This window comes from Collimonas sp. OK307, assembly GCF_900113705.1.
Taxonomy (GTDB): domain Bacteria; phylum Pseudomonadota; class Gammaproteobacteria; order Burkholderiales; family Burkholderiaceae_D; genus Collimonas.
This window is the reverse complement of sequence record NZ_FOQI01000010.1, coordinates 1-57,671: the sequence shown is the minus strand read 5'-3', so window position 1 is coordinate 57,671 and position 57,671 is coordinate 1. Positions and strand designations below refer to the sequence as shown.

Here is a 57,671-nt window from a genome sequence, read left to right as displayed (position 1 = left end):
CCAGCCGGAGTAACCGCCGTAGACGCCTTGCCGGCCGTCAGGGCGAAACTCGGCATCCTTGACGTGGAAAGCCTTGATGCGCTGGTGGTAGATGTCGATGAACGCCAGGTAATCCAGTTGCTGTAACAGGAAATGACTCGGGTCGTACAAGATATTGGCGCGCGGATGGTGATCGACCGCTTCCAGGAATCGTTCGAACGTCACGCCGTCATGCAGATCCTCGCCGGGGTGCAGTTCATAGCAAAGATCGACGCCGGCGTCGTCAAAAGCATCAAGCACAGGGCGCCAGCGGCGCGCCAGTTCGGCAAACGCAGCTTCGACCAATCCCGGCGGGCGCTGTGGCCACGGATACAGATAAGGCCAGGCCAGCGCGCCGGAAAAACTCACGTGTGCGCGCAAGCCCAACCGGCGTGAGGCGATTGCCGCGCAATGGAGTTGCTCTTCGGCCCACGCAGTACGCGCCGCCGAATTGCCGCGCAGTTCAGGCGGCGCGAAGCCGTCGAATAAAATATCGTAGGCCGGATGTACTGCCAGCAGCTGTCCTTGCAGATGGGTCGACAGTTCGCTGATTTGCAAGCCATGCTGCGCCAGCATGCCGGCGATATCGTCGCAGTAAGTCTGGCTTCGGGCGGCTGTCATCAAATCAAACAGACGCACATCGGTCGGCAGCTGCAAAGCTTTGTAACCCAGGGCTGAAGCCCATCTGGCCAGGTTTTCCAAGGTGTCGAACGGCGCTTTATCGCCCATGAACTGGGCCAGGAACAGGGCTGGACCTTGTATCGTTTTCATGGCGCTAATCCTTTCGTTGCAAGGTCGTTGTGTCACGCGTAGTGCTGCAGGCGGCAGCACTACGGCCGCGAACCAGAACGGTGAATAAAAACGGCGAATTAAAACGGTGAATCAGGGAAGTAAAACTGCTTGGCGTTTTGATTGGTAATCAAGACCGACGGAATGATGGTGGTAGGCGGCAGTTTTTCACCTTTCAGGCGGGCTTCCGCAGTCATCTTGATGGCGTCGTAAATGAATTTCGGCGAATAGGAAACGTCCGCCTTGATCATCTTGTCGCCATCGATGATTTTCTTGACCGCACCCTTGGCGCCGGCGCCGCCGAAAATTTCCTTGATGTCGCTACGCTTGGCCTGGTCGATGGCTTTTTGCACGCCGACTGCCATGTCGTCATCCGCCGCCCAGACGGCGTCGATCTGGCGGAAGCGCGTCAGGTAGTCTTGCATCACCTTGAAGGCATCGTCGCGGTTCCAGTTGCCGAATTTTGCATCGAGGATCTTGATGTCAGGATGTCCTTTCATTACAGCACTGAAAGCGTCGAAGCGCTCGTTATCCAAAGTGGTCGGGATACCGCGCAGAACTACGATATTGCCCTTGCCATTGAGTTGTTTCGCCAGATATTCGGCCGGCAGTTTGCCGAACGCCGTATTGTCGCCGGCGACATAGGCGTCCTGGGCGGAGGTGTTGGTCAGGCCGCGGTCAACTACGGTGACATAGACGCCCTTGTTCTTGACTTGCGCCACAGGCTGGGTGAGCGCAGCCGATTCCAGCGGGAATATCACCAGGGAATTGATTTTGTTTACGGTCAACATGTCTTGCAGCTGGTTAGCTTGTTCCGACGCTGTAGCTGAGGTCTTGACGATGATCTTCAGGTCCGGATGCGCTTTTTCCAGCTCTTTCTTGGCTTCATTCGCCCACCACACGATGCCAGCGGTGAAACTATGGGTGGCGGTCGGGATGGCTACGCCTAGCGTGACTTTTTCGGCCGCGTGGGTGGGCAGGGCAGAAAGGGTCACTACGGTCACTGCGGCTGCCGATAACAAGCCACGGCTAAAAATACGGTTGATCGAATACATGGTATCTCCTCCAGGTAATGGTGCCGGTAGCGGCATCCGGTTTGAAATGATGAAATCCACAAACGACTTTGACATTGCGTGGCCGACAGGTTTTTAGAACACAATTAATGTCGGCCGCGCTGGAAATACGCGACAGCGATGATGACGACGCCTTGTACTGCTGCATTCAGGTACACGCTGATGATGCTGGTCAGGTTAAGAATATTGCTGATCACGGATAACAAGATGGCGCCCACCACGGTGCCGACGATGCGCCCGGAACCACCCTTGAGCGCAGTGCCGCCTACCACCACGGCTGCAATCGCTTCCAGCTCCCACAGCAAACCGGTGGTAGGCGAAGCGGAGCCCAGGCGGGGTACATACAACACGGTTGCGATGCCGACGCATACGCCCAGCAGCATGTAAGTGCAGGTCTTGACGAAATCGACCCGGATGGCGGCGTAACGGGCCACTTGTTCGTTAGAACCGATAGCTTGCACGTGGCGCCCGAATGCCGTGCGGTTCAAGATCAACGCGCCACCCAGCGCCACCGCCAGGAACACCCAGATCGGGATCGGAATGCCCAGCAGGTTGGTGTAGTAGACCGGGCTGTACAAATCGGACAGCTGGTTGTCCAGCGTCAGCGCGCCGCCATCGGCCAGATAAGTCAGCACCGAGCGAAAGATGCCCAAGGTGCCCAGCGTGACGATAAAGGCTTCGATCTTGCCCTTGGTAATCAGCAAGCCGTGCAGGTAACCAAATGCCAGGCCGAGCAGCAGCGCCATCGCGATGCCGATCACGACGATGGTTAACGGTCCCGGCGCAACCCCGCCGATGCCACCCATCAGCATATTCATCAGATAAATCATGCTGCCGGCGATCAACGCAGCCATGGAGCCGACAGACAGGTCGATTCCGCCTGAAATGATGACAAAAGTCATACCGACCGCAATGATGCCGATGAACGCGGTGCGGGTCAGTACGTTCATCAGGTTGTCGATGGTGGCGAAATCGCGATTGAGCAGGGTGCCTGCGACACACAAGCCGATCAGCCCGATCACCGGGCCCAGGCCCTTGAGGTGATTGAGGTATTGCGTTAGGTTTTGCATGAACCGGGCGGATGCGCCGGAATCAACGGGTGCCGGTAGCATGGGAAATCAACTCCTCTTCGGTCAGCTGGTCGCTGGCTAGCGTGGTTTGCAAAACGCCCGCGCGCATGACCGCGACGCGATGGCAGAGACCGATCAGTTCGATCAGTTCGGATGAAATGACGATCACGGCGCGGCCTTCGGCAGCCAGGCGCTGGGTCAGGAAATAAATATCGCGCTTGGCGCCGACATCGACGCCGCGGGTCGGCTCATCCAGAATCACCACGCGCGGATCGGCATGCAGGTATTTGGCCAGCGCCAGCTTTTGCTGGTTGCCGCCGGAGAGCATGCGCGCCTTTACTTCTGGATTACCGGTGCGGATGTTGAAGTCCTGGATTGCACGGGTGAGCGCCTTCTTTTCAGATGTCAGATCCAGCCACGGATGGCAGTAGCGCTCCAGCGTCATGATGGTAAGGTTTTCGCGCAAACCTAGATCGACGTGCAGGCCCTTGCCCTTGCGGTCTTCACTCAGGTAGGTCAAGCCGTGCTGCATGGCTTGCCGTGGCGTGCGCAGGTCGACTTCCTTGCCATCAATGGCAATACGGCCGCCGCTGCGAGGGCGCAAGCCGATCAATGCTTCCATGGCTTCGGTACGTCCGGCCCCGACCAGTCCGGCAAAGCCGAGGATTTCGCCGGCGCGCACCTCAAAACCGAGGTCGGGAATCCAGCCCGGCACCGCCAGATGCTCCACCTTCAGCAGTACCGGAGCATCTGCCGGTGGTAGCGCCTTGGCCGGGAACATGTCCGATACATCGCGTCCCACCATCAGGTTCGCCATCTGGTGGCGATCCAGGCTGGCGGTTGGCTCGCGGGTGATGAAACGGCCATCGCGCATGATGATGACTTCATCCGTATGGCTTTCGATTTCATCCAGCTTGTGCGAGATATATATGATGGTGACACCTTGCTCCTTGAGCTGCGCCATCAATGCAAACAGTCTTTGCGTTTCGGTCGATGTCAGGGTCGCGCTGGGCTCGTCCATGATCAGCAAACGTGCCTTGCGCGACAAGGCTTTGGCAATTTCAACCAGCTGTTTTTCCGCAACAATCAGGTTGCTGACCTTGGTGTCCGGACTGATGTCCAGCCCCACCTGGGCCAGGCAGGTCGCCGCTTCGTCGCGCATGGCGGCATCGTCCAGCAGCCAGCCTTTACGCTTTTCGTGGCCCAGGAAAATGTTTTGCGCTATCGTCAGATGTTCGGCCAGATTGAATTCCTGGTGGATCAGGACAATCCCGCAAGCCTCTGCCTGGCGCGAACCGGTGAAATGACGGCTCTGGCCATCAATGATCAATTCGCCTTCGGTAATGTTTTCGTAGCCTGCCAAAATCTTCATCAAGGTAGATTTGCCGGCGCCGTTTTCGCCCAGCAAACCGTACACCCGGCCCAGCTCCAGATCGAAGCTGACGCCATGCAGCACACGTACCGCGCCAAAATCCTTGCGAATATTCACGAAGCATACTGCGGCGGTCATGGTTAGCTACTCTCCCTCTGGACCAGATGATGATCTAGCAGTACGCCTTGCACCGTGGCCTCGGGATCTGCAAGGCGTTGCAGCAACAGTTGCGCTGCGGTTTCCCCCAGCAGCCGCATGGGCTGGGCGATGGTGCTTAGCGGCGGCCAGGTTTGCGCTGCAATCGCGATATCGTCGAAACCGACGACGGCAACCTCTTCGGGCACGCGCTTGTTCAGTTGTCGCATCGCGCTCAGTGCACCGATGGCAAGTGTGTCCGAGACCGCGAATATGGCGCTAGGTGCTTCCGGCTGCGCCATCATTTGCAACGCTGCGCGTTTGCCGGCATCGTAGTCCAGGCTTTCGACCAGTTGCCGCCACTCAGGGTGAATCGGCAATCCTGCTGCTCGCATGGCGTCAAGGTAGCCGCGCTGGCGCTCACGCGCATAGCGGTAGCGTTGATCCGAATTGATCAATCCGATACGAGTGTGGCCACGTTCAATTAAATGGCGCACGGCGTCGCCGGCGGCGCGATAGTTGTCCACACCTACATACGGCACGGCGATGGCGGGATCGAATTCGCAACAGGCGACCCACGGCAAAACGTTGGACTCATGGGCCAAATCATTGGCTAGTGCGTGTTGCACCGTATCCGGATCGAGACAGATCGCGCCGTCGGCCCGGTGCGTGCGCAATAGATCGAAATACGCGCTTTCGCGGCCTTCGTCGGCGCCGGTATCGCACAGCATGACGAAATAACCGTGCTCGCGTGCGACGCTATCGATGCCACGGACGATTTCGGAATAAAACGGATTGCCCACATCCGGCACCATGGTCAGCAACAGCCGGCTGGCGGCGGTGCGCAGATTGCGCGCCAGGTGATTCATGCGATAGCCCAAGGCCGTCACGGAGGCCAATACCTTATCGCGCGTCACCGGCCGCACGCCGTCCAGGTCATTCATCACGCGCGATACGGTCGCTACCGATACACCTGCGTGCATGGCTACAGCGGCAATCGAGACGGGCGTGTTTTTTGATGGCATGTGTTGGAAAACGTTGGCCTGGCAAATTTAAATGTAATCGATTACATTCAATTTATACGTGCTCGCCAAACTCTTTGCAAGATGAATTCATGTTGTGATGCAACATCGCAATCAGGTGCGAAAGAAGGGGGAGGAGAGGTATAACGTAGGGGAAGCAAAGAGGAATCGTTGCAAAAAAAAAACCGTCCGGCTATCGCAATAGCCAGACCAAAATAAAGGGATTTAACTATGAGCAGCACAGCAATCGGCAGCAAAGCAGCCAGCACCGCAGCACCATTTGACCAGCACCCGCAAACCTGGCGCGCTGTCATTTCATCGTCGATCGGCAATGCGTTGGAGTGGTTCGATGTTTTGCTTTACAGCGCCATGGCAGTCACCATCGCCAAGCTGTTTTTCCCGACCGAGAACCAGACCGTTTCACTGCTAATTACCTTCGCTACCTTTGGCGTCTCGTTTTTCATGCGGCCGCTGGGTGCGATTGTTATCGGCGCCTATTCCGACCGCGTTGGCCGCAAGGCCGCACTGACACTATCGATCCTGTTGATGATGATCGGCACATTGCTGATCGCAATCATGCCGACCTACGCCCAAATCGGCCTGTGGGCGCCGGCCGGCATCGTTGCGGCACGCTTGCTGCAGGGCTTTTCCGCTGGCGGCGAATTCGGCAGTTCGACCGCATTCCTGGTGGAACATGCGCCGCATCGACGAGGATTCTTTTCCAGCTGGCAGGTTGCTAGCCAGGGCCTGAGTATCGTGCTGGCTGCGGTGGCCGGTGCGCTCCTGTCGTCGCAACTGTCTACCGATCAGCTGGAATCCTGGGGCTGGCGTTTGCCGTTTTTCTTTGGTTTGCTGATCGGGCCGGCCGGCTACTACATCCGCAGGAATCTGGAGGAGTCACCTGAGTTTGCCCAAGCCAGCGCCACCAGCACGCCATTGCGCGACATCATGACCAGTCAGAAAATGCGTTTGCTGATCGGTTCCGGCAGCGTCATCATGGCCACCGTATCGGTCTATCTGGTGGTCTATATGCCGACCTATGCGGTCAAGCAACTGGGCATGACCTCGACGGCGTCGTTCAGCGCCACCATCCTGGCCGGCGTGATCATGCTGCTGTTCTCGCCATTGGTTGGCCATCTGTCCGACAAATACGGCCGCACGCCGTTCATGTTGTGCAGCAGCGTTTTGTTCGTACTGCTGACTTACCCGTTGTTCTCATGGCTGTCGCTCAATCCGAGCTTTATCAACCTGTTGCTGGTGCAGGGCGTGATCGGACTGCTGATGACCATGTATTTCGCGTCGATGCCGGCACTGCTGTCCGATATCTTTCCGGTTCAGACACGCGGCACCGGCATGTCCTTGAGCTACAACATCGCGGTGATGATTTTCGGCGGTTTCGCCGGCATGACGATCACCTGGCTGATCGCCGTTACCGATAACAAGCTGGCAGTGACTTTCTATGTCATCGGCGGGGCGTTGCTGAGCGTGATCGCTACGCTTGCGGCGCGTTATAAGTTACGCCTGCGCTAAAAGTTGTTTAAGAGTTGTTTATAAGTGCATGGCGGGCGAGCAAGCAAGCTTGCCTGTCATGCAAAAAATATTCGATTGTAAAAATAAACGAAAAATTGTTTCTATTTTTAGGATTCGTGCCTACAATGGCAGAAAGCGAAAGCAAAACCAGTCCATAAACGGAGACCAGACATGATTGACGTGGCAATATTCGGCGCCGGCCGTATCGGTAAGATCCATGCAGGCAATCTGGTGCTGCAACCAGGCGCCAATCTGAAATACGTCAGCGATATCAATGCCCAGGCCGCGCAAGAGCTGGCGACCCAGCATGGCGCGCAGGTGGCGGAGATCGATCGCATTCTGGCCGATCCGAGCGTAGGCGCAGTACTGATTGCCTCCAGCACAGATACCCACGCCGACCTGATCATGCGGGCAGCGGCAGCAGGCAAGGCGATCTTTTGCGAGAAGCCGGTCGACCTTACGCTGGAACGCGCCAAGGCATGCGCCAGCGCCGTCGCGAAAGCTGGAGTGACTTGCATGATCGGCTTCCAGCGCCGTTTCGACCCGACCTTCTATGCCCTCAAGACGCGCCTGGCCGCAGGGGAAATCGGCGATCCCGAAATGCTCATCGTCACCAGCCGCGATCCCGGTGCGCCGCCGGTTTCCTATATCAAAAGCTCGGGCGGTATTTTCAAGGACATGCTGATCCATGACTTCGATATCTTCCGCTGGATACTGGAAGACGAAGCCGTCAGCATCTCCGCCACCGGTAGCTGCCTGAGCGATCCGGCGATTGCCGAGGCCGGCGATATCGATTGCGCGGCGGTCACTATCCGCACCCGCCGCGGCCGCCTGTGCCAGATCAATACCAGCCGCCGCGCAGCTTATGGCTACGATCAGCGCTTTGAAGTATTGGGTAGCAAAGGCATGCTGCAGGCAGGAAACCACAAGCCGACCGAAGTGACCGTCGCGACTGGACAGAGCGTCAGTGCCGACAAGCCGGAACATTTCTTCCTGGAGCGCTATCGGGCAGCCTATGCTCGCGAGATCGCCCATTTTTTTGACGCAGTAGTCAACCAGGTCGCGGTGCGCACCACGATAGAAGACGGTGTCAAAGCATTGGAACTGGCCGAGGCGGCGACGCTATCGTGGCGTGAAAATCGCACCATCGAGTTGGCAAAATGAGCCACGCTCCAACTTTGAAAGTCGGCATCGTCGGCCTGGGCAGGCTAGGGCGGCATCATGCCGAAAACCTGGCATCGCGCGTTGCCGGCGCAGAACTGGTCGCTGCATGCAGCCCCTTGCCTGCAGAGCTCGAATGGGCCCGCGACACGCTTCAGGTACCGCATCTGTATGCCGATTACGCAGCCATGCTGGCGCATGACGGGCTGGACGCGGTGTTCCTGGTGACGCCGACATCATTGCATCCACAGCAAATCATCCAGGCTTTGCAAGCCGGCAAACATGTGTTTTGCGAAAAGCCCTTATCGCTGGATCTGGAGGATTGTCGCCGTGTCAGTGCCGAGGCGGCACGGCATCCGCAATTGAAAGTAATGATTGGTTTCGTGCGTCGCTTCGACGCCAGCTACCAGGATGCCTGGACGAGGATCCGGCAAGGCGCGATCGGCACGCCGTTCATGGTGTATTCGCAGACTTGCGACCAGTATGATCCGGACGGTTTTTTCGTTAAATTCGCTGCCACCAGCGGCGGCATATTCCTTGATTGCAGCGTGCATGACATCGATCTGGCGCGCTGGCTGCTCGGCAATCCGCAGCCGGTCCGGGTCTACGCCAGCGGCACCCGGGCCATCCATCAGGATTTAGAAGAGTTCCAGGACGTCGATAATGGCGTCGCCATCTGTGAATTCGACAACGGCCGGATAGCCACCTTTTACGCCTCGCGCACCATGCCGCACGGACATGACACCATGACTGAAATAACCGGTACGGCAGGGCGTTTGACTGTGGGGAGCAATCCGCGCAAGAATCGCCTGGAAATTGCCGACGCTCATGGTTTTCGCAACGAATGCCTGCCGAGTTTCTTCGAGCGTTTCGAGGATGCCTTCCTGACGGAAGTCCGTACTTTCGTGGATGCGATACGCCAGCAGCGCAAACTGGAGTTGACTCTCGATGATGCTACCGAGGCGACGCGCATCGGCATCGCCATGCGCGAATCGCTGCTTTCAAAACAGCCGGTGATGTTATGAAACCCGTTATGAACCCCGGAGACCACCTGCGAGTTATGCTGCTAAAAGCAGATTGGACTTACGCTTTTACTTGAGTTGCTACGAAATAGACCATGGAAACCAGCACCACCGCAATACCGATGAATTTCCAGGTCAAACTATGTAATTCCTTGTGCATGGTGGTTTCAAGGTCTTTGACATCGGATTTTGTAGCGCACGCATCCAGCCTTTCCTCTATGCGGGAAAGGCGGTCACGGGTATCCAGCGCAAATCCTTCAAGCTCGGCGATTCTTGTATTCATGTCAACATGATAGCTGTCGCTGCCGTCCGAGGCAAGCCTGGATTTTTCGTTGCGCAGTTGAGCGCGCTTGCCAATCATTTGTTTAAGTTCCGCCATATTCCACCCCAAGTGCATGAAAGCATTTGATGGGGGGAATTCTATTGCAGTTTCCTGGCTATTTACTCGTCATAACCCTCAATTGCGCCACTTTCCTCCACATTAAGCTCTAACCTATAAGCCAAGGCGATAAACAGTGCCTGACACAGGCACATCGCATTGGTAAGCGAACGGAAGGCGAAGGCGCTACCTTCTTTCACCGTAAGCAATACCGATGCATGCCGGGCCAGCGGGCTCAACTGGCTATCGGTGATGACCAGCGACCTGGCCTGGTGGTGATGCGCCAGCCGGACGCAAGCCTGGGTTTCCTTGCCGTAGGGCGTAAAGCTGATGGCGATCACCACGTCGTTCTTGCCTATGCTGCGGATCTGCTCGCGGATCATGCCACCCAGGCCGGACAGCAGGTGTACCCGCTTATTCGTGTGTTGCAAGGCATACACGATATAGGTGGCGATCGGGAAAGAGCGGCGCACGCCGATGACATAGATATTCTCAGCCTTCTGCAGCAGTTTTACCGCTGCGTCAAACTGTACGTCATCCATGCCGTTCAATAATTCATCGAGGCCGCTGCGGCTGGCGGCGATGAATTCGCGTGCCATCGAGCCGCCGGTGAGCGGCGTCGGCTTGGCGTCGATCAGCTTGCGGATGCGTTGCTGATAGTTCTGCGACGGAATCGCCTGCGCCGTATAGGCATCGCGGAAAACCGCCTGCATCTCGCTGAAGCCGCTGAAGCCGAATTGCTTGGCAAAGCGCACGATTGCGGACGGCTGCACCTGGCAGTGCTCGGCGATATCGCTGATTCTTTCCAGCATCAGGCTGCTGCGATGCTGTTCTACGTAGGTGGCAATGATCTTCAACTGCCGCGAAAGCGTCGCGTATTGTTCCGCGATTTGCAGCATCAACTGATCGACAGTCGGTGTATCTGCCATGACGTTCTTTCTAATTTATATTGTGAAGCAATTATAAAGACATTTTATGGATTCAATCCAAAACATGAAAATAAAATTCTAAATTAAATTTAATTGAAAAAAACGTTGCATATCGAATGCGCTTGTTCTATTGTTTAGTACCGATGACGCTATCGGATCGGGGCGATCAGCCTGCAAGTAATGAATAAAACAACAACGGAGATAACTATGCAACGACTCAGATGCAAGGGCCTGGCCAAGGTCCTGATGGTGACGGCGCTGGCGATGGGCTTTGGCGCCATGAACAGTAGTTATGCAGCAAATGAGAAATTCGTTCTGATCAGCCATGCACCGGATTCGGACTCCTGGTGGAATACCATCAAGAATGCCATCAAACAGGCCGGTGAAGATTTCAATGTCACCGTCGATTACCGTAATCCGCCGAATGGCGACCTGGCCGACATGTCGCGCCTGATCGAGCAGGCGGCCGCCCGTCACTACGACGGCGTGATTGCCAGCATTGCCGATTACAGCGTGCTGAAAAAAGCCATGGAGAACGTCACCGCCAAGAAAATTCCACTGGTGACCATCAATTCCGGCACCCAGAAGCAAAGTGAAGAGCTCGGCGCCATCATGCACGTCGGCCAGCCGGAATATGACGCAGGCCATGGCGCCGGCGAAAAAGCCAAGGCGGCAGGCATCAAATCCTTCTTGTGCGTCAACCACTATGCAACAAACCCGTCTTCTTTCGAGCGTTGCCGCGGTTTTGCCGATGCCATCGGCGTCGATTACAAAAAATCAACGCTGGATGCCGGCCAGGATCCTACCGGCATCGAGAGCAAGGTAAGCGCTTATCTGCGGAACAACCCGGGTACGCAAGCGGTACTGGCGCTCGGTCCGGATTCGGCCTCGCCCAGTCTGCGCGCACTGCAAAAAATGGGTCTGAAGGGCAAGATGTGGTTCGCTACTTTCGATCTGTCTGAAGAAGTCGCCAAGGGTATCAAGGATGGTTCGGTACAGTTTGCTATCGACCAGCAACCCTACCTGCAGGGCTACATCCCGGTTGCCGTCCTGGCCATCATGACGCAAGACAAGATCACCGATGTAGCTGCCATCCAGGCCAAGCTGAAAGCCAATCCGAAGTTCCAGGCACGACTGGCAGAGTATGGCCTGGCGCCGATCTATGGCCCGCGCCACATCAGCTCCGGTCCTGGCTACATTACCAAAGACAATCTAGACAAAGTGGTGAAATACGCAGGCCAATATCGCTGATCTGGCGCCTCGCCTTGCTTTGCACGGCTGTCCGTAGCAACGACGCTGCGGACAGCCGCCAAATTGAAATCCAGAGGGAACGAATCACCCGGGCTGAGTTACGTCCGAACGATCTCGCCACGCCCCGTCAAGCCGCCAGCCTGAAGCCGGGTCTGAAGCCCGGTTACTGGTCAACACAGCAGGAGATACAGTCATGAATTCAAGCAGTGCGCACGCTGACAAGCTAGGTGCCGACGGCAATAGCCCAGCGCAGCAGAACGTCGCTCCGAAAGACGAGCGGGTTCGCAAGGAAGGCTCGCTCAAGCGTTTCCTGGGACGTCCGGAGTTTGCCTCGCTGGCCGGCGCCATCCTGGTGTTTATTATCTTCGGTTTTGCCGCCGGCGATTCCGGCATGTTCAACCTGGACGGCGTAATCAACTGGATGCAGGTGGCGGCCTACCTGGGCCTGATCTCGATCGGTGCGTGTGTGCTGATGATTGCGGGCGAGTTCGATTTGTCGATGGGTTCGATGATCGGCTTTGCCGGCATGATGGTGGCGATCCCTACCGTCTATTTTCACTGGCCGTTCTGGCTGGCGGTACTGTTTGCGTTTGGCGGTTCCATGGCTTTGGGCTGGCTCAACGGTTACCTGGTGGTCAAGACCCGGCTGCCTTCGTTCATCGTCACACTGGCGTTCATGTTCATCTTGCGTGGTTTGACGCTGGCACTCTCGATCATGTTCGCCAACCGTACCATTGTCAGCGGCGTCGGCGACCTGGCCGCGCATGACTGGCTTGGCAACTGGCTGTTCACCGGCAATCTCGGCAGCGGCCTGTTCCACTGGATGGCCAGCCACGGCTGGATCGCCACCATGGCTAACGGCCAGCCGCTGATTGCCGGAATTCCGAAGGTCATTATCTGGTGGCTGGTGTTGGCGCTGGGTGCAAGTTTCGTCCTGGCACGGACCCGTTTCGGTAACTGGATTTTCGCCGTCGGCGGCGACGCCAATGCCGCCAAGAACGTCGGCGTGCCGGTGAAACGGGTCAAGATTACGCTATTTGTGTTTACTGCTTTCTGTGCTTGCCTGTTCGCGGTATTGCAGGTGGCCGATGTCGGTTCGGCTGCGGCCGATCGTGGCTTGCAAAAGGAATTTGAAGCGATCATCGCTGCGGTGATCGGTGGCGCCTTGCTGACTGGCGGTTATGGTTCAGTGATTGGCGCTTGCTTCGGCGCCTTGATCTTTGGCGTGGTGCAGATCGGCATCACTTATACCAATCTCAATTCAGACTGGTTCCGGGTGTTCCTCGGCGTGATGCTGCTGGTGGCTGTGCTGTTCAACAATTATGTCCGTCGCCGCGTGACGGAGGCGAGGTAATCATGAGTGACACTATTCTGGCTTTGGAAAACGTCAGCAAGTATTTCGGTTCGGTGATTGCTTTGCAAAATGTCACCTTACGCTTGAAAAAAGGCGAGGTGCATTGCCTGCTGGGCGATAACGGCGCCGGCAAATCGACTTTGATCAAGACGCTGGCCGGCGTGCACAAGCCATCCGAAGGGCAATACCTGGTCGATGGCAAGCCGGTCTCTTTCAATTCTCCGAAAGAGGCCCTGGACGTAGGTGTGGCTACCGTCTACCAGGATTTGGCGCTGGTGCCGTTGCTGTCGGTGGCGCGCAATTTCTTCATGGGTCGCGAGCCGACCAAGAAAGTGTTCGGCATCACTGTCATGGATATCAACTATGCCGCCGAGACAGCGCGCGAAAAACTGGCGGAAATGGGCATCATGGTGCGCGATCCGCATCATGCGATCGGCACCATGTCCGGCGGTGAAAAACAATGCCTGGCGATTGCCCGTGCGATTCACTTCGGCGCCCGGGTGCTGATTCTCGATGAGCCGACTGCGGCACTAGGCGTCAAGCAATCGTTCAATGTGCTGAAACTGATCCACAAAGCGCGCGAGCGTGGCATTTCGGTAATTTTCATCACCCACAATGTGCATCACGCCTATCCGATCGGCGATTCCTTCACCTTGCTCAATCGCGGCAAATCGATGGGCACTTTCACCAAGGACAATGTCAGCAAGGAAGAAGTGCTGGACATGATGGCGGGCGGCGCAGAAATGCAGACGCTGATGAATCAGCTGGAAGGCATACAGGTCTAGGCCTGAGTCTACATCTATGGATCTCAGTTTAAGCATCTAAGATTAAGCATCTAAGATTAAGTTAGGGACGCACTCATGCAACGCACCAACAACACCTTCGCACCTGGTCGCAAGCTCGACGTGGTTTGTATCGGTCGCCTGGCGGTGGATCTGTACGCGCAGCAAATCGGCGCGCCGCTGTCCGATGTCAGCAGTTTTGCTAAATACCTGGGCGGGTCTTCCGCCAATATCGCTTTCGGTTGCGCCAGGCTAGGCTTGAAATCGGCGATGCTGGCACGGGTTGGCAACGAACATAATGGCCAGTTTTTGACGACTGCCCTGGCAGCGGAAGGTTGCGATGTCAGCCATATCAAGGTCGATCCGGAACGACTGACTGCGCTGGTGATGCTGGGCTTGAAGGATAAAGATACCTTCCCGTTGATCTTCTATCGCGATAACTGCGCCGACATGGCGCTGGCGGAGGAAGATATCGATGAAACCTTCATCGCTTCCAGCAAGGCGCTGCTGATTACCGGCACCCATTTCTCTACGCAACAGGTACATCGCAGCAGCAGTCTGGCGTTGGAGTATGCGCGCCGCAATAACGTCCGCACGGTGCTGGATATCGACTACCGGCCGGTGCTGTGGGGGCTGACCCAAAAAGGTGATGGCGAGACGCGTTTTATCGCCAACGATGGCGTAACCGCGCATCTGCAAGGGATCTTGCCGAAATTCGACCTGGTGGTAGGCACCGAAGAAGAATTCATGATTGCCGGCGGCGGCCGGGACATCATCGCTTCCCTGAGGGCGGTGCGTGCGGTCAGCCAGGCTTCGCTGGTAGTCAAGCGTGGCCCGCTGGGCTGTACTGTGATCCACGGCGCGATTCCGGAATCGCTGGATGACGGATTCAACTATAAGGGGGTGCAAGTCGAGGTGCTCAACGTGCTGGGCGCGGGCGATGCCTTCCTGTCGGGATTCCTGAAAGGCTGGCTGAATGGCGAGAGTGATGAAAATTGCTGTCGCTACGCCAACGCGTGCGGCGCTTTGGTAGTGTCGCGCCACGCATGTGCGCCGGCGATGCCGACGCCGGTCGAACTGGCATATTTTCTAAAGCATGCCGAGCGCATGCAGCGGCCAGACCAGGATGCACATTTGCAACGCTTGCATAGGGTCACCGTCCCGCGTAAAAACTGGGATGAAGTCAACGTATTTGCCTTTGATCATCGCAACCAGTTCTTTGAGCTGGCACGTGAATCTGGCGTCGGCGAAGCGCGCTTGCCGGAGCTCAAGCAGTTGCTGGTGCAAGCCGTTGCGGCGACCGAACAGGCGCTGGGCTTGCAAGGCAAGATCGGCATCCTGTCTGACGACCGGTATGGGCAGGACGCTCTGAACGCCGCTACCGGGCGTGGCTGGTGGGTCGGTCATGCGGTCGAACTCCCGCTTTCGAATCCGCTGGAATTCGACTACGGCCGCTCAATAGGTTCTCATCTGCTGAGCTGGCCCAAGGAACACGTAGTCAAGTGCCTGGTGCAGTTTCATCCGGATGATGCGGTAGAAAAACGGCTGGAGCAGGAAGCGCAGATTCGCGGCTTGTATGACGCGGTCCAGGTCAGCGGCCACGAATTGCTGCTGGAGATCATCCCGCCCAAGGATTTACCGAAGGCGGACGATACCGTGCTGCGTGGTATCAAGCGCTTGTACAACCTGGGCATTTATCCAGAGTGGTGGAAGTTGGAGTCCATGTCGGCGCCGCAGTGGAATGCCATCGATCGCCTGATTGCCGAGCGCGATCCTTATTGTCGCGGCGTCGTGTTGCTGGGCCTGGCGGCGCCGGTGGAAGAACTTGCGGCCGGTTTCCGCGCCTCGCGCCACAGCAAGACCTGTCGCGGTTTCATGGTTGGACGGACGATTTTCCATGAGCCATCCAGGCGTTGGCTGCAGGGGCAGATAGATGATGCTACGCTGATCCGGCAGGTGCGGACGACTTTCGAGCAGCTTATCGGGGTCTGGCAAGCCAGCCGTAGTGAAGATCAACCCAACACAGCGGAGCGCGCAGCATGAGTGCAGCCAAAACCATACGCCTGACCATGGCGCAAGCGCTGGTGCGCTATCTGGCGGCCTTGCGTGTCGATACCGCGGAGACAGGTAACGAGGTACCTTTGTTTGGCGGCGTGTTCTCGATTTTCGGTCACGGCAATGTGGCCGGCTTGGGCGAAGCTTTGTATCAATACCGGGAACAATTGCCGACTTATCGCGCGCACAACGAACAAGCCATGGCGCACGCAGCAATCGCCTATGCCAAAACCCATATGCGTCGACGCATGATGGCGGTTACCAGTTCGATCGGGCCAGGCGCTACCAATTTATTGACTGCTGCAGCGCTGGCCCACGTGAACCGCTTGCCGGTATTGCTGTTGCCGGGTGATATCTTTGTCTCGCGGCGTCCTGATCCGGTATTGCAGCAGCTGGAAAATTTCCAGGATGGCGGCGTTTCCGCCAACGATGCGTTCAAGCCTTTGTCCCGCTATTTCGACCGCATCTACTATCCGGAGCAATTGCTGACAGCGCTACCGCGGGCGATCCAGGTGTTAACCGATGCCGCCCAATGCGGACCGGTGACGCTGGCCTTGCCGCAAGACGTGCAAACCATGGCTTACGACTATCCGGTTGATTTTTTTGCGCCGAAAACGGTGAAATTCCGCGCGCAGGGCCCGGCCGCAGACGAGTTGCAGGCGGCGCTCGAATTATTGAAAACTGCGAAACAGCCTTTAATCATTGCCGGCGGCGGCGTACTGTACGGCGAGGCGACCGAAGCGTTGCGTTGTTTTGCCGAAAAACATGCGGTGCCGGTGGCGGAAACGCAGGCTGGGAAGAGCGCGTTGGCGTGGCGTCATCCCTTGCAGTTGGGCGCACTTGGCGTGACCGGTTCGCCGGCAGCGAATGCTTTGGCGCAAAAAGCGGATGTGGTGATTGCGGTTGGCACGCGGCTGCAAGATTTTACGACTGGCTCACACTCCCTGTTCGGCCAGGCGAAACTGCTCAGCATCAATGTCAACGCAGTGGATGCCCTCAAATGGCAGGCGACGCCGATGCTGTCCGATGCGCGGTTAGGCCTGGCAGCTTTGTCGCAAGGTTTGAAAGATTGGCGCGCCAGCACGGGCTGGCATGCGCTGGCGCTGGAACAGGCCAACTCCTGGCGCGCTACCGTCGACAGCATTACCGGCAGGCGTGAAATTGAAGCCCCGGCGCTGCCGTATGACGGTGAAGTGATTGGCGCGGTACAGCGCTCCAGCATCGATTCGACCGTGCACGACATCGTGGTCTGCGCCGCCGGCACTTTGCCGGCCGAGCTGCACAAATTATGGCGTACATCCACCCCCGGCGGTTATCACGTCGAATATGGCTACTCCTGCATGGGCTACGAAATTGCCGGCGGCCTCGGTGTCAAGTTGGCGCAACCGGACCGCGACGTGATCGTGATGGTGGGCGACGGTAGCTACCTGATGATGAATTCGGAAATCGCCACCTCGGTCATGCTGGATAAAAAATTGATCATCGTGGTGCTGGATAACCGCGGCTACGGTTGCATCAACCGCCTGCAGCAGGCATGCGGCGGCGCGCCGTTCAACAACATGCTGGAAGATTGCCTGCAAGGCCAGCATGGCGCGCCAGCCATCGATTTTGCCGCGCATGCAAAATCACTTGGCGCGCTGGCGGAAAACGTCAAGACCATCGCTCAGCTGGAAGCGGCGCTGCAACGGGCGCGTGCTGCCGACCGCACCTATCTGGTATGTATCGATACCGATCCGACGCGTACCACGGAAGAGGGTGGTTGCTGGTGGGAAGTGGCGGTGCCGGAAGTGTCGCAGCGGCAGCAGGTCCAGACCGCAAGAGCCGAATACGAACAAGCCCGTCACAGCCAAAAAGTGTGAGTGAAGAGTGTGAATGTTAAATAAGTGTGAATGTTAATAGAGAGATACGGTGAGAGAGACCATGACATTTAACGTAAAGATCGGCATCAATCCGATTTCCTGGATGAACGACGACTTGCCATCGCTGGGCGGCGAGACGCCGCTGGAAGTGGCGTTGAGCGAGGGCGCGCAAATCGGTTATCGCGGCTTCGAGCTGGGCAATAAATTTCCAAAGGAGCCTGCGGCGCTGGCGGCGCTGCTCGGAAAATATCAGCTCGAATGCATCTCGGGCTGGTATTCCGGTCGCCTGGCGACTGGTTCCGTGGAGGATGAAATTGCTGCCGTCGGTCCGCATCTGCGGCTATTGGCGGAAAACGGCTCCAAGGTGATGGTGTACGGTGAAGTAGCCAATGCCATCCAGGGCCGACCCGATCCCTTGTACAAGCGCCCGCGGTTTCTGAGCGATCTGGAATGGCAGCAATACGCCGACAAGCTGACCGCCTTTGCGCGCTTCACTTTATCGCACGGCGTGCGCCTGGCTTATCACCATCACATGGGCGCCTATATCGAGACACCCGCCGATATCGACCGCCTGATGGCATTAAGCGGCGATGAAGTCGGCTTGCTGTTTGACAGCGGCCATGTCACGTTTGCGGGCGGCGATCCTCTGAAAGTGCTGGAGCAGCATATCAAGCGTGTCTGCCATGTCCATTGCAAGGACGTGCGGCCGGCAGTGGTGAAGATGGCGCGCAACGGCAACTGGAGTTTCCTGCAGGCGGTGATCAATGGCGCTTTTACCGTGCCGGGCGATGGCGCTATCGACTTTGACGGTTTGTTGCGCCTGTTATATCAGCATGGCTACGCCGGCTGGTTGGTAGTTGAAGCAGAACAGGATCCGGCTGTCGCCCCGAGCTATCAATATGCCGAAATGGGTTATCGTCATTTGGCGGATCTGGTGAGCGCCATCGAAGTGGACAGTGCCAAGGAGGCAGCATGAGTTTACTTGTAAAGGGGCACGCGCAGGGACGGGAAATCGTCAGCGTCACGCCGCAATCGGCGAACTGGCGTTTTGTCGGCTTTGCCGCATATCGGCTGACGGCAGCAGAGAAGATCAGTTTCGATACTGCCCGGCGCGAAGTATGTATCGTGGTGCTGCGCGGGGTGGTCAGCGTGCAGGCTGGCGATCACACGTGGAAGGAAATCGGCGAACGTCAAAGTGTATTTGATCAAAGCTCGCCGTATGCGGTGTATGTGCCGCATAGCCATGGCGTTACCGTCACCGCGCATGGCGATGCTGAAATCGCCGTCTGCAGCGCTCCCGGCCATGGCGATCTGAGTGCGCGCCTGATAGAACCTGGAACGGCTAAGCGTTCAGTGCGCGGACAGGGCAGCAATACGCGTTATGTCTGCGATATCCTGCCGCAAACCGAGCCGGCCGATCATTTGCTGGTGGTGGAAGTGGTGACGCCGGGTGGCCATTCATCGAGCTATCCGCCGCACAAGCACGATACCGATAACCTGCCGCAAGAGAGTTTTCTCGAAGAGACCTATTATCATCGCCTGAATCCACCGCAAGGTTTTGCTTTCCAGCGTGTGTATACCGACGATCGTTCGCTGGACGAATCGATGGCAGTGGAAAATCACGATGTGGTCATGGTGCCGCGGGGATATCACCCGGTGGTGGCGCCGCATGGCTACGACAGCTATTACCTGAACGTGATGGCCGGGCCTCGGCGCGAATGGTATTTCAAGAACGACCCGGCGCACGAATGGATGTTGCAACGCTGATCCGCCGCCGATTTTGCGACGTCAGCGATGAAGCACGACAATTAATTGCATAAAATCGCAAACTTCGATTGACCAAGACTATCAAATGCACGTATTATTCTGTCTTCGGAATTGCAGTGAGCCTTACTGGGCTTCGCATTACGGCCCACGTGGCGGAATTGGTAGACGCGCATGGTTCAGGTCCATGTGCCGCAAGGTGTGGGGGTTCGAGTCCCTCCGTGGGCACCAGGTAACTGGTGTTGGTAGTAAAGAGAAACCGCATAAACATCAATGTTTATGCGGTTTTTTTCTTTTCCGGAACGAAAACCCGGTGCAGTTCCTGCAGGTATATGCTCTTCTGGTTACGTCTGGCGCAGCTTCTGCCATACTAATTGTTGTTGCAGGTAAAACGATTGCCGTATCATGTGAAAACAATAACAACCTTGGGCGTCCTCAATGGTATTAATCGTTTCACTCTTGCTGGTCTCTCTGTTCGTCCTGTGGGGCGCACTGTCACCGCTCAGCCTGGCTGCACTTATGCAGTCCGCACTGGGCAGCACCATCGCCAATTTCGGCTGGTTCTACCTGTTGTCGATGTTCAGTTTCCTGGTGTTTGCGCTCTATCTTGCATTCGGCCGTTTTGGCACGATCCGGCTAGGCGGCGAGGATGCCGAACCGGATTTCAGCCGCCATAGCTGGTTTGCCATGTTGTTCGCCGCCGGCATGGGCATCGGACTGGTGTTCTGGGGTGTGGCGGAACCGGTTTCTCATTTTGCGACGCCGCCTAGCGGTCCTGCCGGCGGCCCCGAGGCGGCCCGGCTTGGTTTGCGTTATGCTTTTTTCCATTGGGGCTTGCATCCGTGGGCTGCGTATTGCGTGGTGGCGCTGGCGCTGGCATTTTTCCAGTTCAACCGTAATCGCCCGATGTTGATGAGCACCACCTTCGAGCCGCTGATCGGCAAGTATGCGCTGGGCCCGTTGGGCAAGACTATCGACATTCTGGCGGTACTCGCCACCGCTATCGGCGTCGCCACTTCGCTCGGTTTCGGCACGCTGCAAATCAGCAGCGGCCTGCACACGGTATTCGGCTTGCCGAATGGACTGGCCTTGCAGTTGACGGTGATTGCAGTAGCTGCCGGCTTGTACCTGGCGTCTTCCTTGAGCGGGCTGGACCGGGGCGTGAAAATTCTGAGCAACCTCAATATGGTGTTGGCGCTGCTGCTGATGCTGTTTGTGCTGATGCTGGGGCCGACGCTCTTCATCATGGATTCGCTGACCACCACACTGGGCGACTACCTGGACAGCCTGGTCAGCATGAGCATGCGTATGACGCCGTTTTCAAAGGGTACCTGGATTGCCGACTGGACCTTGTTCTACTGGGCGTGGTGGGTTACCTGGGCACCGTTCGTCGGTACCTTCATCGCGCGTATTTCGCGCGGCCGCACCATCCGCGAGTTCGTTACCGGCGTGTTGCTGGTGCCATCGCTGATCAGCTTCATGTGGTTCGCCACATTTGGTGGCGCTGCGCTGCATGGCATCATGTTCGAGCACTTGCCGCTGGTCGAGATCGTCAAGCAGGATAGTTCGCTGGCGTTGTTCGCGCTGCTCCAGCATCTGCCGTGGAGTACGCTGACTTCGTTGATCGCAATTATCCTGGTCTCGGTGTTTTTCGTTACCTCGGCCGATTCCGCCACCTTCGTGCTCGGCATGATGACCAGCAACGGTAACCCGGCACCTTCAGCCAGGATCAAGCTGGCATGGGGCGTGTTGACCGCACTGATTGCAGGGGTGCTCCTGATGGCCGGGGGCTTGAAGGGTTTGCAAACGACCTCGATCGTGATCGCCTTGCCGTTCATGATCATCATGCTGATCATGTGCGCCAGCCTGTTCCGGGCCTTGGGCGAGGAGGCTGACAGGCTGGAGCGCCGACGCAATGCGCGCGACCGCCTGTTGGAGCGGCTGTTGCGCGAGCGTGAGCAAACGCCTTCCTGATCTGCCGCTTTTCTGCTTACCTGGCAAATTGAATCTGGCAAGTCCGCGGGACTTGCCAGATTCAATTTTTATCCTGATCCCGAGTTCTGATCAGTTCTTTGCCGGCGCTGCCGGGCAGCCGCGCCAGTTGGTTGCCGCTGGAATCGATTCACCTTTCATGACCAGTGTCAGTGCGCCCAGTTTGGCGTTGTCGTTGACTACCGCGCCGTACAGTACAAAGCTGCGCGGCCCCATGTAGACCCGGTTGCCGATGTTGACGTGGTCGATCTTCATGACCCGGTCTTCGAACAGGTGGGTTTGCGGGCAAGCCTGCGCATTCAGTTCACTGTAATCGCCGATGGTAACGCAATCGAACTCGGTGATGTCTGTAGTGTTCATGTAAACCCCGCGGCCGATACGGCAGCCCAGCAGATTCAGGGCCAGCGGCAGCCACGGCGTGCCGCGCAGGTAATTCATGAAATTCGGTATCGTAATCCCTTCATACAGATTGGTAACACCCTCCGAGAGCCAGACGAATGGGGTCCACATCGGGATGCTGCACTTCTTGTAGCGCCCGATCAGCAGCCATTTCAGGGCGGCGATAAAGATGAAGGTGCCGATGCCGTACAAAAGTCCGGCAGTGGTGAGCAGGGAGATCACTTCACCCCACTGGCCAGCGCCGGCCAGAGGCATCAGGTTCAGCACCACGGTGTAACCGACGGCGATCACAATCGCATGCGGCGAAACGATGCGGAAACCTTCCACTAATGCACGGCCCAGGCGGCGCCGGCGCGATGGCCGGAACGTCAGATGCTCGGGGAAGCCGCTGGTTTGCTCACGTGCCGGCAGGTTGATCGGCGGCGAGCCGAGCCAGGTATCGCCTGGCTGCATGCGGTGATTGTCCGGCGTGCGGGAATGGACGCCGATCAACACGTTTTCCGGCAGGATGCTACCGTCCGGCACGTAGGCGCCGTTACCGACAAAACTGCGGCGCGAGATGATGGTTGGCTTCATGGTCATCCAGCCGCCGTCGATCTGCTCGTCGCCCAGCAGGACGGCGTCGGCGATGAAGGTATCTTCGCCCAGGGTCAGCATGTCAGGCACCACGCCGAGTGCAGTCGAGATCTCGGCATGGCGGCCGACTTTCGCGCCCAGCAGGCGGTACCAGATCGGCGCGTAGACGGTCGCATACACGCCATGCAATACGCTCAGGCTGGATTCCTGGATCTGGTTGACCAGCCATTTGCTGCAATAGATATTGCTGCGCACCGGCCAGCTGCCGGCCCGCATGCGCGGCAGCAGGCTCCAGCGAATCCCGGCCGAGAGCAACGCTGTGCATACGATCAGCACGGCCGTGGCTGGGAAAGCCATGACGAAATATTTGGACAGCTGGAACGCCACGTTACCGTTACTTGACAGCCAAGGGAAGCGATCGGTATCGTCGAGCCAGTCGATCAGGATGAAGCTGGGGAATACCGGCATGAAGAACAGGGTAGTGATCAGGAAGGCGCCGAACAGGAAAAATATCGACTCGCCCAACTGGCGCTTGTGTGTGACTGGCGGCCGTGGCGGTTTGGATGCCTGGTCGAAAGCGCCGGAGTCGCGCGCCGGTGAGCCGGTCCAGATGCGGCCGGCCGGTACGGTCTGGCCTTCGCTGATAGCGCTCTGGCCCTCCACATGGCCGAACGCGCCGACACCAGTGTTGCCTTCCATGACAACGTAGGAACCGATGCAGCTTTCGCGCTGCAACGTGATCGGTCCAAGCCACAGTTCGCCATGTTCGACACGGGCATTTTCAAAATTGACGGCATTGCCGATGCTCACGCCATCTTCTATGGTGAGCAAATCGTGCGCGCGCAAAGTCATGGAGCCGATGACGACTTCCGAGCCGATGCGCGCACCGAGCGCCCTCAGCCACCAGCTGTACAGGGTCGAACCGCTCAGCAGGTAGGCCGGCGCTGCCTCGATCAGGCGGTCGGCCAGCCACCAGCGGTAGTAGGTGAGGCCCCAGAGTGGGTAGCGGCCGGCTTTCAGGCGTCCTGCAATCAGCCATTTTGCGGCAATCGCAATCGCGAATTCAAACAAGGTGGCCAGCAAGAACACACCGACCGATACTGCGATCGCCACGGCGATGGAGTCGCCCGGATCGCCGGTGAAAAAGTGATAGGTAAAGAACGGCGCCAGCCACTGCATCATGCGCATCGCCACCAGCCACGGCACGGCGGCGGCTTGTGCAGCGCCGCAGACCCAGCGTTTCAGATCCGACGGCGCGGTCCAGCTGGTGTCTACCGCGATACCGGCAACCGGCGCTACCGCCAGTACCTGGGCGATGCGGCCGACGGTGCGGTTCATGTAAATGTCGCGCACGGTCACATGGGCGAAATCGGGATTGGCGCGCAATGCAGAGGCGAGTTTTGCCGCAAACAGCGAATGACCGCCGAGATCGTTGAAAAAATCTGCACTGCGTTGGATCGGCTGACCGGGGAACAGTTTGTTCAGTGCGCCGAATAGCGCTATTTCGGCCGGCGTTTCGGGAGTGTCGGAATCAAGACTGACGTTGCCGGCACTAACCGCGGCGAGGGGGCGCGCTTTTAACGCTTTACGGTCGATTTTACCGGAGGTCAGGCGCGGCATTTCCGGCATCGGCTCAAAGAAACCTGGCACCATGTAGGGCGGCAGGCGCTCGGCCAAAGCACTCCGCAGCACCGCGGGCGCAAGCTCAGATCCACTCTCCGGTACGATGAAAGCAATCAGCTGGTCGATGCCGTCTTCCTGGCGCAACACTACCGCTACGGTGCCAACGCCCGGCTGACGCGCCAGCACTTCTTCGATTTCACCCAGTTCGACCCGAAAGCCCCGAATCTTAACCTGGTCGTCGGTACGGCCCAGGCATTGGACCCGGCCATCAGCCTCGATCCGCGCCAGGTCGCCGGTACGGTACAGGCGGCGGTCATAGTGGCCGCTCGACCACGGATTTGCCAGGAATTTCTCGGCGGTCAGCTCGGGGCGTCCCAGATAACCTTCGGCAACGCCGGGACCGGTGATGCACAATTCGCCTACTTCGCCGCGCGGCAACAGGACCAGGCCATTTTCTACGGCGGGATTAATTACCAGCAGGCCGTAATTGGGCAACGGCCGGCCGATGGTTACCGGTTCATTGGCGTGCAGTTCAGCCAGGCTGGCCGATACCGTTGCTTCGGTGGGGCCGTAGGTATTGAATATATGGCGGCCGGATTCAGGCTTTGCCCAGCGTGCGACCAGCGCTTCCGGACACATTTCGCCACCGAGATTGATGATGCGCAAGCTCGGCACATCCTGATTGAACAGCGCCAGCAGGGTTGGCACGGCATGTAATACGGTGACGCCGTTTGCGGCGAGTGCCAGCGGCAACGCTTCGGGATCGGAGGCCAGCTCCTTGGGGGCGATCCAAAGCGTGGCGCCAACCAGGTAACTGATCCATATTTCTTCGAACGACATGTCGAACGCTACCGAAAAGCCTTGATAGACGCGATCGCCGCCGGCAACGCCCAGCACAGCGTTTTCACTGCGCAGGAAATGGCAGATTGCGCCTTGCGTGATGGCGATGCCTTTCGGCTTGCCGGTTGAACCTGAGGTATAGATGACATACGCCGGATCGCTACGCTGGGCATTTTTGCGGCGTTGCAGCGGTGCGTCGGCTGGCGCCAGCAACTGCTCGGCGGTCCAGACCTGACAGCCGATTTGCCCCGGCTCCAGGCGCGTGGCGAATTGCTGGCAACTGACAATCCCGGGAGCGTGTGCGTCTTCCAGGCAGACTGCGATGCGTTCCACCGGCGTATCGGCATCCAGCGGTAGCCAGGCGGCGCCAGTTTTGGCGATGCCGGCTTGCATGATCAGCAGGTCGATGCCGCGCGGCAGCCACAGTCCGACAATCTGCCCTGGCCCCACACCGGCAGCGATCAGACGTGAAGCCACCTGGTCGGCACGTTGGCTGAGTTCCTGATAGCTCAGCTGGCGCTCGCCAAAAATCAAGGCGATCTGGTCTGGTACGCGCGCAGCGGTAGCCTCCAGCAGATCGGCCAATACCTCATCGCGTATCAAGTCAGCCTGAGCTGCCCCGTGCAAAATGTCCGGGTTGGTAGAAAAACTGCTGGCGACTGCGCTATCAACGTGCAAAGACTGGGTCATGGATGAGGCAAGTGAAAATAATCGGAAAAAGAAGGTAAGCCAGAGAAGGCAAGCCAGCGATGGTAGCACGGCCGATATAGGTAGCGTTCAGACAATTTTATGCTGTTGCATTTGCCGATGCGTGATAGCGACACGGGCGGCGATTTTCATCTCAAGACGGCCATCGCCCGCTGTTGTTTCCGGGTATTTGCAAGGATGTAACAAGGTATTATTTTATTCCTTGCCAATGACTTGCTACTTAGAAACTATTGGTCGTATGATGGGGCATCCGATACCTGGATTCAAGTAGTGTCGTTTTTTCGCAATTTCCAGCGAGGGCGCTCAAGCTTTCTGACTGTGCAAATTCATCGGCGAGGTTTTGTGATACAGCGATTGAATAAATTCTGGACTAAAGACGGTGGCATGCGCTGGATCAAGGTGACTTTGCCTTTTCTGGCGATTGTGCTGTCGATGGTAGGACTGCTGATGTTCAGCATGAGTATACTGTCTTCTGTGCGGGCGTTTGTCGGCGGTGAAAGCTTGTGGTCGAAGGCGCAGAAGGAGGCGGTATCCTATCTGAGTCAATATGCGGTTACGCAAGCCGAAACCGACTACCAGAAGGCGCTGCGGGCGCTGATGGTGCCGCTGGGCGATCGCCGCGCCAGGGATGAGCTGGACAAACCCGTTCCAGATTTGCAAGTAGCGCGCCAGGGATTTCTGGAAGGCGGCAATCATTCCGACGATATCGACGGCATCATTTTCCTGTATCGTAATTTCAAGAATTTCAGCCTGCTGGCAGAGCCGCTCGCCAATTGGCAGATTGGCAACGGGCTGATTGAAGAGTTGGCTGCGGAGGCAACGCGTTTGCATGCGGCGATCGCTGCCGGCAACCCGGAGTCATCGACGCTGAAGGCCAGTATCGCCCGTATTCGTGATATAGACGCCCGTCTGACGCCTTTAGAGTTACGCTTTTCGGCCAGCTTGGGAGAGTCTTCGCGGCAGGTCCAGCGCTTGTTGTTGTTTGCGACATTGGCGATTGCGATTGTATTGACGATATTCGGCAGCTGGATTTCACGTTATCTCCTGAGCAAGAGCGACGAGTTCGAAAAAGCGTTGAAGATCAGCCAGGAACGCCTGCACCTGGCGCTGGTCGGGAGTAACGATGGTTTGTGGGACTGGGATATCCAGGCAGACAACATCTACTATTCGCCACGCCTGACGGAATTGCTGGGTTACACACTGGACGATGGCGAGCCGACTCCGGTGCAATTCCTCAACTGCATTTATCCCTCGGATCTGGCTTCGGTCCGGGCAAAACTGACTTCCCATCTGTACGATAATTCGCCCTGTGACATCGAATTCAGAATAGTCACCAAGTCGGGCGATTTGCGCTGGGTGCGCTCGTGCGCACAGTCCACCAGCAATGCCGCTGGCCAGCCGGTGCGCATGGCTGGCTCGTTTACCGATATCACCGCCCGCAAACGGTCCGAAGAACAACTATTTGCCGCAAAGGAACGGGCTCAGGTTACGCTGGAATCGATAGGTGAGGCGGTAATTACCTTGGGCACCGACGGTTTGGTCGAATATCTGAATCCAACTGCAGAAATATTAACCCGATGGACACTGGAGTCGGCGCGCGGCCTGCCGCTGACAAAAATTCTGAGCGTGGTGGGCGAGGCGTCCGGCAAGCGGAATCATGACCTGATCAATCAGATTCTCGAGAATGGCAATCCGGTCGACCGCGAAACCAATTTGTTGTTGATATGTAATGACGGTAGCGAAGTGGCGGTCAATCTGTCAGCCGAACCGATACGTAACCTGAGTGGCGAAACCATCGGTACCGTGCTGGTTTTGCATGACGTCAGCAAGGAGCGCGAATACGCGGCGCAGTTGTCGTATCAGGCCAGTCACGACGAATTGACCGGGCTCATCAATCGGCGCGAGTTCGAACGCCGCCTGACGGTGGCGATGATTACTTCGCGTGATCAGCAGCGCCAGCACGCGGTGCTGTATCTCGATCTGGACCAGTTCAAGGTGGTCAATGACACTTGCGGCCATGCCGCCGGCGACGAACTGATCCGGCAAATAAGCGTGCTGCTGAAACAGCATTTGCGAGACACCGACACCATCGCGCGGCTGGGGGGCGACGAATTCGGCGTATTGCTGGAGAACTGTCCGGTCGAATATTCGCAGCGGGTCGCGGAAGGGCTGCGGCAGACGGTCGCCGATTTCCAGTTCCTCTGGGCCAACAAGCCGTTCACCATCGGGGTTAGCATCGGCCTGATTAATCTGGCGGGAGAAATGCATACGCTGGGCCAGATCATGAGCGCGGTCGACGCTGCCTGTTACCTGGCCAAGGAAAAGGGCCGCAACCGGGTGCACGAGTACCGGCTGGATGACAGTGAGCTGTCAACCCGGCACGGCGAGATGGAGTGGATAACCCGTATCAATGAAGCGCTTGTCAAAGATAGATTTTGCCTGTTCTCACAAGATATAGTCGCTTTGGGCAAACCTTCCAGCCATGGCGTGCATTTTGAAATCCTGCTGCGCATGCTGGACAAGGACAACAATCTGGTGCTGCCGATGGCGTTCATTCCTGCCGCGGAACGTTACAACCTGATGCCGGCTATCGATCGCTGGGTGGTCTCTACGGTATTTGCCACGCTGGCGAAAATGCAGGAGCAGGGGGGCGGCCAGGATATTGAGAGCTGCGCCATCAATTTGTCGGGCGCCAGTGTCGGGGATAACGATTTTCTCAATTTTGTGCGGGAACAGCATGTGAAATACAACATAGCGCCGCAAAGTATCTGTTTTGAAATTACCGAGACCAGCGCTATTGCAAATTTTGCCAAGGCCGCACACTTTATCCAGGAATTAAGAAGTGTCGGTTATCGTTTTGCGCTGGATGATTTCGGCGCAGGCATGTCTTCGTTTGCCTACCTGAAGAATTTGCCGGTTGATTTCATCAAGATTGACGGTTGTTTTGTAAAGGACATGTTGAATAGTCCGACCGACTACGCGATGGTCGAGGCGATCAACAAAATCGGCCACCTGATGGGGAAACAGACGATTGCCGAATTTGCCGTCAATGAACGGATTATCGGTACGCTGACTGAGATTGGGGTGGATTTCGCTCAGGGATACGGTATCGGGCGGCCGCGCGCCTTTGGCGTCGAAACCAGCAAAATCTTGCAGAATGTCGGGTAAATAACTCAAGTTGACCGACTGAAACTAAGCCAGCGCTGCTTTCAACATGTTTCTAAAGGTGCGTGGCGTGCATTGATCTATCACTACGCGCGGCGTTCCGTGCCATGCGGCAAGACGCTGTAATGCTGCGGCCAGTTCGGTCACGAGTCTCTGGCTGACGCGGGTCCCCGGTTCCAGATATAGCGCCTTCACTTGAAACACACCTTCGCTGCGGTGTGCTTTTGCATCCAGTCGTCCTGCCAGTGCGCCGCGATGCAGGATCGGCAGCGTGAAATAGCCATAGCTGCGCTTGGCTTCAGGTGTGTAGCACTCAAGCCGGTAATCGAAATCGAATAATTCCAATGCGCGCTTGCGGTCCCATACCAGTGGATCGAAGGGCGAGAGCAGGCTGGTGGTGGTCGGTTTCAACAAGCCGCCGGCGGCTGCCAGCGCCAGTTCGCGATGGGCCGGGTGAATATATACTGGCTGCTGCCAACCTTCGACCGTCGCCCTGAGCAGGCTGCCGTCGTCGACCAGGGTTTCGGGGTCGGGTTTGGGGCGGCTCTTGGCGGTGCGGAAATAATCGCCGATCCAGCTGGCTTTCGCCACTCCCAATGCTTGTACCGCCTTGAGCAGCAGGGTGCGCTGCGTATCCGCGGTGGACGGCATGTCGGCATCGTCCCAGTCCGGCAAGATGCGTTCGGCGAGATCGTAGATCCGATGAAAATTATGGCGCTTGGCGATCATCAGGCGACCGGCGGTAAACAATACTTCAAGAGAGCGTTTTTCCGGTTTCCATTCCCACCAGCCGCCGCCTTTACCGTCGGTACGCTTGAAATCGGCCGAGCGCACCGGGCCGTGTTGCCGGATATGCAGCAGCAGTTGCTCTATGGTCGCGCGATGCTCATCCATCCATTTGGCGGAATATTTCCAGCCCATCGAGCCGGGATCGATCATGCGGTGGCGGTACAAACCGTAATCTTCGATCGGCAGGAAACTGGCTTCGTGCGCCCAGTATTCGAACAACTGACGTTCCTCCAGCAGCTCGTCCAGCCACTGCTGCGGGTAGCTGCCGAGCCGGCTCCACAGCACCAGATATGGGCTGCGCGCCACCACATGGATGGTGTCGATTTGCAGTACGCCCATTTGCCGGATGGCGGCCAGTACGTCCTGCTTGACGGCTTTCTTGCGCACCGGATTGAGCAAGCCTTGCGCTGCCAGTTGCAGGGCGCGCGCGGCAGGTATCGAGAGCTGGATAGTAGTCACGCCGGATTGCGCATGGATGACTGCAGATTCACAGGTCAGATGCCAATGCTGCTTAAATCGAGGCGGCCGTCCCGGAGCGGCGGGCACCAGTAGTAGCCGCCGGTCACCGGCCGTGAAAAGCTGAACAGGGCGTCGACGATATTGTCTTCGTGGCCCAGCATGCGGCGCAGGACGTTTTCGAAGCGGTCGCTGGACTCGCCGTAAGCGATGAATTCTGTGCCTTGTTGCAGGCCTGTATCCCACGGCATGGAGTGACGCACCATGTAAGCTTCGGGCGTAAAACTTTCCTGAGCCGTACGTTTGGCATGGGCCGATTCGGGAGCATCCTCGATTTCCTCGTTGTCGCTAATCTGACGGCCGATGCTGGCATCGCGCTGCGCTGCCGGGAAGCCGCGGAAACGCGTCAAATCATGGATCCAGCGTTGTACCGCGACAAAACTTGAACCTTGACGTCCTGCGCCTTCCGCTACCAGCGCAGCGGCAATGGCGGCCGCATCTTTGGGGTTTTCGGTACCATCCTCATAACCGGTCAGATCGCGGTTGTCGCGATAACGGAAGGTGTCCAGCGCGTCTTCCAGCACCAGTGCATCGCCCAGAAGTTCGACCAGTTGTGCGGTACGCTCGAACAGGCTGCTGCGCTCGCTGCCGCGCAATAAAATCCACATGGCTTGCTGGGTGGACGGTGCAGCGCAGCCGTGTCCTTCAAGTGCCGGGAACGGACGCAGGCCTGCGACATGCTGATCCAACGCGTCAACCAGGGGCATACCCAGGCCTACGACGCCCCAGTCAGCCGCGAACACTTCGCGCAGCCGGGTCAGGGCCGCTTGCAGATTGTGAGCGATGTTGTGGTCATTAAGGCGAAAGGCGAGCGAACGGCCGAGTGGCGCGAGTGCATCGAGAATTCCTGGCTGAGCTTGAGCGGCGGTTGCGGGCATTACTTATCCTTTGATACTAAAGCGAGGGAAGGGATGGAGGGTGATATTAGCGGATTTTGACAACTTTTTCCGTTGCCGGCAAATTTGTATGAGTCTACGTCAGGTTTCAGGGTTTTGTTGCAAGCCTGGCCTGCCGCTTGCGCAAGCCTGCGATGATGTCGCGCCCCACGAAATATTCAGTCAACCTGGTTTTTTGATGCGGCAGCAACTGGCTGGCGGCAATCAACTCCGGCCATGCTGACAAGGCTCTCTTGCAGACATCGGAAATAACCTGGCGCAGCGGCGGTTCCAGCATGCCGCTGCGATTGGCGAAAGCGCGCAAGGTCTGCGGCGACAGGAAAGACCTTTTGGCTTGGCCGTCGGCAAATTTGAGGGCGTGGCCACTGCCGTTCAGGTACACGCTATATGCCACCACATCGTAGGCCGGCGAGAATTCAATCCGGCCGTCGGCCAGATAGCGGATGCCGAAATTTTTCAAATGGGCGTCGTAGTTGCCTATCAATTCGTTGACGGTGATACGGCGCAGCAGTTCATGGCAGGCAGTTTCGCCCAGCCCCGGCACAGCTTGCATCACCAGCGCCATATCGGCGTAGGTGGCGCCGGTATATTTCTTGTCGGGATCGACACCTAGTATCTGGCAAAAATCTTCCACGTGCAGCCGGCCCGGCTGATCCCGGTCGAATCTTTGCACTGCCAGGAACTGCTGGTTTTCTCCTGCAGCATATGGGTGCCCGGCCATGATCGCCGCCAACGGTTGCAAGCTGGCGCTGCACACGGTAACGCCGGCAGCCTGGGCCAGTTGCAACGATAGATGTTCGACTTCCGGCAGATGGTCGTATTGCGCGGTTGGCAGCTTGCCGATGATGTGGGCGTCTTTGTGGCGGGTGCGGCTGACATACCTGCCGCCTTCCTGGATCAGGGCCAGTTTCGGTTGCATACCGGAAATCGAGACGCCGTCAACCAGCGGCGCCGCTATCACGCTTTCTTCTATGGCTTCCTGGCCTTGGGTCACCAGGCGCGTCATCATGGAGCGCGTCAGTTTGGTTGGGATAGCCCTGACTGCGCCCGGCAAGTCGCGGCCGCAGGCAGCCAGCAGTTCGAAATGATCGTCTTCCGCGCATTGGCGCTCGATGGCAATTTGCTTGCGCAATACGCCTTCCGGCAGCAAGTTCTGGAAAAAGGCAGGCAGCCGCATCTGGCCAGGCGAATTGAAAATCGCCGCCAGTGGATTAAGCAGTAAAGCCATATCCTGTTGCGGCGTGGCTGCGCGCATCGATAGCGACAAGGTCGGCCGCTGCGGATCCTGGGCATAGGCGGGGTCGACCTGGAAGCGCACCATGTCGCCATACTGGAACAGGATGCCGACCTGGCGATCTGCCACAAAAATATCCAGTGCGCTGAGATTCATCGATCGTTCCTTTCGTTCCTTTTCCGGGCCAGCGCCGCCGCCACCAGGCTTAGTACTTCGTCTTCAGCCGGCGGGTTTGCTGCAATCGAGGAAGCCATGGCTTTGGGTAACAGCATCACTTCCAGTCCCAATTGGTCGGCAATCGTCATCAGGGTGCTGAGGCGAGGATCGTTCTTGCCAGCAAGAACGCCGCGTATTGTTACTGCGGTCAATCCACTGTTGCGGGTCATGGTGATGACCGGTAGCGCCAGTCGGTCTTTGGCTTGGCGGAGGATGGCGGATAGCTCGCTTAAGGTTTTCATGAGATCAATAAACTATCTTTTATGAACTTAAGAACAGTATAGTATCTTTTATTGGAAAAGATAATTAAATATCCTTATTTATATTAAGGATATTTAAATATCTTTTTGTGAATGTTTGTGTCAGGCAAAAACCATATAAGCATTGCTGAAAACCTTCGTTTTAGAAGTGGCTTGAATCGATTAACTTGGCGCAAAGACCGAATAGCTTCGCCGTCAGTTCCGTCACCCGGTTTTATTAATTACTTAGCCGATTCAATTACCAGGAGGGTTTGCATGATCGCTCGTCTTTTCAAACATTTGCCAGTCTTAGCGGCAGCTTCAGTCATCGCGTTGCTGTCCAATCAGGCTTGGGCCGCCGAACAGGAAGTCAATGTCGCCTACCAGACGGTGGTCGAGCCAGCCAAAGTCGCTCAGGCGGACGGCGCATATGAAAAGGCCAGCGGCTGGAAAATAAACTGGAAAAAATTCGATAGCGGCGCTGACGTCATTACCGCGGTAGCTTCCGGCGATATCCAGGTGGGATATGTCGGCAGCAGCCCGCTGGCAGCTGCGGCGACGCGCGAGCTGCCGATCGAAACCATCCTGATTGCGGCGCAGATCGGTCAGGCCGAGGCGTTGGTGGTCCGCAACGGCAGCGGCATTAACACGGCGCAGGACCTGATCGGTAAAAAGATCGCGGTGCCATTTGTTTCAACCACTCACTATAGCTTGCTGGCGGCCCTCAAACACTGGGGCGTTCCTGCATCCAAGGTGCAGATCCTGAATCTGCGGCCGCAGGAAATTACGGCGGCATGGCAGCGCGGCGATATCGATGCCGCTTACGTGTGGGATCCGACGCTGGGCAAGGTCAAGGAATCCGGTAAAGTCCTGACCGACTCGGCCGAGGTGGCCAAGTGGGGTGCGCCGACTTTCGACGCCTGGATCGTGCGCAAGGATTTTGCGCAAAAGCATCCTGATTTTGTGACTGCCTTCGTCAAAGTCACCGGTAAAGCCTATGCCGATTACCGTAGCCACGGCGCGGACTGGAAAGCGGGCTCACCGCAATTCGAAAAGATTGCACGACTGACTGCGGCCAAGCAGAGCGATATTGCCGAGCTGCTGGCCGGCAGTGGCTTTCCTACGCTGGCTGAACAGGGGCAACTGTTGAGCGGTTCCACCGTCAAGGCGTTAGCTGCGACGGCCGGCTTCTTGCAAGAGCAAAAGAAAGTAGAGCGCGTATTGCCGGATTATCAACCCTATGTCAATCCGGCATTCGTCAAGCAAGCCGCACTCCAGTAAGGAATTCTCATGATTCGTCTGCAATCGGTGAGCGTGGCGTATCCAGGCGCCGGCGTTGCATGGCCGCAACAAGTCTTGCGCGATATTTCGCTGGATCTGCACGATGGCCGGTTTACGGTAGTAATCGGCGAATCCGGCTGTGGCAAGACCACGTTGCTCAATCTGATTGCCGGCTTTTTGAAGCCAAGCTCGGGTTTCGCCAGTATCGATAACGTGCCGATTACCGGGCCAGGCGCCGAGCGCGGCGTAGTGTTTCAGAGCGATACCTTGCTGCCTTGGCAAACGGTGCAGGAAAATGTCGCATTCGGGCTGCGGCTGGCCGGGCAATCGCCGCAACAACGGCAAGCCAAGGCACACGAATACCTGGCGCTGACCGGCCTCCGGGACTATGCAGATGCGGCCATTTGGGAATTATCAGGCGGTATGCGCCAGCGCGTCAGCCTGGCGCGCGCATTAGCGGTAGATCCGCGTTTCCTGCTGCTGGATGAGCCGCTGGGTGCACTCGATGCCCTGACGCGCGAACAGATGCAGGAGCATCTGCTGCAGGTCTGGAAGGCATCCGGCAAGGGCATCTTCATGATTACCCATAGCGTCGAAGAAGCCTTGTTCCTGGCAACCGACCTGGTATTGCTGCGGGCGCGGCCGGGAAGAGTGGATAGCGTGCGTCAGCTTGAGTTCGGCGCCCGCTTTGCCGCTGGCGAGCCGGCACGCAGCATCAAGTCAGATCCGGGTTTCGTTCATTTGCGCGAGGAAATCCTGGAACAACTGCTGCATCCAGAAGCACAGATCGATCCCCGCAGTGATGTTGTATCGGAGGAGGTCTTGGCATGAGTGAATTATCTGTCACGTTTTCGCCGCTGGAATATGAGTTGCAACCGGAGCCGCCGGATTATGCAACGCCACTGACGTTGGCCCCGAAAATCAAAGCCGGGCACGCCATTTCCGAGCGCAGCATCACCTCGCTGACAGTGGCGGCCTTGCTAAGCCTGTGGTGGCTGGCCAGCGCCCTTGCACTGGTGCCGCCACTGTTCCTGCCGTCGCCGGTGGCGGTATTGCAAAAATTCAAGGCGGTGGCCATCGACGGGTTTGTCGACGCTACATTGTGGCAGCATGCCTTTACCAGTATCGCCCGCGTATTTGCAGCGCTGCTGCTGGCCATCGCCAGCGCCATTCCGGTGGGCATCCTGATTGGCTTGAGCCCTCGTGCACGCGCCGTATTCGATCCCCTGATCGAGTTTTACCGGCCGATCCCGCCATTGGCCTATTTGCCACTGATCGTGATCTGGTTTGGCATCGGCGAGCTATCCAAGGTGCTGCTGATCTACCTGGCGATTTTCGCGCCGCTGGCGATTGCCACCTTGCATGGTGTGCGCCGCGTCGATCAAAACCGCTTGCGGGCGGCGCAGACACTGGGCGCTTCGCGCTGGCAGCTGATTCGTTTTGTCATCTTGCCATCTGCGGCGCCCGATGTGCTTACCGGGATCCGGATTGGCCTGGGCGTAGGCTGGTCGACCTTGGTGGCAGCGGAATTGATTGCCGCTACGCGTGGGCTGGGTTTCATGATCCAGTCGGCTGCGCAATTCCTGGTAACCGATGTGGTGATCATGGGGATTCTGGTGATTGCGTTGATTGCATCGGGTTTTGAATATGGGCTGCGCTGGCTGCAACGCAAATACGTGCCATGGGAAGGGCGTGCATGAATTTGTGGCCAAAATGGCCACAGTGGCAACGGATAGCTGGCTGGCGAGGGATGGTCGTTTAGTCCCGACTTCTTGCACAATCCTCCAAAGTTGTCATTGGCTCACGCCGCGTCGGATCGAAAAATAGTAGACTCGATCAAACGCTGTGAAAGGCTGAAAATGAATAATTCAGGATCAATGCAAGAGGCAGCCGCCGAGCAAGCTGCATCGCTGCAGCAAATCGAGCTGGCGCGCCTGATTGCGCAATACGCCACGGAAGGCATACACCAGACGGCGATTGCGCCACTCCACCTGGCGCGTCTGTCGCAACCGTCGGCGCCTGCCCATGCCTTGCATAAGCCGGCGTTGTGCATCATTGCCCAGGGACAGAAGCAAACGATGCTGGCCGACGAAGTCTATATTTACAATCCCACTCAATATCTGGTGGTCTCGGTTGACTTGCCGGTGACGGGGCATGTGACGCAAGCGACGCCGGAGCAGCCTTATCTGAGCCTGCGGCTGGATCTTGATCCGAAGGAGATCGGCGACCTGATCATGGCGGGCGAGGGGCACGTAAAAAAAGCCGATCTGCCGGCACGCGGCATGTTTGTCAGCAAAGCTAATTCCAGTCTGCTGGATGCGGTGCTACGCCTGATGCAGTTGCTGGCGACTCCGAAGGATATCGCGGTACTGGCGCCGCTGGCGATACGGGAAATCCTGTATCGGCTGCTGCAGGACGAGCAGGGCGGCATGTTGCAGCAGATCGCCATGTCCGACAGTCAGGCACAGCACGTGGTGAAGGCGATCGATCTGATCAAGCGCGATTACCGGTTGCCGCTGCGGATAGAAAACCTGGCGCGCGAAGCTAACATGAGTTCATCCTCGCTGCACCATCATTTCAAGGCGGTGACGGCGATGACGCCTTTGCAATACCAGAAACAGCTCAGGCTGCAGGAAGCACGTCGGCTCTTGTTCGCGCAGGTTGGCGACGCCGCCACGGCAGGGCATCTGGTCGGCTATGAAAGCCCTTCGCAATTCAGCCGCGAGTACAACCGCATGTTCGGTTCGCCGCCGGCGCGCGATGTTGCACGCTTGCGTGCTGCTGGCGCAACTGGCACTGCTGCGGTCGGCAGCCCTGCTTAAGGCGGGCTGCCGGGCCTAGTCGGCGCGCCGCATGCGGCGGCGCGACACGCTCTCCTGGGTGGCCGCGACTATCAGTATTACGGTGGTCAGGCCTGAGACCATCAACTGATCGGTGAAGTAGGCGAACGGGATCAATAACGCCAGCGCCACCAGTCCGATCACATGAGAAAACGGAAACCGGTGGTAGAGCACGGTCTTGTAGATGCCGTTGCCGGACAAATACACCATCGGTCCGCCGATCAGGACCGCCAGCGATTTGGTATCTATATGTCTGGCCGGATCGGCGATCGCCAGTTCATTGCCGACGGCGGTAATGATCACGCCGGCGACGATGATGACGTGGGTGTAGTGGAAATACGCCCCGATACGTCCCGGATCTTTGGAATGCACGATGGCTTCGGTGCCGGCCTGGCTGCTGGTGTCGAAATAGATCCACCACATCGCCAGGCTGCCAAGGAAGGCCACCAGGAAGGCGATCAAGGTAGGTGCATTCCAGTTTGCCATATGGCTGATGGTAGCGCCGGTGACAAGGATCGATTCACCCAGCGCCACAATCACGAACAACTGGCAGCGCTCGGCCATGTGGCCACCCTCTATGGTCCATTCCTGCGTCCGGGAGCGGCCCATGCCCGGCAGCCACAGGCCGAACATCGGCGACACATATTCGCACGCCACTGCAAGCATCCAGAACCATAGCCGGTAATTGCCTGCAGACAGGCCGCCGGCAATCCAGAATGCGCCCGAGATGCACAGCCAGCCGAGCATGCGCTGGAAATTCTTGCTCAGGGCATGATGGCGCCCCAGGTGGAATACCACAAACAGGGTGCGGCCGATCTGCATGGTGGCGTAGCACATGGCAAAAATCAGGCCGCGCTCCCCAAACGCATCAGGCAGCACTGCCGACATGACCAGGCTGACCAGCATGATGGCGAGCAGTAGCAACCTGATCGGCATTGTATCCGGGTCGAACCAGTTGGTCACCCAGCAGGTGTACTGCCAGACCAGCCATACCGCAAACCACAGGACCAGGGTTTGAAAAGCCCCCGGCGGGGTGAGGTTTTCCAGCAAATGGTGGGATAACTGAGTAACGGCAAAGACATATACCAGATCAAAGAACAGCTCGACCGGCAGCACTTTGGCTTCGTGGCCATCGCGGGTACGAAGGAGATTGGCCTTGCCCCAGATACTCATCGCTTTTCCTTGTCTCCATATCGTCGCCTATGCGACTATAAAATGCCAAACCTCACTGCTTTGACGGCCGCCGCGGTTTTGTTGGTTGCGTTGAGCTTCTTCAGGGCGTTCGAAATATGGAAATTTACCGTACGATCGGAAATACGCATGATCTCGCTGATTTCGCCTGAAGTCTTGCCGTCGGCGGTCCAGCGCAGCACGTCGATTTCCCGCGCGGTTAATTGCGCAGCGGCTTCCGGCATGTGCTCCTGAATCAGCAACAGCGACAAGCCTTCATGTGCTGCGTTGACCAGCCATGATAGTTTCTTCGAAATTTCACGCAGCTCTGCAGCCGAAATGCTCTCATCCGAACGCGATAAATTGAGCAGTCCGCTAATGCCTTTTGCATCATGGCAGGATTGCGCCCAGCCCGTATGCAAGCCATGTGCATGCGCGTCTTCCCAGAACGAGCGGTTGCTGGTGACTTGCGCGTCGGACCAGACTAACGGCAAGTTCGATTGCCGGCCATGCGCCACGGTGGGGTCGATGTGCTGGTAGCTTTCTTGTGCGTAGCGTTGCTGCCACGTTGTGGGGTAGTTGTTTAAGTTGAGTACCTTGGGTTCGGCCAACGGCCACGGCAAGCGCATGTCGTAAGAGCAGTAATCGAAGCCCAGCTGCTTGGCGACGCCGGACAATGCATCAAAAAAAGTGGGCGCGGATTCGGCGCTCAACATGGACTGTATCTGTTGTTCTTGCCAGCTAAGCATACCTACCTACCCGTAAAGCAAAAAATTTCCATGGGCAAATTTAACATGTTTTATGCGCTGCCAACATCGAGTGAATATACAAAAATAATGATTGAATAATTATTGATTGCACACTTACGGCGCTGCCCGCCAGCGCCTGGATTTAAATAAACCGCATCTTGAAAGTCTTGCCCTTGATATTGCCGCTGCTAAGCCGGCCGAATGCCTGCTTGGCAATGCGCTTATCCAATGCCACGTAGGTGACGAAATCAAAGACGCTGATCTTGCCGACTTGCTCCTTATTCAAGCCGACATCGCCGGTCAGCGCGCCCAGCAAATCGCCCGGACGCAGCTTGTCTCGTTTGCCGCCCATGATGCATAGCGTCACCATCGGCGCCGTCAACGGTTCGCCATAGGCCGGTTCCAGCTCAGCCAGGTCGAACCAGCTGACCGGTCCTTGCTGGTAATCCTCGATCAGCTTGACCCATTTTTTTTCATTCGGTGCGCACAAACTCAGCGCCAGCCCGCGTTCCTGGCCGCGGCCGGTGCGGCCGATGCGATGGATGTGGACTTCGGTATCCTTGGAAACGTCGACATTGATGACCGCACCCAGGGTCTGGATATCCAGGCCGCGCGCGGCAACGTCGGTGGCTACCAGCACTGAACAGCTTTGATTGGCGAAAAGTACCAGAATCTCGTCACGTTCGCGTTGTTCCAGTTCGCCATACAGCGCCAATGCGCTGAAACCCTGTGCACGCAGTTCGTCGGCCAGTTCACGGCAATGAATCTTGGTGTTGCAAAAAGCGATGGTCGACACCGGTTTGTAGTGGTTCAGCAGCTGCGCTACAGCGGCGTTGCGGCCTTCATAAGAGACTTCGTAAAAGCGTTGTTCGATGCGGACCGTATCGTGTTGCGCCTCGACTTTCACCTCGACCGCATCGCGCAGGAATTCCGCGCTGGCCTTGCGGATATCGTCCGGATAGGTGGCGGAAAACAGCAAGGTCTGGCGCCGCGCCGGGCAGGCGCTGACGATGCCTGAGATTTCTTCGTAAAAACCCATGTCGACCATGCGGTCGGCTTCATCCAGCACTAGTGTCTGGACCGTGCCGAGGTTGATGCTGCCGCGCCCGATGTGATCGCGAATACGTCCCGGTGTGCCGACAATGATATGGGCGCCATGCTCCAGCGAGCCGATTTGCGGTCCCATCGGCGTACCGCCGCACAGCGTCAGGATCTTGACGTTGTCGGCGAAGCGCGCCAGCCGGCGCAGTTCCTTGGCGACCTGGTCTGCCAGTTCACGCGTAGGGCACAGCACCAGCGCCTGGATCGCGAAGTAGCTCGGGTTGAGTTTGTGCAGGATGCCGATGCCGAAGGCGGCTGTCTTGCCGCTGCCGGTCTTGGCCTGGGCGATCAGGTCGCGCCGCTCGAGGATGACCGGCAGGCTCTGGGCCTGGATCGGGGTCATTTCGTGATAACCGAGGCTATCCAGGTTGCTGAGTAATGCCGGCGCCAGCGGGAGATTGGAGAATGAGGATGTTTTCACGATGATGTCGTCGCCAGCTTAAAAGGGAGGGAAGTCTAACAGGTGGGCGGACTTAGGGCCACAACGGCGTACTTGTCAAAATGGCTACTGTGGAGATTGTTGCTCAGCTTATTGCCTGGTTTATTGCTCATACAGTTCCAGCGGCAAGGCATCGGGATCGGCGAAAAAAGTGAAGCGCTTGCCAGTGAACTCGTCGATACGTATGTCTTCCACCGCGATACCCTGATCGCGCAGCTCTTGTACGGCTGCGACCACATCGGGCACGCGAAACGCCAGGTGGCGCAAGCCGCAGGCTTCCGGCCGGCTCACGCGCGGCGGCGGCGACGGGAAGGAGAACAGCTCTATCTGCACGCCATCCGGGGTGCACAGGTCGAGTTTGTAGGAGTCGCGCTGTTCCCTATAGGTTTCGGCAACAATGGCCAGGCCCAGCAACTCGGTGTAAAACCGCTTGGAGCGCTGGTAATCCGAGGCGATGATGGCCACATGGTGGATGCCGGAAATTTGCATAGGTGCCTGAGTGTGGACTTGATAGGGCGATAGCATGTAGCCATGACTATACCTGACCTATCCCGCTCAAGCCTAGCAATGCCCCGGCTGCCAGAATCCATAGTGGATGCACTTTGCTTTTGTAGGCAATCAAAGCACAAACCGCAGCAATCACCGCTAGCCCCCAGGTGTGAGTCGAGGCTTCTGTGATCAGGGCTGCGCTGGCGCCTACCAGGCCCACTGTCATCGGCACCATGCCAACCTGTATTGTGGCCCGCCAGGGTTTGTCCTTGAACCGTTGCCAGAGATGCAGGATCACCCCGGTAAGTATCGACGAGGGGCCGAATTTCGCCAGGCTGGTGACCAGGACGCCGGGCCAGCCGGCAACATGCCAGCCGACCAGCGTCACCACCATCATGTTCGGCCCCGGCGCAGCTTGTGCCAGGGCGAACATGGCGCTGAACTCCTGCGGCGACATCCAGTGATGGATGTCGACCACCTGACGTTGCATTTCCGGCAAGATGGTGTTGCCGCCGCCAAACGCCAGCAACGACAATTGACTGAAAATCGTGGCAAGGGCAAGCAGAGTATCGCTCATGACGGCAGCTTCCAGATAGCAATGATGCTAAGCGGCGCCAGTATCAGCATGGTCGGCAGCAAAGGCAGGCGCAGCAAGCCGATCGAGACAAAGAACAGGCATGCAATCAGCAGTGGCAGCGGTTTTTTCAAGATCGGCATCAGCATTTTCAACGCCATCGCAATCAACAGGCCGGACGCTGCGGCGGCGAGGCCCGCAAACAGGTGTTGTACCGAAAGATTGTCCTGGAAGCGCTGGTAGATAACGCCGAGTGCGATCACAACCGCCGATGGTGCTGCAATCAATCCCAGCAGCGACGCCAGGGCGCCGGCCACGCCGCGGAAATGCAAGCCTATCGCTACCGATAGATTGATGATGTTGCCGCCCGGCAGACACTGGCACAGGCCAAGCATGTCGGTGAATTGGGCGGAGGTCAGCCAGCGGCGCTGCTCGACGATCATGCGGCGCGCCAGTGGCAGCACGCCGCCGAAGCCGATCATTCCCAGGGTCAGGAAACCGACGAACAATTCACGGGTGGATGGCAAGGGGGACGGCACCTTGCTCGCACTATTTTCGACGGTGGCGATGGATTCTGTAGTCATAGGGCAGTCATGGCTTAAACGTTGGCGATGATAAACAATCTTTTGAACGGCAGCAGTGTGACGCCATTTTCGCGTTGCGGATATGCCTCACGCATTGCTTCCGCATAGGCTGCGCGGAAAGCTGGTCGTTTATCCTCAGGCAACGCATCCAGGTAAGGCCGCAAACTGGTGCCGGCGGCCCATTCCACGACGGCGTCCTCGCCACGCAAGGCATGCAGATACGTGGTTTCCCAGATATCGAGCTTGCAGCTGCGCGGAGATAGCAGGTCGTAATAGTTTTCAGCAGTCAGGATCGACGGCTGCTGCGGCACACCCCGCAGATAAGGCGCAAACGCAGGTGATCTGGCTATTTCGGCCTGCATCTGCCGCAAGGGAGCATCGTGCATGGCCGGCATCTGCAGCGCCAGCCAGGCGTCTGGACGTAAGAACGACAGCAGGCGCGGCAACAGGGTGGGGTGGTCTGGCAGCCATTGCAGTGTTGCATTGGAGTAAATTAGATCCAGCAATCCATCGGGCTGCCAATGCGCAAGATCGGCACGCTCAAAGCGGCAGTCCGGGACTGCTGCGGCGGCGGCGGCCAGCATGTTTTCCGAACTGTCGACGCCAAGCACGTCGGCGTCTGGCCAGCGCGCCTTTAACAAAGCCGATACGTTGCCGGTGCCGCAACCGAGATCGACCACCCGTTGTGGTTCCTGCTCAGGGACGTAAGCCAGTAAATCGAGGGCGGGGCGCAAACGTTCGTTGCCAAAATGCATATATTGTTTGGCGTCCCAAATGTCTGTAGTTGTATTCATGCTATCTCCTAGGATTTATCACAAGGTCGCACGTTTGGGCAATTTCCCGGCAGTTGCCGATAAAATCTGACGTTGCCCGGGAAAAGCCGATGAATATTGATTCGATAAGCGCATGTTACAGAAATTCGGGGGCCATACAAATCGACTTTTTTACAGCGCCGTTGTGATTTATAATCACAAGCATGTCTCGTAAACTCCCTCCTTTGCAAGCGTTGCGCGCATTTGAAGTCGCTGCGCGTTTTGAAAATTTCTCGGCAGCAGCTGAAGAATTGCATGTGACGCATGGCGCAGTGAGCCGCCAGGTGGCGGTGCTGGAAGCCTGGCTCGGCATGCAGGTGTTCCATCGTCTCGGCAAGCGCGTGCAATTGACCGACGATGGCCGGCGTTATTTACTCACGGTGCAGGCGGCTTTCGACAATATCGCGGCCGCCACTAAGCTGCTGCGAGAATCCGGCACGGTGCGGGTGTTGCACATCAACGCTTTGTCGACCTTCGCCATGCGTTGGCTGTTACCGCGCCTGAGCGGGTTCCAGCGTTTGTATCCGGGAGTTGAGCTGAAATTGTCTACCTCCACCTCGCTACAGCCTTTGGGCGAAGCTGGTGAACTGTTCGACGTAGCGATTCGACGCGGCCCCGGCCATTGGCCGAATTGCGTGAGCGGCGAATTCCTGGACGAAAGCGAGTTGCCGGTTTGCAGTCCGGCGCTGCTGGCGCGCGCGCCTATCCGTGTAGCCGGCGATCTCGCTGCGCACACCTTGCTGCATTCGGATACCCGGCCCGAGGCTTGGTCGAAATGGTTGACGGAAGCCGACGTGGCGCCGGCCTTATGCAAGAAAAAGCAATCGTTCGACCATTTTTATCTCGCCCTCCAGGCCGCTATTGACGGGCTTGGCGTTGTACTGGGGCCGTTACCGCTGATTACCGATGAACTGGCTAGCGGCCGTCTGGTAATTCCGTTAGCCGAGCCGGTTATTCGCGCCAGGAGTTATTGGTGGATAGTGGCCCGCCATCAGGCCGATGTGCCCCTGATCAAACATTTTTGCGACTGGCTGCAACAGGAGTCGCTGCGCTGATCCTGAATCGGTAAAGTAATCCAGGCAAATATTGTTGTATTAGTGATGCATAATGGCAACTGCACCTTTGAACTCAGATCAATTTACATAAAAAATAAATGAGGAGACAAAAGTCATGAGCCTTACCCAGTTCAGCCGTCTTTCGACAATTTTCGCTGTCACATTATCTGGTTTGGCGCTTAGCGCCTGCGGTGGTGGTAGCGATGGCAGCCTGACGACGCAACCGAAAATGTTTACCGCCGATGGCGGCGTATCGTCGTTTTACCAGTGGAGCCAGGAAATTCCTGCTACGCCAGGTATTTTGCTGCGGCAGGAAGCGCTGCCGGCCAACCTTGTGCTGCCCAACGCCGCACAAGGCATCCGCATCCTGTATAGCTCGACCGACGGCGACGACGGTAAAACCGCGATCTATGTTTCCGGCGATTTGCAACTACCTAAGGGCACGCCTCCGGCTGGCGGCTGGCCGCTGATTGCCTGGGCCCATGGCACCGTCGGCGTGGCGGATATCTGCGCACCTTCGTGGACCGTACGCGATCCGCGCGATGTCGATTATCTCGACGCCTGGCTGGCGCAAGGCTATGCGGTGGTATCTACCGATTATCAAGGATTAGGGACACCCGGCCTGCACCCATACCTGCATGCGCGGCCCGAAGCCTACAGTGTTCTGGACAGCATCCGGGCGGTGTCGAAAGCGTTCCCGCAACTTTCCAGTTCCGTGGTGATCGTCGGCCAGTCCCAAGGTGCACAGGGGGCAATTGCAACGGCAGCCTACGCGCCAGACTATGCGCCTGAAATCAAGTTGCTGGGAACCGTGGCGACTGGCGTGCCTTATCAGTTGCAAAGTGTGCTGGCCTACCTGAACGCGCTGACGGCGCAAGTGCCTACCAGCGGTTTTACTTCAGTGTTGGCGACGCTGGAATCTTATGCCTGGCTGGGTTACGCAACGGCAGAGCGAGTGGTGCCGAATTTCGTGCTGTCCGATAACCTGACAGCCAAGGGCAAGGCGTTTTATTCAGTGGTGGCGACGCAATGCCTGGGACCGATTGAGGATTACATCACGCAGAACAAGCTGCTCACTTCCGATGTGTTCAACGGCGATGTCACCGGCTGGGCCACGCAAACCTTGCAGTCGTCCAATTATCCGACGGTCAAATTCGCGGCGCCGATGTTTGTCGGTACCGGGACCCTGGATACCGATATTCCAACCGTGGTCCAGTATCTGTTCGCCAAGGATGCTTGCGCCGCCGGCAGCACCATTGAGCAGCACTATTATGCCGGCCAGAATCACGATGGCACGGTGCTGGCGTCGCTGGTGGATTCAAAACCGTTCGTGCAGAAACTGTTTGCAGGCCAGCCGATCACCTCGAATTGTGCGGCATTGACGCCACCGCCGTAATTTGAGGGATTCAGGACAGCGGTTTAAGATTGTGGCTTAACCACCAGATCCATGCGACGTTGGATCCGGATCTGCGCCTCGCTGTCGTTGGCGGCTCGGGCACGCTGCAGTTGCACTCCTAGCCAGGCTAGCAGCGGACGGCGCCAGCCTTGGGTGGAAGCGGTTTCGGTAGCGTTGCCGATATCGGCCGGCATCAGGCGTCCGCTCTGCAACAGTGCGGACGCTGCCACCAGGCGCGCCAGCGGGTCTTGGATATCGCCGATGCGGCCGCTACTTATTACTGCTCTATGTTGAGGCGGCAGCAAACCGGCATCCAGGCCTTGCCAGCGGCCATTCAGGTAAGCGGCATAAGCGCGCTCGCCGGCATCGGCATCCTGCGCCAACGGCTGAAACCCGGCGCAGTTGTCAAACTCGAGGCTAGCTGCACGCGTGGCGCAGCGCGACAGTTCAACCCGCGCCACCAGATCGGCCCGGCCGGTACTGGCGACGGCATCGCGGGCGCGCGCAAATTCCAGATCGGCGACACGCGTATTACCGCTGAGGTAGGCTGAGGAAAAACTTTGCATGGAACCAAAGGCGTTGCCTTGCCATTCGGGCGCCGGCGGTTTGCTGCTGCAGGCAATCAGGAGGAGGGCCGGTAACGCGGAAAATATGGCAGATGATGCGACGGTCGATATCTTCATGGCAGTTTGAGCTCCGTATTGCGGGCGAAGGGCCATTTGCGGTTGATCTCGTCGACCAGTTGCGTCACTTTACGCAGACTGGCATCTACTTCGGCACGCAGTGCGCCCAGGTCGTTGCTGGCGATACGGGCATTGCTGCCCACCGCTTGCGCCTCGGCCAGTACCGCATCGACTTTCTTGAGACTGTTGCGAGCGTCGCTCAGTACGCCATTGAGCTGGACGATGGCGGCTTGCGCGTCGTCCATCACGCCGCGCTGGCCGGGTTGGCCGAATACGCGTTGATCGGCCTTGGCCAGCAACGTATTGACGCGATCCAGCGTGGCGATGATTTTTTTAGCGTTCTCGTCGCTGCCCAAGGCGCCGCCCAGGACCCCATATTGTCCAGTCAGGCGGCCTGTCATGGTTTGCATGTTCGCCAGGCTGGTGTTGAGACTTGAATCGGCGGCGGTGATGGCTTGCAGGTTACTCAGCAATTCCCTGGCGGTCGCCACCAGGCGTGGAATTTCCGCCGCAGTATCGCCGCGCAGCACAGCGCGCTCCGAGTCGGGCGGCAACAACGGATCGTCGAGGACGCCGGTAAAGGCGCGGATACGGGTATCGCCTACCAGCCCGCGTTCCAGTGTGAAGACACTGGTGGTGCGCAGCCAGTTGGCATCCTTGCGCGGGACATCGATCAAGATGCGGGCCTTGCCGTCAGGCGCGAGATCTATGCGTTGCACGCGGCCGATAGGGAAGCCGGAAAAGGTCAGGTCCATGCCCACCAGCACGCCCTCGGAATCGTCCGATATCAATACCAGCCGCTGCGTACTTTCGAACACGCCGCGCGCATACATCACATACAACACGAAACTGCATACCAGCGCAGCCATCAGGACCAGCAGCAGCAACGCCTTGAATTCAACATGTGCAGGTGGCGGCGGGACGGACGGAGAAGGGATAAGAGGAGAGTCAGGGGCAGTTGCCATGGTCGTTTTCCGGATTAGATATATTTCACTGCCAGCCCGCCGACCTCGATCAGCACCAGCACAAACAGCAGCCGCGTGGCGCCCGGTTGCAGCGTGGATGACAGTGTGATATTCCGTCGCGCTGCGTCAATGACTGCAGCCGTGGGGATTACCGCCACTGCCAATCCGAACAGTAAGGTTTTCAGTGCGAAGCCCAGCGTCACTGCGGGATCAAACACGCGGCCCACGGTGCGGGTGTAGTCAGGCAGGCCCCACGGGCTGATGCCGTAGACATTGATATAAGCCAGCAGCAAGACAATCACGCCGCTCACCGTAGCCAGGCTCAGCACGGAAAAGGCGCAGGCGATCGTACGCGGCACCAGATCCTGTTGCAACCGGGAGATATCCGGTGCGGCGGTGCTCTGGCTGGCAAGCAATTGCGGACTGTTGAAAGCTGCGCCGGCGCGCAACGCCACAAACAGGGCTGCTGACAGCGGTATCAATTCCAGCACCAGTACCCGCACCATCATTTCCAGTGCGTAGCGCGACAGGCCATAGCTCAGCGCGGTGACGAGCACGATCCGGATCAGCACCAGGCTGAGCAAGGTAAACAACAAGGTGAACCACGGCAGGATTTGCCAGGTGCTGGTGTAAATGTAGCGATAAGTAGTGTTGCGGTTAGCCCGGTGATAGGTGGACGGAGAGAGTCCCATGACCAGTGCGATGCCGGCCAGATGAAGCATGCGCCACCAGCTGCTCGCGGCGCGTAAGACAGTCACGGCCCATTGCTCTGGTTTCAGGTAGCTGGATGAGGTTGGGTGCATGGCCAGATGATAACGCAGCAATGCTGGCAACGGCTTCGCTTAAGGTGTTTTTTCGGCGAGGCCCTCAATTCAAGGCCAGGGGGCGGGTGTAACCGGCAGATATTGCGGTTCGAAGTCTTCTGGCGCTCGTGCTTCGAGCTGGGTGTGCAAGCGGGCGCCGAGCAGCAATTGGATTTCATGTTCGCCGGCGCTGAAATCGGCAGTGTGCAATGGCTGGTCGGGCACGGGCCAGTTGTCCATGGCCCATTTCCTGAACTGTTCGAAACGTGTAGTCAGTTCCTTGCTGTAGTCGTCGCGTATTTTGTCTTGCGAAGTCTGGTTCATGGCTTTCTCCGTCTAATCGTACCGTGCTGCCAGAAATCATGTAGACAGCATCTGCCTTAGGTATGGCATGGTCTGCACAGTAGCGTACTATTTTAAAGATAGGAGAGTTGCCGTACAAATTGCAGTATTTAATATTAATATTCAGCATTAATCGCGACGCAAACGAACAAGCGTAAAAAAACTAGCCATGCGTGTTCACCTGCGCCGCATGAAATCCATGCAATCCGGAGTGTCAGGCCGCTCCGCGGTACGTATTCAGATCTGGTGTAAGCCGTTGCGGCCCTTGTGGCTGTGGGGATAGTTTGGATCTCTGCGACTCGGCGACGCTTTCTACGCCGTCGGCGGAAATCGCTTCAAGGAAGTTGAGGACATTGCGATAATAATCGACCCGCATTTCCGCTTCCAGCAATTGCCTTTCTGATTGATACAAGGCCAGGCGTGTATCGCGTAGTTCATTTTCTGCGAGCTTTTCAGGCGTCTGGATATATTTCGTCGCTAATCTGTTCATCCATCCCATGTTGTCACCTCTTTTGTGTGGAGACGATTTAATCTTAAATCTTTCTTGGCGAAAAAAGCTAACAAAAGAGCTCGCAATCGACTTCATTTAACAGTGTTGTTGCGCAATTTCCACGCGATTATTTACGTAGAACAACAAAGTGTCGAAAGTCTGGAAATGCAAGATGAAAAAAGACACGATGCGCTCGAAAGGAGGCATCATTGATGTCTGCCAATGTGGCTTGGCAGCGCCGCCGGATCGGCTAATGAACCAGTAGCGGCGATGTATGAGACTTGATCAGATCGAGTTTCGCAGCATACAGATCGTGATCGTTACGGCTGGTGCTGTTTTCCATTGCGATGCTCAGGTGCTTGAGCGCTTGATCCGTTTCGCCAAGGCGCAGACAGGCAATCCCCATCCAATACCGGAATTCATGATAATAGGGGTCGCGAGCAATTTCTTTGGTGAATTGTTGCTTCGCGGTTTTGTAATCTCCCGCGCGCATTGCTGCCATGCCCAGGTTGAATGCCTGGAAGGGGGCGTCAGGCTGCAACCTGGTCAGCTTGGCAGTCAATGCTTTCGACTCTGCAAATTTTCCAAGATCGTTAAGGACGCCGATCAGGTTGAACATGACTACCGTGCTATCCGGTTCGCGCTCAGACACCAGTCGCAACGTGTGCTCCGCTTCCGGTAAATTGTCATGGCGCCGATAGATCACCGCCAGGGTATTGTAGGACGGCAGGAACCTCTCGTCTTGCCGGATCGCCTCGCGCGCCCACCAGTAGGCGTCGTCCAGCTGGTGCACGGCCAAGGCTTCGGCGGCGCGGTTGTTCATGTACATTGCCACAATCGTGTTCTCATCGATGTCTTGCCGACGCTGGCCGGCGGTATCTTCCGGCAGCAGGAAATCAATCGTCATCAGACTGCTTTGGTCGAACGGTATGCGCGCCTCGGTTTGCCTTTTTCCGAGGGTGACGTTGACGTGGCCGCTGGCAAAATAAAAGTCGTCATTGCGGCTCCAGGCGCGGTCCATCAGAATTGCCTGGTAATGCACCGGCAGTCCGAGTTCCTTGGCGAAGGCAGCTGTCATGATTACCAGCGACAGGCAATTCCCGGTGCGGGCAGTGAACGTCTGGGCGGCATTGCGGGTGTGTGCGGCGTTGTATTCCAGTTTCAACTGTTTCTCGCTGTACAGTGCATCGAACAGACCCTGCTGCATGCCTTTTGCATGCATTTGATGGGTGGCCTCCGCGCTGTTCAGGTACTGCTTCATTGCGGGGCTGATGGCAAATACATCGGCGGCCTTGACTGGTTGCGAAGGCGCAGCGAAATATTGGTCGTTGAAAAGACGATCGGCCCGTGGCGCCTGCGGGGTGGTCGTGCAGGCGGTGAGCAGGAGGCAGAAAATAAAGCAGAAAGGCAGGACTACCCAGCTTTTTTTCATCTGAGGCCACCGCTTGGAAATTGCTCGTGACCTCTACTATATACCTAAATTTCCACGGCCGGGCGCCCCATGATGTAATGCTCGAGTTGCTGGATAATGAACTGCTGCTCGGAAATAATATCTTTCACCAGATCACCGATGGAAATGATGCCAATCAGCTTGCCGTCGTCCAGGATGGGCAAGTGCCGTAAACGGTTTTCGGTCATCAGCGCCATGCATTGCTCATTGGTGTCGTCCAGGCGCACATACATGACGGAGGAAGTCATGATATCGCGGACGAAAGTGTCATTCGACGAGCGCCCCATCAGTATCATCTTGCGTGCATAGTCGCGCTCGGTGACAATCCCGACAATCGTTTCCTGCTCCACCACGAGCAATGCACCGACGCTCTTGTCCGCCATCATTCTTACGGCATCCAGTACTTTGGCGCCGGGAGAAATCGTATATACGGCCTGGTTTTGCTTGGTCTTGAGAATCTGCGCGACGGTTTTCATCAGCTGCTCCTTCAGATAGGCCGGCAATCAAATATTTATTTCGTCCCTGCTTAATTGAGAAGGTAGCCTCTTCGTTTTCAAATAGCAAGAGGCGCGGGCGGGGCGCTGGTTGCGGCTGATAATTCAGACAGGAAATTGGTGTGGGCCGGCTATCAAGGAGTGCGCGGATTTTCGAGGCGTTCGCTGGATTTTTCGACAGCGTGGCGGTGGCTTGGGGCGGCCATTGCAGCATGGCCCGTTAATAATTGCGCGGTTTCTTCGATCAACCATTGTGTCGGTACCGGCCTGGCGAAAGATGCCGCCAGCAGGAGTACAAAGCTGGCGGTGATCAAAGCGCGATTCAGTGACGGTTTTGGCAAGCGTTCAGCTTGCCAGATGAAAGCCAGGCAGACTGAGGTGCCCATCAGCCATCCGCTGACAGCCTCGCTGACCGAATGAAAATCCAGCAGTACGCGCGATAAACTGACCAGTACCGCAAAACATACGCCGAAAACTGCCGCAGTGAGTCGGATCTGTGGTGTCTGTTGCTGCAAAACGAGATAGAAGAGCAGCGGAATAATCGCCGCAGCACGCATCGCATGCCCGCTGAAACCCTTGAAATCCAGTGTTTCTATGCCGATGCCCCAGCCCACAAATGCGATCTTTGACGCGGCCACCAACAGCAACGCGCCGCCGAACAACAGGCACCACACCCAAAATGAGCGCCAGGCACGTGCCGCTAGCAGCCATGCTGCGATTGCGGTAGCAGCGGGAAGCATGATGGTGCTGCCGCCGATTTTGGTAATTGTCCTCCATTCAAGCATAAATCTACCGGGATTCAGTGGAATGACGTGTTTGTCGTGCGGGGAGATGGTGCAACTTTGACCTTGTTCGTCGGGTGGTTAAAAAGTTAAGTGGCCTATTTTATCAAACGTCGGCTATCGACAGATTTTTGCGCCGGAACTGCGATTTATCATTACCGGCAGATTCTTGCCGCGCGCACTGTCCTTGGCGCGCTGCACCATTTGCTGCGCAACCGAACCGGCCAGCCGCGAGAAATAGCACATGGCACATATGTCATGTGCCTGTCATGAAATCATCGAATCCGAGTTGCATTTTTAAAAAGCGTGTGGTGTTGGCATGTCATGGGTAGAATCTAACTTGATTGACCGAATTTGGACGTTAACCATTCGAGAGAAAATCATGCACACAGCAGCCGTGGAACGAAAACAGCAAAAGCTGGCAGAGATGGTCGAATTCGCGCGGGATCGCTTGCCGCCGGAAGTGTTTGCGCCGATGCAACCTTTCCTGGTCGAGTATTACTCGCAGGTAGGGGAAGAACAGATACTGAGCCGCGATATCGCCGATTTGTACGGCGCGGCAGTCGCCCACTGGCAGTTTGCACGGCATTTTGTGAGCGGCACCCCGCGGGTGCGCATCTACAATCCACGGGTTGACGAACATGGCTGGCAATCCGGCCATAGCGTGATCGAGATCGTCAACGACGACATGCCGTTCCTGGTCGATTCCGTAACCACCGAAATAAATCGCCTGGGCCTGACTTTGCACGCGGTGATCCACCCGGTATTCCGGGTCTGGCGCGATGCCGGCGGACAGGTGGAAAAAATCCAGCGCGCAAGCGAAGCCGCTGGCAAGAATGCTGACAAAGCCAGGCTGGAATCGACGATACATATAGAAGTGGACCGCTGTACCGAAGCAGCCAGGATGGAGGAAATCCTGGCCGGTGTGCTTAAGGTGCTGGGCGATGTCCGTGCCGCGGTTGAGGACTGGCGGCAGATGATGAGCGCCGCCGGCGCCGCGATCGACGATCTGAAGCAGCAGCATACGGGCGATACCGGCGATACCGGGCTGCAAGGTGAAATTGCCGAGGCGCGCGCTTTCCTGGAATGGATGGTCGACGATCATTTTACTTTCCTCGGCTATCGTGATTACGAGCTGGTCGTCAGCGACGGCGAAAACTATCTGCAAGGCGTGCCGGGCTCGGGCCTTGGCATACTGCGCGACTCTCTGCGGGCCGCCGACAGCACCACCAAATTGCCGGTCACAGCGCAAGGCATCATCGATGCGAGTTCGCCGATTTTCATTACCAAGGCCAATTCGCGCGCTACCGTGCATCGGGCCGGTTATCTAGACTATGTCGGCGTCAAGCGCTATGACGCCGGCGGCAAGGTGGTCGGTGAGCGTCGCATAGTCGGTTTATATACCTCGACCGCCTACATGGTGCCAACCAGCGAGATCCCGCTGGTGCGCCGCAAAGTGGCGAAGGTGCTGGAACGCGCCGGCTTTGTGCCCAAGGGGCATCTGGCAAAGACCTTGGCCACCATCCTGGAACAATATCCGCGCGATGAATTGTTCCAGGTTGATGAAGATGAATTGTTCGATACCGCCAGCGGCATCCTGCGCCTGGAAGAGCGTCAGCGTACCCGCCTGTTTGTGCGGCGCGACGCTTTCGGCCGCTACGTTTCCTGTCTGGTTTTCGTGCCGCGCGACCGTTTCAATACCGAACTGCGCGAACGCATCCAGGATTTGCTGCTGGAAGCCTTCAACGGCACCGGTATCGAATTTACCCCCTTGTTATCGGAATCGGTGCTGGCACGTATCCAGTTTACCGTGCGCACCGAGCCGGGCAGCGTAACCGATGTCAATGTCGAGCAGCTGGAAGCGCGCATCGTGGAAGCTACCCGGCGTTGGCAGGATGACCTGACGGAAGCGTTGCTAGAGCAGCGCGGGGAAGAGCAGGGCACGCGATTGCTGCGTCGTTATGCAGCATCGTTCCCCGCCGGTTTTCGCGAAGACTATTCCGCACGCACCGCGGTGCATGACATCGCATTGCTGGAAACCGCGCAACAGAATACCGGCCTGGCCATGAGCTTGTACCGTCCGATCGAAGCGGCGCCGGCTTCATTGCGCCTGAAAATCTATCGCGCCGGCAAGCCGATGGCTTTGTCGCAAAGCCTGCCGATGCTGGAGCACATGGGCGTCAAGGTGAACGAGGAACGTCCTTACCGGATCGAGCTGCAAGATGGCGAGCCGGCGTGGATCCACGATTTCGGCATGCAGACCGCGGACGATAGTGAAGTCGAGATCGATCGCATCAAGGGTATATTCGAAGATGCCTTTGGCCGTGTCTGGAGCGGTGAAGCCGACAATGACGATCTCAACCGGCTAGTGCTGCGGGCCCGGCTTGACTGGCGCGAAGTGACCATCCTGCGTGCTTATGCACGTTATCTGCGGCAAGTCGGCTCAACCTTCAGCAACGCCTATATCGAGCAGGCGCTGACGGCCAATCCGGCGATTGCGCGCAATCTGGTGGCGCTGTTCCTGATACGTTTCGATCCGGCGCTGGCAAAAGATGCCGGTACCGAAGCGAAAGCCAAGACCCTGCTGCAACAGACCGAAGAGGCAATGGACCAGGTGCCGAATCTCGATGAAGACCGGATCCTGCGCCAGTTCCTGGGCGTGATCAGCGCCACCTTGCGCACCAATTACTTCCAGCGCGGCGCCGATGGCCAGCCAAAATCATATCTGTCCTTCAAATTCGATCCGGCCAAAGTGCCAGGGTTGCCGGCACCCAAGCCGATGTTCGAGATATGGGTGTATTCGCCCAGGTTCGAAGGCGTGCATCTGCGCGGCGGCAAAGTGGCGCGCGGCGGCTTGCGCTGGTCCGACCGGCGTGAAGATTTTCGTACTGAAGTGCTGGGCCTGGTGAAGGCGCAGATGGTCAAGAACGCGGTGATCGTGCCGGTCGGTTCCAAGGGTGGCTTCGTCCTCAAGAATGCACCGCCGGCCAGCGACCGCGACGCCTATTTGCGCGAAGGCGTAGCCTGCTATCAGACTTTCCTGCGCGGCTTGCTGGATCTGACCGATAACCTGGTCGACGGCAAAGTAGTGCCACCGCAAGACGTTGTGCGCTACGATCCGGACGATCCTTACCTGGTGGTGGCTGCCGATAAAGGCACCGCCAGTTTTTCCGATTACGCCAATGCAATTTCCGCCGAATACGGCTTCTGGCTGGGCGACGCCTTCGCTTCCGGCGGCTCGGTCGGTTATGACCATAAGAAAATGGGGATTACCGCACGCGGCGCATGGGAAGCTGTCAAGCGCCATTTCCGCGAAACCGGGGTTAATACCCAAGAGCAGGATTTCACCGTGGTCGGCATCGGCGACATGTCTGGCGACGTGTTCGGCAACGGCATGCTGCTGTCGCGCCACATCAAGCTGTTGGCAGGGTTCGATCATCGCCACATTTTCCTGGACCCGAATCCCGATCCGGAGACCAGTTTCGTTGAGCGTGAGCGCCTGTTTGCATTGCCGCGTTCAAGCTGGGCCGATTACAACGCCAGCCTGATTTCCAGCGGTGGCGGAGTCTATGCGCGAACCTTGAAGACAATTCCGCTGACGCCGCAGGTGCAAGCGGCGCTGGGTATAACTGCCAGCGAACTGGCGCCGACCGAGTTGATACGCGCTATCCTGCTGGCGCCGGTGGATCTGCTCTACAACGGCGGTATCGGCACCTACATCAAGGCCACGCGTGAAAGTCACGCTCAGGTCGGGGATCGCAGCAACGACGCGATTCGCGTCAACGGCGCCGAGCTCAATTGCAAGGTGGTAGCTGAAGGCGGTAACCTCGGTTGCACGCAGTTCGGCCGCATCGAGTTTGCCCAGAAGGGCGGGCGAATCTGTACCGATGCCATTGATAATTCGGCCGGCGTCGATTGCTCCGATCACGAAGTCAATATCAAGATCATGCTTGGCCTGATCGTCAGCGAAGGCGAAATGACCGAGAAACAGCGTAACAAATTGCTGGCGGAAATGACGGAGGAAGTCGGCCTGCAGGTACTGACCGATAACTACTACCAGACCCAGGCGTTGTCGGTGGCGGGACGCCGCGCCGCCAGCCTGCTGGAACCGGAATCACGTTTGATCCGTTTCCTTGAACGCGCCGGCCGGCTTGACCGGGCGGTCGAGTTCCTGCCGTCGGAAGAAGAGTGCGCTGAACGCAAGACGGCCAAGCAAGGCTTGACCGCGCCGGAGCGGGCGGTGCTGATGGCCTACAATAAGATGTGGTTGTATGAACAGCTGCTGGCGTCGGATTTGCCTGCAGATCCGTTTATCGCCAGTTCATTATCCGCTTATTTTCCAAAGCCATTGCGTGAACGCTTTCCTGACGCAATGAAACGTCATCCCCTGGCGCGCGAGATTATCTCCACCTATCTGGTGAATACGCTGACCAACCGGGTCGGGACCACGTTTGTCCATCAACTGGCCGACGAGAGCGGCGCCAGCCCGACCGACGTGCTGCGCGCCAGCGTCATCGCACGCGAGGTATTCGGTTTCGAGGAAATCTGGCAAGACATCGATGCCCTCGATAACCGGGTGCCGGACGCCTTGCAGGCGCAAATGTTTGTCGATGTCGGCGGATTGATCGAACAAGCCAGCTTCTGGTTCTTGCATCGCCACGCGCAGGAGGCTTCGATTGAAGCCACGGTGGCGCGCTTCCGCCAGGCTGCCGATCAGCTGGGGCCGCAACTGGTCTCGCTGCTGGCGACCAGCGATGCGGACGCACTCAAGGCAAAGCGCGATGCGCTGATACAAGCGGGTGTCTCCGAGCAGCTGGCGCGGCGGGTTGCCAGCGCCGAGCTGATCGGCGCGGTGCTGGACATCGCCGAAGTCGCGGCATCGACCGGACGCAGCCTGGAGCTGGTCGCAGCAGTCTATTTTGCGCTGGACGTCAACTTGAACTTCGGCTGGATGCGCGAACGGGTCAGCGCATTGCCGGTCGATTCGCATTGGCAGATCCTGGCGCGGACCGCGTTGCAGAGCGATCTTACCGGTTTGCAGCGCGCCTTGACTGCTAAAGTGATTCAACTGTCGCCGACGCTGGAACAGTCGCAGGAAATGATCGATGTCTGGCAAACCGCCAGCCGTACACCGCTGGAACGTTACCGCCGCCTGCTCACCGATTTCCAGATGGGTGGCAATGTCGATCTGGCGATGCTGTCGGTGGCGGCGCGCGAGATGCGTTCGATTGACTCTGTCACCAGCTAACCGCTGGCTGGACAGCCGCTAGCAAAAAGGTGAGGGCATGCAGACTGTCTTGATCGACACGGACGGCGCCATCTGTACCATTACGATGAACCGGCCGCACAAGCGTAATGCGGTCGACCGTCTCATGGCGGAGGAGTTGCGCCTGGCGTTTGAACGCTTCGAAGCTGACGCCGCGCTGAAGGTCGCGGTGTTAACCGGCGCCGGTGGCCAGTTTTGCGCCGGCGCCGATCTCAGCGCTGTCGGCGATCCGGCTTTGCGCAATGAACTTGATCCGGAAGGTGGCGGCAGCGGTCCGATGGGACCCACCCGCATGACACTCTCGAAGCCTTTGATTGCCGCCGTCAACGGCTACGCGGTGGCCGGTGGACTTGAGCTGGCGTTGCTGGCGGATTTGCGCGTCGCGGATGAAGATGCCGTATTCGGTGTGTTTTGCCGACGCTGGGGCGTGCCCTTGATTGATGGCGGCACGGTACGGCTACCGCGTCTGATCGGCATGGGTCGTGCGTTGGACCTTATCTTGACTGGACGCCCGGTGGCGGCTGCCGAAGCGTTGGGCATGGGGCTGATCAATCGCATCACCCCATCTGGTGGTGCGCTGGCTACGGCGCTCGAACTGGCGCGTCAGGTGGCTGCTTTTCCACAGCAGTGCATGCTGACGGATCGCCGCTCAGCGTATGAACAATGGGATTTGCCGCTGGCCGAGGCGCTACGTCGCGAAGGCGCACAAGGGGTGCCGATTGTGCTCGCGGAGGGCGAAGCCGGCGCCGCCAGATTTACCTTCGGGGTTGGCCGTCACGGTCGTTTTGAAGACTGACTGAAGAGTGCCCGGTCTTGCCATCAATCAAGATTGGATATATTTCCTTTGCTTGCATTGTTGTTAATTTCACTCCATCTCCTCCCACTTTACGCATTGACTATGCATTGACAAGCCACTTGGCGCGGGATGACTTCGCCTAAGAAACCGGAAGGAAACAAAAAGGAAGGAAACTTGACTATGGTCAATGCCGGGAGTTGTCGGTGCTAGCTAAGATGGCATCAAGTTTGGGAGCTGCATAAAGCGGCACTGAAAAAGATAACCGATAACAGGAGGAGCAATGGCAGCAGTGATATCCGAGTCGAAAGTAGCGCCAGGCGCAGTGTCAAGCACCACGGCCGACGATACGCTC

General features: G+C 57.6%; 48 protein-coding genes and 1 tRNA gene (1 of these 49 running past the window's edge). 21 read left to right on the top strand and 28 right to left on the bottom strand.

From position 1 onward, the window contains the following. The 5 genes from BM205_RS14290 to BM205_RS14270 all read right to left on the bottom strand — a co-directional run. A protein-coding gene (locus BM205_RS14290) for a sugar phosphate isomerase/epimerase family protein (protein ID WP_092415553.1) crosses the window boundary here: on the bottom strand, window positions 1-789 show its 5' portion. The gene continues 264 nt to the left of window position 1, outside the view; only the first 789 of its 1,053 coding nucleotides appear in the window; the start codon lies at window positions 787-789; the stop codon falls past the left edge of the window. A gap of 98 nt (window positions 790-887) precedes the next feature. Then, window positions 888-1,862: a substrate-binding domain-containing protein gene (locus BM205_RS14285; RefSeq protein WP_092415552.1), complete on the bottom strand. Its 975-nt coding sequence runs from the start codon at window positions 1,860-1,862 to the stop codon at window positions 888-890. A gap of 104 nt (window positions 1,863-1,966) precedes the next feature. After that, the gene (locus BM205_RS14280) at window positions 1,967-2,992 is read right to left on the bottom strand and encodes an ABC transporter permease (protein ID WP_092415551.1); all 1,026 of its coding nucleotides are present in this window, start codon (window positions 2,990-2,992) and stop codon (window positions 1,967-1,969) included. Next, window positions 2,973-4,460: a sugar ABC transporter ATP-binding protein gene (locus BM205_RS14275; RefSeq protein WP_092415550.1), complete on the bottom strand. Its 1,488-nt coding sequence runs from the start codon at window positions 4,458-4,460 to the stop codon at window positions 2,973-2,975. Before BM205_RS14275 ends, BM205_RS14280 begins: the two co-directional genes overlap by 20 nt. A gap of 2 nt (window positions 4,461-4,462) precedes the next feature. Next, window positions 4,463-5,482, bottom strand: a complete 1,020-nt coding sequence (locus BM205_RS14270) for a LacI family DNA-binding transcriptional regulator (RefSeq protein ID WP_092415549.1) — start codon at window positions 5,480-5,482, stop codon at window positions 4,463-4,465. A 228-nt stretch (window positions 5,483-5,710) separates the two neighbouring features. On the opposite strand from BM205_RS14270, the gene BM205_RS14265 reads away from it, so the two are divergent. The 3 genes from BM205_RS14265 to BM205_RS14255 all read left to right on the top strand — a co-directional run bounded on the left by BM205_RS14265 (window position 5,711) and on the right by BM205_RS14255 (window position 9,195). Further along, complete coding sequence (locus tag BM205_RS14265; protein ID WP_092415548.1) at window positions 5,711-7,009, top strand: MFS transporter; 1,299 nt, start codon at window positions 5,711-5,713, stop codon at window positions 7,007-7,009. A gap of 171 nt (window positions 7,010-7,180) precedes the next feature. Continuing rightward, entirely contained in the window at window positions 7,181-8,173 is a 993-nt protein-coding gene (gene iolG, locus BM205_RS14260; protein ID WP_092415547.1) for an inositol 2-dehydrogenase, read from the top strand. Then, window positions 8,170-9,195, top strand: coding sequence for a Gfo/Idh/MocA family oxidoreductase (locus tag BM205_RS14255; protein WP_092415546.1), 1,026 nt, complete (start codon window positions 8,170-8,172; stop codon window positions 9,193-9,195). Before iolG ends, BM205_RS14255 begins: the two co-directional genes overlap by 4 nt. Before the next feature lie 58 nt (window positions 9,196-9,253). Here BM205_RS14255 and BM205_RS14250 read toward each other — a convergent pair whose 3' ends face one another. Beyond that, window positions 9,254-9,571, bottom strand: coding sequence for a hypothetical protein (locus BM205_RS14250; protein ID WP_092415545.1), 318 nt, complete (start codon window positions 9,569-9,571; stop codon window positions 9,254-9,256). A gap of 62 nt (window positions 9,572-9,633) precedes the next feature. Next, a complete protein-coding gene (locus BM205_RS14245; protein ID WP_092415544.1) occupies window positions 9,634-10,500 on the bottom strand; it encodes a MurR/RpiR family transcriptional regulator in 867 nt (288 codons plus the stop codon). A gap of 207 nt (window positions 10,501-10,707) precedes the next feature. On the opposite strand from BM205_RS14245, the gene BM205_RS14240 reads away from it, so the two are divergent. From BM205_RS14240 to BM205_RS14200, 9 genes are all read left to right on the top strand, one after another. Next, complete coding sequence (locus BM205_RS14240; protein WP_092415543.1) at window positions 10,708-11,751, top strand: sugar ABC transporter substrate-binding protein; 1,044 nt, start codon at window positions 10,708-10,710, stop codon at window positions 11,749-11,751. Between the two features lie 193 nt (window positions 11,752-11,944). Then, window positions 11,945-13,105 (top strand): ABC transporter permease, encoded by a 1,161-nt coding sequence (locus BM205_RS14235; protein WP_092415542.1) that lies wholly within the window; start codon window positions 11,945-11,947, stop codon window positions 13,103-13,105. A 2-nt stretch (window positions 13,106-13,107) separates the two neighbouring features. Then, complete coding sequence (locus tag BM205_RS14230) at window positions 13,108-13,890, top strand: ATP-binding cassette domain-containing protein (protein ID WP_092415541.1); 783 nt, start codon at window positions 13,108-13,110, stop codon at window positions 13,888-13,890. Between the two features lie 75 nt (window positions 13,891-13,965). Beyond that, the gene (gene iolC / locus BM205_RS14225) at window positions 13,966-15,930 is read left to right on the top strand and encodes a bifunctional 5-dehydro-2-deoxygluconokinase/5-dehydro-2-deoxyphosphogluconate aldolase (RefSeq protein ID WP_092415540.1); all 1,965 of its coding nucleotides are present in this window, start codon (window positions 13,966-13,968) and stop codon (window positions 15,928-15,930) included. Further along, a complete protein-coding gene (iolD, locus tag BM205_RS14220; protein WP_092415539.1) occupies window positions 15,927-17,801 on the top strand; it encodes a 3D-(3,5/4)-trihydroxycyclohexane-1,2-dione acylhydrolase (decyclizing) in 1,875 nt (624 codons plus the stop codon). The genes iolC and iolD overlap by 4 nt, the downstream gene beginning before the upstream one ends. A 61-nt stretch (window positions 17,802-17,862) precedes the next feature. Continuing rightward, a complete protein-coding gene (gene iolE / locus BM205_RS14215) occupies window positions 17,863-18,777 on the top strand; it encodes a myo-inosose-2 dehydratase (RefSeq protein ID WP_092415538.1) in 915 nt (304 codons plus the stop codon). After that, window positions 18,774-19,568, top strand: a complete 795-nt coding sequence (gene iolB, locus BM205_RS14210; RefSeq protein WP_092415537.1) for a 5-deoxy-glucuronate isomerase — start codon at window positions 18,774-18,776, stop codon at window positions 19,566-19,568. The genes iolE and iolB overlap by 4 nt, the downstream gene beginning before the upstream one ends. 143 nt (window positions 19,569-19,711) lie before the next feature. Further along, window positions 19,712-19,796: transfer RNA gene (locus BM205_RS14205), tRNA-Leu, on the top strand. A 207-nt stretch (window positions 19,797-20,003) separates the two neighbouring features. Next, window positions 20,004-21,539, top strand: a complete 1,536-nt coding sequence (locus tag BM205_RS14200) for a glycine betaine uptake BCCT transporter (RefSeq protein WP_092415536.1) — start codon at window positions 20,004-20,006, stop codon at window positions 21,537-21,539. Between the two features lie 90 nt (window positions 21,540-21,629). On the opposite strand, the gene BM205_RS14195 is transcribed toward BM205_RS14200, so the two are convergent. Further along, a complete protein-coding gene (locus tag BM205_RS14195) occupies window positions 21,630-25,685 on the bottom strand; it encodes a Pls/PosA family non-ribosomal peptide synthetase (RefSeq protein ID WP_092415534.1) in 4,056 nt (1,351 codons plus the stop codon). A gap of 372 nt (window positions 25,686-26,057) precedes the next feature. On the opposite strand from BM205_RS14195, the gene BM205_RS14190 reads away from it, so the two are divergent. Next, a complete protein-coding gene (locus BM205_RS14190) occupies window positions 26,058-28,871 on the top strand; it encodes an EAL domain-containing protein (RefSeq protein ID WP_092415532.1) in 2,814 nt (937 codons plus the stop codon). A 24-nt stretch (window positions 28,872-28,895) separates the two neighbouring features. Here the strand turns inward: BM205_RS14190 and BM205_RS14185 are convergent, their stop codons facing one another. From BM205_RS14185 to BM205_RS14170, 4 genes are all read right to left on the bottom strand, one after another. Continuing rightward, window positions 28,896-30,116, bottom strand: a complete 1,221-nt coding sequence (locus BM205_RS14185; protein ID WP_092415530.1) for a winged helix-turn-helix domain-containing protein — start codon at window positions 30,114-30,116, stop codon at window positions 28,896-28,898. Window positions 30,117-30,151: 35 nt separating this feature from the next. After that, entirely contained in the window at window positions 30,152-31,051 is a 900-nt protein-coding gene (locus BM205_RS14180; protein WP_092415528.1) for a Dyp-type peroxidase, read from the bottom strand. A 106-nt stretch (window positions 31,052-31,157) separates the two neighbouring features. Then, window positions 31,158-32,459 carry a type II toxin-antitoxin system HipA family toxin gene (locus tag BM205_RS14175; RefSeq protein WP_092415527.1) on the bottom strand — a complete coding sequence of 434 codons (1,302 nt, stop codon included), beginning with the start codon at window positions 32,457-32,459 and terminating at the stop codon, window positions 31,158-31,160. Further along, entirely contained in the window at window positions 32,456-32,761 is a 306-nt protein-coding gene (locus BM205_RS14170) for a hypothetical protein (protein WP_092415525.1), read from the bottom strand. The genes BM205_RS14175 and BM205_RS14170 overlap by 4 nt, the downstream gene beginning before the upstream one ends. Before the next feature lie 273 nt (window positions 32,762-33,034). Between BM205_RS14170 and tauA the strand changes: the two genes are divergently transcribed. From tauA to BM205_RS14150, 4 genes are all read left to right on the top strand, one after another. Then, window positions 33,035-34,039 (top strand): taurine ABC transporter substrate-binding protein, encoded by a 1,005-nt coding sequence (tauA, locus tag BM205_RS14165; protein WP_092415523.1) that lies wholly within the window; start codon window positions 33,035-33,037, stop codon window positions 34,037-34,039. A gap of 3 nt (window positions 34,040-34,042) precedes the next feature. Beyond that, the gene (locus tag BM205_RS14160; RefSeq protein ID WP_371326497.1) at window positions 34,043-34,870 is read left to right on the top strand and encodes a taurine ABC transporter ATP-binding protein; all 828 of its coding nucleotides are present in this window, start codon (window positions 34,043-34,045) and stop codon (window positions 34,868-34,870) included. Then, window positions 34,867-35,739, top strand: coding sequence for a taurine ABC transporter permease TauC (tauC, locus tag BM205_RS14155; RefSeq protein WP_217646049.1), 873 nt, complete (start codon window positions 34,867-34,869; stop codon window positions 35,737-35,739). Before BM205_RS14160 ends, tauC begins: the two co-directional genes overlap by 4 nt. Before the next feature lie 159 nt (window positions 35,740-35,898). Then, a complete protein-coding gene (locus BM205_RS14150) occupies window positions 35,899-36,861 on the top strand; it encodes an AraC family transcriptional regulator (protein ID WP_092415519.1) in 963 nt (320 codons plus the stop codon). Between the two features lie 15 nt (window positions 36,862-36,876). Here the strand turns inward: BM205_RS14150 and BM205_RS14145 are convergent, their stop codons facing one another. The 7 genes from BM205_RS14145 to tam all read right to left on the bottom strand — a co-directional run bounded on the left by BM205_RS14145 (window position 36,877) and on the right by tam (window position 42,779). After that, window positions 36,877-38,052, bottom strand: a complete 1,176-nt coding sequence (locus BM205_RS14145) for a low temperature requirement protein A (protein WP_092415517.1) — start codon at window positions 38,050-38,052, stop codon at window positions 36,877-36,879. A gap of 35 nt (window positions 38,053-38,087) precedes the next feature. Continuing rightward, window positions 38,088-38,765 (bottom strand): LuxR family transcriptional regulator, encoded by a 678-nt coding sequence (locus BM205_RS14140; protein WP_254783896.1) that lies wholly within the window; start codon window positions 38,763-38,765, stop codon window positions 38,088-38,090. A gap of 175 nt (window positions 38,766-38,940) precedes the next feature. Beyond that, window positions 38,941-40,320 carry an ATP-dependent RNA helicase DbpA gene (gene dbpA, locus BM205_RS14135; RefSeq protein ID WP_092415513.1) on the bottom strand — a complete coding sequence of 460 codons (1,380 nt, stop codon included), beginning with the start codon at window positions 40,318-40,320 and terminating at the stop codon, window positions 38,941-38,943. A 120-nt stretch (window positions 40,321-40,440) separates the two neighbouring features. Beyond that, window positions 40,441-40,827, bottom strand: a complete 387-nt coding sequence (locus BM205_RS14130; RefSeq protein ID WP_092415511.1) for an SMU1112c/YaeR family gloxylase I-like metalloprotein — start codon at window positions 40,825-40,827, stop codon at window positions 40,441-40,443. Window positions 40,828-40,873: 46 nt separating this feature from the next. Next, window positions 40,874-41,404, bottom strand: a complete 531-nt coding sequence (locus BM205_RS14125) for a chromate transporter (RefSeq protein ID WP_092415509.1) — start codon at window positions 41,402-41,404, stop codon at window positions 40,874-40,876. Beyond that, window positions 41,401-41,985 (bottom strand): chromate transporter, encoded by a 585-nt coding sequence (locus BM205_RS14120; protein WP_092415507.1) that lies wholly within the window; start codon window positions 41,983-41,985, stop codon window positions 41,401-41,403. The genes BM205_RS14125 and BM205_RS14120 overlap by 4 nt, the downstream gene beginning before the upstream one ends. A 14-nt stretch (window positions 41,986-41,999) precedes the next feature. Further along, window positions 42,000-42,779 carry a trans-aconitate 2-methyltransferase gene (tam, locus tag BM205_RS14115; protein ID WP_092415505.1) on the bottom strand — a complete coding sequence of 260 codons (780 nt, stop codon included), beginning with the start codon at window positions 42,777-42,779 and terminating at the stop codon, window positions 42,000-42,002. A gap of 182 nt (window positions 42,780-42,961) precedes the next feature. Here tam and BM205_RS14110 point away from each other — a divergent pair, with 182 nt between their 5' ends. Further along, window positions 42,962-43,852, top strand: coding sequence for a transcriptional regulator GcvA (locus BM205_RS14110; RefSeq protein ID WP_092415503.1), 891 nt, complete (start codon window positions 42,962-42,964; stop codon window positions 43,850-43,852). Between the two features lie 115 nt (window positions 43,853-43,967). Continuing rightward, on the top strand, window positions 43,968-45,248 hold the full coding sequence (locus BM205_RS14105) for a lipase family protein (protein ID WP_092415501.1): 1,281 nt from the start codon (window positions 43,968-43,970) through the stop codon (window positions 45,246-45,248). 23 nt (window positions 45,249-45,271) lie between these two features. Here the strand turns inward: BM205_RS14105 and BM205_RS14100 are convergent, their stop codons facing one another. The 9 genes from BM205_RS14100 to BM205_RS24660 form a co-directional block, all read right to left on the bottom strand. Then, window positions 45,272-45,931 (bottom strand): hypothetical protein, encoded by a 660-nt coding sequence (locus BM205_RS14100; RefSeq protein WP_254783895.1) that lies wholly within the window; start codon window positions 45,929-45,931, stop codon window positions 45,272-45,274. Further along, complete coding sequence (locus BM205_RS14095; RefSeq protein WP_092415497.1) at window positions 45,928-46,896, bottom strand: MlaD family protein; 969 nt, start codon at window positions 46,894-46,896, stop codon at window positions 45,928-45,930. The genes BM205_RS14100 and BM205_RS14095 overlap by 4 nt, the downstream gene beginning before the upstream one ends. A 14-nt stretch (window positions 46,897-46,910) precedes the next feature. Further along, complete coding sequence (locus BM205_RS14090; RefSeq protein WP_092415656.1) at window positions 46,911-47,699, bottom strand: MlaE family ABC transporter permease; 789 nt, start codon at window positions 47,697-47,699, stop codon at window positions 46,911-46,913. A gap of 69 nt (window positions 47,700-47,768) precedes the next feature. Then, window positions 47,769-48,023 carry a hypothetical protein gene (locus BM205_RS14085; protein ID WP_092415495.1) on the bottom strand — a complete coding sequence of 85 codons (255 nt, stop codon included), beginning with the start codon at window positions 48,021-48,023 and terminating at the stop codon, window positions 47,769-47,771. A 232-nt stretch (window positions 48,024-48,255) separates the two neighbouring features. Next, window positions 48,256-48,540, bottom strand: a complete 285-nt coding sequence (locus BM205_RS14080; protein WP_139227272.1) for a hypothetical protein — start codon at window positions 48,538-48,540, stop codon at window positions 48,256-48,258. Window positions 48,541-48,781: 241 nt separating this feature from the next. Then, window positions 48,782-49,963, bottom strand: a complete 1,182-nt coding sequence (locus tag BM205_RS14075) for a tetratricopeptide repeat protein (RefSeq protein WP_092415491.1) — start codon at window positions 49,961-49,963, stop codon at window positions 48,782-48,784. A gap of 44 nt (window positions 49,964-50,007) precedes the next feature. Then, complete coding sequence (locus tag BM205_RS14070; RefSeq protein WP_092415489.1) at window positions 50,008-50,457, bottom strand: CBS domain-containing protein; 450 nt, start codon at window positions 50,455-50,457, stop codon at window positions 50,008-50,010. 152 nt (window positions 50,458-50,609) lie between these two features. Further along, complete coding sequence (locus BM205_RS14065; RefSeq protein WP_175511265.1) at window positions 50,610-51,215, bottom strand: phosphatase PAP2 family protein; 606 nt, start codon at window positions 51,213-51,215, stop codon at window positions 50,610-50,612. Window positions 51,216-51,374: 159 nt separating this feature from the next. After that, window positions 51,375-51,503, bottom strand: coding sequence for a hypothetical protein (locus BM205_RS24660; protein ID WP_256381763.1), 129 nt, complete (start codon window positions 51,501-51,503; stop codon window positions 51,375-51,377). A 151-nt stretch (window positions 51,504-51,654) separates the two neighbouring features. Here BM205_RS24660 and BM205_RS14060 point away from each other — a divergent pair, with 151 nt between their 5' ends. After that, window positions 51,655-56,505, top strand: coding sequence for an NAD-glutamate dehydrogenase (locus tag BM205_RS14060; RefSeq protein ID WP_371326496.1), 4,851 nt, complete (start codon window positions 51,655-51,657; stop codon window positions 56,503-56,505). Window positions 56,506-56,542: 37 nt separating this feature from the next. Beyond that, window positions 56,543-57,319: a crotonase/enoyl-CoA hydratase family protein gene (locus BM205_RS14055; protein ID WP_092415483.1), complete on the top strand. Its 777-nt coding sequence runs from the start codon at window positions 56,543-56,545 to the stop codon at window positions 57,317-57,319. Window positions 57,320-57,671 lie beyond the last annotated feature (352 nt).

Coding starts and splice junctions, on each gene's coding strand:
- BM205_RS14110 (WP_092415503.1), top strand. CDS start 42,962: ATGTCTCGTAAACTCCCTCCTTTGCAAGCGTTGCGCGCATTTGAAGTC.
- BM205_RS14125 (WP_092415509.1), bottom strand. CDS start 41,404: ATGAGCGATACTCTGCTTGCCCTTGCCACGATTTTCAGTCAATTGTCG.
- iolD (WP_092415539.1), top strand. CDS start 15,927: ATGAGTGCAGCCAAAACCATACGCCTGACCATGGCGCAAGCGCTGGTG.
- BM205_RS14075 (WP_092415491.1), bottom strand. CDS start 49,963: ATGAAAAAAAGCTGGGTAGTCCTGCCTTTCTGCTTTATTTTCTGCCTC.
- BM205_RS14255 (WP_092415546.1), top strand. CDS start 8,170: ATGAGCCACGCTCCAACTTTGAAAGTCGGCATCGTCGGCCTGGGCAGG.
- BM205_RS14245 (WP_092415544.1), bottom strand. CDS start 10,500: ATGGCAGATACACCGACTGTCGATCAGTTGATGCTGCAAATCGCGGAA.
- BM205_RS14105 (WP_092415501.1), top strand. CDS start 43,968: ATGAGCCTTACCCAGTTCAGCCGTCTTTCGACAATTTTCGCTGTCACA.
- BM205_RS14175 (WP_092415527.1), bottom strand. CDS start 32,459: ATGAATCTCAGCGCACTGGATATTTTTGTGGCAGATCGCCAGGTCGGC.
- BM205_RS14285 (WP_092415552.1), bottom strand. CDS start 1,862: ATGTATTCGATCAACCGTATTTTTAGCCGTGGCTTGTTATCGGCAGCC.
- tauC (WP_217646049.1), top strand. CDS start 34,867: ATGAGTGAATTATCTGTCACGTTTTCGCCGCTGGAATATGAGTTGCAA.
- iolG (WP_092415547.1), top strand. CDS start 7,181: ATGATTGACGTGGCAATATTCGGCGCCGGCCGTATCGGTAAGATCCAT.
- BM205_RS14065 (WP_175511265.1), bottom strand. CDS start 51,215: ATGCTTCCCGCTGCTACCGCAATCGCAGCATGGCTGCTAGCGGCACGT.
- BM205_RS14195 (WP_092415534.1), bottom strand. CDS start 25,685: ATGACCCAGTCTTTGCACGTTGATAGCGCAGTCGCCAGCAGTTTTTCT.
- BM205_RS14240 (WP_092415543.1), top strand. CDS start 10,708: ATGCAACGACTCAGATGCAAGGGCCTGGCCAAGGTCCTGATGGTGACG.
- BM205_RS14130 (WP_092415511.1), bottom strand. CDS start 40,827: ATGCAAATTTCCGGCATCCACCATGTGGCCATCATCGCCTCGGATTAC.
- tauA (WP_092415523.1), top strand. CDS start 33,035: ATGATCGCTCGTCTTTTCAAACATTTGCCAGTCTTAGCGGCAGCTTCA.
- BM205_RS14140 (WP_254783896.1), bottom strand. CDS start 38,765: ATGTTGAGCGCCGAATCCGCGCCCACTTTTTTTGATGCATTGTCCGGC.
- BM205_RS14180 (WP_092415528.1), bottom strand. CDS start 31,051: ATGCCCGCAACCGCCGCTCAAGCTCAGCCAGGAATTCTCGATGCACTC.
- BM205_RS14145 (WP_092415517.1), bottom strand. CDS start 38,052: ATGAGTATCTGGGGCAAGGCCAATCTCCTTCGTACCCGCGATGGCCAC.
- BM205_RS14090 (WP_092415656.1), bottom strand. CDS start 47,699: ATGCACCCAACCTCATCCAGCTACCTGAAACCAGAGCAATGGGCCGTG.
- BM205_RS14070 (WP_092415489.1), bottom strand. CDS start 50,457: ATGAAAACCGTCGCGCAGATTCTCAAGACCAAGCAAAACCAGGCCGTA.
- tam (WP_092415505.1), bottom strand. CDS start 42,779: ATGAATACAACTACAGACATTTGGGACGCCAAACAATATATGCATTTT.
- iolE (WP_092415538.1), top strand. CDS start 17,863: ATGACATTTAACGTAAAGATCGGCATCAATCCGATTTCCTGGATGAAC.
- BM205_RS14235 (WP_092415542.1), top strand. CDS start 11,945: ATGAATTCAAGCAGTGCGCACGCTGACAAGCTAGGTGCCGACGGCAAT.
- BM205_RS14080 (WP_139227272.1), bottom strand. CDS start 48,540: ATGGGATGGATGAACAGATTAGCGACGAAATATATCCAGACGCCTGAA.
- BM205_RS14095 (WP_092415497.1), bottom strand. CDS start 46,896: ATGGCAACTGCCCCTGACTCTCCTCTTATCCCTTCTCCGTCCGTCCCG.
- BM205_RS14280 (WP_092415551.1), bottom strand. CDS start 2,992: ATGCTACCGGCACCCGTTGATTCCGGCGCATCCGCCCGGTTCATGCAA.
- BM205_RS14085 (WP_092415495.1), bottom strand. CDS start 48,023: ATGAACCAGACTTCGCAAGACAAAATACGCGACGACTACAGCAAGGAA.
- BM205_RS14120 (WP_092415507.1), bottom strand. CDS start 41,985: ATGACTACAGAATCCATCGCCACCGTCGAAAATAGTGCGAGCAAGGTG.
- BM205_RS14150 (WP_092415519.1), top strand. CDS start 35,899: ATGAATAATTCAGGATCAATGCAAGAGGCAGCCGCCGAGCAAGCTGCA.
- BM205_RS14230 (WP_092415541.1), top strand. CDS start 13,108: ATGAGTGACACTATTCTGGCTTTGGAAAACGTCAGCAAGTATTTCGGT.
- BM205_RS14100 (WP_254783895.1), bottom strand. CDS start 45,931: ATGAAGATATCGACCGTCGCATCATCTGCCATATTTTCCGCGTTACCG.
- BM205_RS14270 (WP_092415549.1), bottom strand. CDS start 5,482: ATGCCATCAAAAAACACGCCCGTCTCGATTGCCGCTGTAGCCATGCAC.
- BM205_RS24660 (WP_256381763.1), bottom strand. CDS start 51,503: ATGTGCTATTTCTCGCGGCTGGCCGGTTCGGTTGCGCAGCAAATGGTG.
- BM205_RS14250 (WP_092415545.1), bottom strand. CDS start 9,571: ATGGCGGAACTTAAACAAATGATTGGCAAGCGCGCTCAACTGCGCAAC.
- iolB (WP_092415537.1), top strand. CDS start 18,774: ATGAGTTTACTTGTAAAGGGGCACGCGCAGGGACGGGAAATCGTCAGC.
- BM205_RS14170 (WP_092415525.1), bottom strand. CDS start 32,761: ATGAAAACCTTAAGCGAGCTATCCGCCATCCTCCGCCAAGCCAAAGAC.
- BM205_RS14200 (WP_092415536.1), top strand. CDS start 20,004: ATGGTATTAATCGTTTCACTCTTGCTGGTCTCTCTGTTCGTCCTGTGG.
- BM205_RS14055 (WP_092415483.1), top strand. CDS start 56,543: ATGCAGACTGTCTTGATCGACACGGACGGCGCCATCTGTACCATTACG.
- iolC (WP_092415540.1), top strand. CDS start 13,966: ATGCAACGCACCAACAACACCTTCGCACCTGGTCGCAAGCTCGACGTG.
- BM205_RS14265 (WP_092415548.1), top strand. CDS start 5,711: ATGAGCAGCACAGCAATCGGCAGCAAAGCAGCCAGCACCGCAGCACCA.
- BM205_RS14275 (WP_092415550.1), bottom strand. CDS start 4,460: ATGACCGCCGCAGTATGCTTCGTGAATATTCGCAAGGATTTTGGCGCG.